This is a genomic window from Pelagicoccus mobilis, assembly GCF_016595505.1.
GTDB classification, from domain to species: Bacteria; Verrucomicrobiota; Verrucomicrobiia; order Opitutales; family Opitutaceae; genus Pelagicoccus; species Pelagicoccus mobilis.
In genome coordinates this window covers 57,672-115,342 of the sequence record NZ_JAENIL010000012.1, presented here as the reverse complement: position 1 = coordinate 115,342, position 57,671 = coordinate 57,672, and the positions used below count along the sequence as shown (strand labels likewise).

The 57,671-nt window shown below is 54.5% G+C and carries 50 protein-coding genes and 1 tRNA gene (2 of these 51 cut by a window edge); 27 read left to right on the top strand and 24 right to left on the bottom strand.

Annotated elements, in window-relative coordinates; all coding sequences use genetic code 11:
- Positions 1 to 615, top strand: the end of a protein-coding gene (locus JIN87_RS08250; protein WP_200355068.1) for a TolC family protein. 840 nt of this gene lie to the left of the window's left edge; 615 of the gene's 1,455 nt are visible here — the last part of the coding sequence; its start codon lies beyond the left edge, outside the window; its stop codon occupies positions 613 to 615.
- 71 nt (positions 616 to 686) lie between these two features.
- On the opposite strand, the gene JIN87_RS08245 is transcribed toward JIN87_RS08250, so the two are convergent.
- Positions 687 to 2,381, bottom strand: coding sequence for a sulfatase family protein (locus JIN87_RS08245; protein WP_200355067.1), 1,695 nt, complete (start codon positions 2,379 to 2,381; stop codon positions 687 to 689).
- Positions 2,382 to 2,560: 179 nt separating this feature from the next.
- Between JIN87_RS08245 and JIN87_RS08240 the strand changes: the two genes are divergently transcribed.
- From JIN87_RS08240 to JIN87_RS08230, 3 genes are all read left to right on the top strand, one after another.
- Positions 2,561 to 4,525 carry a TonB-dependent receptor plug domain-containing protein gene (locus JIN87_RS08240; protein ID WP_200355066.1) on the top strand — a complete coding sequence of 655 codons (1,965 nt, stop codon included), beginning with the start codon at positions 2,561 to 2,563 and terminating at the stop codon, positions 4,523 to 4,525.
- 103 nt (positions 4,526 to 4,628) lie between these two features.
- The gene (locus tag JIN87_RS08235; protein WP_200355065.1) at positions 4,629 to 6,602 is read left to right on the top strand and encodes a TonB-dependent receptor plug domain-containing protein; all 1,974 of its coding nucleotides are present in this window, start codon (positions 4,629 to 4,631) and stop codon (positions 6,600 to 6,602) included.
- Positions 6,603 to 6,925: 323 nt separating this feature from the next.
- On the top strand, positions 6,926 to 7,690 hold the full coding sequence (locus JIN87_RS08230; protein WP_200355064.1) for a hypothetical protein: 765 nt from the start codon (positions 6,926 to 6,928) through the stop codon (positions 7,688 to 7,690).
- Here the strand turns inward: JIN87_RS08230 and pspF are convergent.
- Entirely contained in the window at positions 7,687 to 8,700 is a 1,014-nt protein-coding gene (pspF, locus tag JIN87_RS08225) for a phage shock protein operon transcriptional activator (protein WP_200355063.1), read from the bottom strand. The two genes, JIN87_RS08230 and pspF, sit on opposite strands and share 4 nt — an antisense overlap.
- Positions 8,701 to 8,884: 184 nt before the next feature.
- Between pspF and pspA the strand changes: the two genes are divergently transcribed.
- The 7 genes from pspA to JIN87_RS08190 all read left to right on the top strand — a co-directional run bounded on the left by pspA (position 8,885) and on the right by JIN87_RS08190 (position 13,480).
- The gene (gene pspA / locus JIN87_RS08220; protein WP_200355062.1) at positions 8,885 to 9,559 is read left to right on the top strand and encodes a phage shock protein PspA; all 675 of its coding nucleotides are present in this window, start codon (positions 8,885 to 8,887) and stop codon (positions 9,557 to 9,559) included.
- Positions 9,560 to 9,602: 43 nt separating this feature from the next.
- Complete coding sequence (locus tag JIN87_RS08215; RefSeq protein WP_200355061.1) at positions 9,603 to 9,839, top strand: hypothetical protein; 237 nt, start codon at positions 9,603 to 9,605, stop codon at positions 9,837 to 9,839.
- A gap of 29 nt (positions 9,840 to 9,868) precedes the next feature.
- The gene (pspC, locus tag JIN87_RS08210) at positions 9,869 to 10,249 is read left to right on the top strand and encodes an envelope stress response membrane protein PspC (protein ID WP_200355060.1); all 381 of its coding nucleotides are present in this window, start codon (positions 9,869 to 9,871) and stop codon (positions 10,247 to 10,249) included.
- Between the two features lie 121 nt (positions 10,250 to 10,370).
- Positions 10,371 to 10,832 carry an alpha/beta fold hydrolase gene (locus tag JIN87_RS08205; RefSeq protein WP_200355059.1) on the top strand — a complete coding sequence of 154 codons (462 nt, stop codon included), beginning with the start codon at positions 10,371 to 10,373 and terminating at the stop codon, positions 10,830 to 10,832.
- Positions 10,829 to 11,059, top strand: a complete 231-nt coding sequence (locus JIN87_RS08200; RefSeq protein WP_200355058.1) for a hypothetical protein — start codon at positions 10,829 to 10,831, stop codon at positions 11,057 to 11,059. The genes JIN87_RS08205 and JIN87_RS08200 overlap by 4 nt, the downstream gene beginning before the upstream one ends.
- Before the next feature lie 583 nt (positions 11,060 to 11,642).
- Positions 11,643 to 12,353, top strand: a complete 711-nt coding sequence (locus tag JIN87_RS08195; RefSeq protein ID WP_200355057.1) for a DUF3313 family protein — start codon at positions 11,643 to 11,645, stop codon at positions 12,351 to 12,353.
- An 8-nt stretch (positions 12,354 to 12,361) separates the two neighbouring features.
- On the top strand, positions 12,362 to 13,480 hold the full coding sequence (locus tag JIN87_RS08190) for a DUF481 domain-containing protein (RefSeq protein ID WP_200355056.1): 1,119 nt from the start codon (positions 12,362 to 12,364) through the stop codon (positions 13,478 to 13,480).
- Positions 13,481 to 13,512: 32 nt separating this feature from the next.
- Here the strand turns inward: JIN87_RS08190 and JIN87_RS08185 are convergent, their stop codons facing one another.
- On the bottom strand, positions 13,513 to 13,662 hold the full coding sequence (locus tag JIN87_RS08185; RefSeq protein WP_200355089.1) for a hypothetical protein: 150 nt from the start codon (positions 13,660 to 13,662) through the stop codon (positions 13,513 to 13,515).
- On the opposite strand from JIN87_RS08185, the gene JIN87_RS08180 reads away from it, so the two are divergent.
- A complete protein-coding gene (locus tag JIN87_RS08180) occupies positions 13,652 to 14,947 on the top strand; it encodes a serine hydrolase domain-containing protein (protein WP_234033296.1) in 1,296 nt (431 codons plus the stop codon). The two genes, JIN87_RS08185 and JIN87_RS08180, sit on opposite strands and share 11 nt — an antisense overlap.
- A 43-nt stretch (positions 14,948 to 14,990) precedes the next feature.
- Here the strand turns inward: JIN87_RS08180 and JIN87_RS08175 are convergent, their stop codons facing one another.
- Entirely contained in the window at positions 14,991 to 19,283 is a 4,293-nt protein-coding gene (locus JIN87_RS08175; protein WP_200355054.1) for a DEAD/DEAH box helicase, read from the bottom strand.
- 92 nt (positions 19,284 to 19,375) lie between these two features.
- On the opposite strand from JIN87_RS08175, the gene JIN87_RS08170 reads away from it, so the two are divergent.
- The 3 genes from JIN87_RS08170 to JIN87_RS08160 are packed head-to-tail and all read left to right on the top strand — an operon-like array spanning position 19,376 to position 21,506.
- Positions 19,376 to 20,455, top strand: coding sequence for an aldo/keto reductase (locus JIN87_RS08170; RefSeq protein ID WP_200355053.1), 1,080 nt, complete (start codon positions 19,376 to 19,378; stop codon positions 20,453 to 20,455).
- Positions 20,456 to 20,472: 17 nt separating this feature from the next.
- Positions 20,473 to 21,003, top strand: a complete 531-nt coding sequence (locus JIN87_RS08165; protein WP_200355052.1) for a phospholipase D family protein — start codon at positions 20,473 to 20,475, stop codon at positions 21,001 to 21,003.
- A 17-nt stretch (positions 21,004 to 21,020) separates the two neighbouring features.
- Complete coding sequence (locus tag JIN87_RS08160) at positions 21,021 to 21,506, top strand: TPR end-of-group domain-containing protein (RefSeq protein ID WP_200355051.1); 486 nt, start codon at positions 21,021 to 21,023, stop codon at positions 21,504 to 21,506.
- 1 nt (position 21,507) lies between these two features.
- On the opposite strand, the gene dctP is transcribed toward JIN87_RS08160, so the two are convergent.
- The 7 genes from dctP to JIN87_RS08125 all read right to left on the bottom strand — a co-directional run bounded on the left by dctP (position 21,508) and on the right by JIN87_RS08125 (position 31,417).
- A complete protein-coding gene (gene dctP / locus JIN87_RS08155; protein ID WP_200355050.1) occupies positions 21,508 to 22,617 on the bottom strand; it encodes a TRAP transporter substrate-binding protein DctP in 1,110 nt (369 codons plus the stop codon).
- A 204-nt stretch (positions 22,618 to 22,821) separates the two neighbouring features.
- Positions 22,822 to 24,246 carry an adenosylhomocysteinase gene (gene ahcY / locus JIN87_RS08150; protein ID WP_200355049.1) on the bottom strand — a complete coding sequence of 475 codons (1,425 nt, stop codon included), beginning with the start codon at positions 24,244 to 24,246 and terminating at the stop codon, positions 22,822 to 22,824.
- Between the two features lie 42 nt (positions 24,247 to 24,288).
- Positions 24,289 to 24,642 (bottom strand): four helix bundle protein, encoded by a 354-nt coding sequence (locus tag JIN87_RS08145; RefSeq protein ID WP_200355048.1) that lies wholly within the window; start codon positions 24,640 to 24,642, stop codon positions 24,289 to 24,291.
- 39 nt (positions 24,643 to 24,681) lie between these two features.
- On the bottom strand, positions 24,682 to 25,860 hold the full coding sequence (gene metK / locus JIN87_RS08140; protein WP_200355047.1) for a methionine adenosyltransferase: 1,179 nt from the start codon (positions 25,858 to 25,860) through the stop codon (positions 24,682 to 24,684).
- A gap of 181 nt (positions 25,861 to 26,041) precedes the next feature.
- Positions 26,042 to 26,503, bottom strand: coding sequence for a hypothetical protein (locus JIN87_RS08135; RefSeq protein ID WP_200355046.1), 462 nt, complete (start codon positions 26,501 to 26,503; stop codon positions 26,042 to 26,044).
- Between the two features lie 86 nt (positions 26,504 to 26,589).
- Complete coding sequence (locus tag JIN87_RS08130; protein WP_200355045.1) at positions 26,590 to 28,500, bottom strand: hypothetical protein; 1,911 nt, start codon at positions 28,498 to 28,500, stop codon at positions 26,590 to 26,592.
- Between the two features lie 46 nt (positions 28,501 to 28,546).
- Positions 28,547 to 31,417 carry a TonB-dependent receptor gene (locus tag JIN87_RS08125; protein ID WP_200355044.1) on the bottom strand — a complete coding sequence of 957 codons (2,871 nt, stop codon included), beginning with the start codon at positions 31,415 to 31,417 and terminating at the stop codon, positions 28,547 to 28,549.
- Between the two features lie 327 nt (positions 31,418 to 31,744).
- Between JIN87_RS08125 and JIN87_RS08120 the strand changes: the two genes are divergently transcribed.
- On the top strand, positions 31,745 to 32,659 hold the full coding sequence (locus tag JIN87_RS08120; RefSeq protein WP_200355043.1) for a transporter: 915 nt from the start codon (positions 31,745 to 31,747) through the stop codon (positions 32,657 to 32,659).
- A 92-nt stretch (positions 32,660 to 32,751) separates the two neighbouring features.
- On the opposite strand, the gene JIN87_RS08115 is transcribed toward JIN87_RS08120, so the two are convergent.
- Together JIN87_RS08115 and JIN87_RS08110 are read right to left on the bottom strand one after the other, a co-directional pair.
- A complete protein-coding gene (locus JIN87_RS08115) occupies positions 32,752 to 33,201 on the bottom strand; it encodes a hypothetical protein (RefSeq protein ID WP_200355042.1) in 450 nt (149 codons plus the stop codon).
- A 77-nt stretch (positions 33,202 to 33,278) separates the two neighbouring features.
- Positions 33,279 to 34,298, bottom strand: a complete 1,020-nt coding sequence (locus tag JIN87_RS08110; protein ID WP_200355041.1) for a S1C family serine protease — start codon at positions 34,296 to 34,298, stop codon at positions 33,279 to 33,281.
- A gap of 232 nt (positions 34,299 to 34,530) precedes the next feature.
- Between JIN87_RS08110 and JIN87_RS08105 the strand changes: the two genes are divergently transcribed.
- The 7 genes from JIN87_RS08105 to JIN87_RS08075 all read left to right on the top strand — a co-directional run bounded on the left by JIN87_RS08105 (position 34,531) and on the right by JIN87_RS08075 (position 39,452).
- Positions 34,531 to 35,205, top strand: coding sequence for a DUF6515 family protein (locus JIN87_RS08105; RefSeq protein WP_200355040.1), 675 nt, complete (start codon positions 34,531 to 34,533; stop codon positions 35,203 to 35,205).
- Between the two features lie 11 nt (positions 35,206 to 35,216).
- Entirely contained in the window at positions 35,217 to 35,963 is a 747-nt protein-coding gene (locus tag JIN87_RS08100) for a hypothetical protein (protein WP_200355039.1), read from the top strand.
- 284 nt (positions 35,964 to 36,247) lie between these two features.
- Complete coding sequence (locus JIN87_RS08095; RefSeq protein WP_200355038.1) at positions 36,248 to 36,448, top strand: hypothetical protein; 201 nt, start codon at positions 36,248 to 36,250, stop codon at positions 36,446 to 36,448.
- 45 nt (positions 36,449 to 36,493) lie between these two features.
- Complete coding sequence (locus tag JIN87_RS08090; protein ID WP_200355037.1) at positions 36,494 to 37,138, top strand: DUF6515 family protein; 645 nt, start codon at positions 36,494 to 36,496, stop codon at positions 37,136 to 37,138.
- Between the two features lie 306 nt (positions 37,139 to 37,444).
- Positions 37,445 to 37,927: a DUF3016 domain-containing protein gene (locus JIN87_RS08085; protein WP_200355036.1), complete on the top strand. Its 483-nt coding sequence runs from the start codon at positions 37,445 to 37,447 to the stop codon at positions 37,925 to 37,927.
- A 53-nt stretch (positions 37,928 to 37,980) separates the two neighbouring features.
- A complete protein-coding gene (locus JIN87_RS08080; RefSeq protein WP_200355035.1) occupies positions 37,981 to 38,682 on the top strand; it encodes a DUF3313 family protein in 702 nt (233 codons plus the stop codon).
- Between the two features lie 287 nt (positions 38,683 to 38,969).
- Positions 38,970 to 39,452, top strand: coding sequence for a DUF3016 domain-containing protein (locus tag JIN87_RS08075; RefSeq protein WP_200355034.1), 483 nt, complete (start codon positions 38,970 to 38,972; stop codon positions 39,450 to 39,452).
- An 87-nt stretch (positions 39,453 to 39,539) separates the two neighbouring features.
- On the opposite strand, the gene JIN87_RS08070 is transcribed toward JIN87_RS08075, so the two are convergent.
- The 3 genes from JIN87_RS08070 to JIN87_RS08060 all read right to left on the bottom strand — a co-directional run bounded on the left by JIN87_RS08070 (position 39,540) and on the right by JIN87_RS08060 (position 44,336).
- Positions 39,540 to 41,072 (bottom strand): sigma-54-dependent transcriptional regulator, encoded by a 1,533-nt coding sequence (locus JIN87_RS08070; RefSeq protein ID WP_200355033.1) that lies wholly within the window; start codon positions 41,070 to 41,072, stop codon positions 39,540 to 39,542.
- Positions 41,073 to 41,076: 4 nt separating this feature from the next.
- Positions 41,077 to 43,878 carry an ATP-binding protein gene (locus JIN87_RS08065; RefSeq protein WP_200355032.1) on the bottom strand — a complete coding sequence of 934 codons (2,802 nt, stop codon included), beginning with the start codon at positions 43,876 to 43,878 and terminating at the stop codon, positions 41,077 to 41,079.
- Positions 43,879 to 44,259: 381 nt separating this feature from the next.
- A tRNA-Asp gene (locus tag JIN87_RS08060) sits at positions 44,260 to 44,336 on the bottom strand.
- Positions 44,337 to 44,661: 325 nt separating this feature from the next.
- Here JIN87_RS08060 and JIN87_RS08055 point away from each other — a divergent pair.
- On the top strand, positions 44,662 to 45,204 hold the full coding sequence (locus JIN87_RS08055; RefSeq protein WP_200355031.1) for a response regulator: 543 nt from the start codon (positions 44,662 to 44,664) through the stop codon (positions 45,202 to 45,204).
- A gap of 132 nt (positions 45,205 to 45,336) precedes the next feature.
- Here JIN87_RS08055 and JIN87_RS08050 read toward each other — a convergent pair whose 3' ends face one another.
- The 6 genes from JIN87_RS08050 to JIN87_RS08025 all read right to left on the bottom strand — a co-directional run bounded on the left by JIN87_RS08050 (position 45,337) and on the right by JIN87_RS08025 (position 52,905).
- Positions 45,337 to 45,933, bottom strand: coding sequence for a DUF4410 domain-containing protein (locus tag JIN87_RS08050; protein WP_200355030.1), 597 nt, complete (start codon positions 45,931 to 45,933; stop codon positions 45,337 to 45,339).
- 140 nt (positions 45,934 to 46,073) lie between these two features.
- Positions 46,074 to 46,841, bottom strand: coding sequence for a triose-phosphate isomerase (tpiA, locus tag JIN87_RS08045; protein WP_200355029.1), 768 nt, complete (start codon positions 46,839 to 46,841; stop codon positions 46,074 to 46,076).
- Between the two features lie 49 nt (positions 46,842 to 46,890).
- Positions 46,891 to 48,093 (bottom strand): phosphoglycerate kinase, encoded by a 1,203-nt coding sequence (locus tag JIN87_RS08040; protein ID WP_200355028.1) that lies wholly within the window; start codon positions 48,091 to 48,093, stop codon positions 46,891 to 46,893.
- 325 nt (positions 48,094 to 48,418) lie between these two features.
- Positions 48,419 to 49,441, bottom strand: coding sequence for a type I glyceraldehyde-3-phosphate dehydrogenase (gene gap / locus JIN87_RS08035; RefSeq protein ID WP_200355027.1), 1,023 nt, complete (start codon positions 49,439 to 49,441; stop codon positions 48,419 to 48,421).
- 147 nt (positions 49,442 to 49,588) lie between these two features.
- A complete protein-coding gene (locus JIN87_RS08030) occupies positions 49,589 to 52,033 on the bottom strand; it encodes an alpha-amylase family glycosyl hydrolase (protein WP_200355026.1) in 2,445 nt (814 codons plus the stop codon).
- Positions 52,034 to 52,176: 143 nt separating this feature from the next.
- Positions 52,177 to 52,905: a hypothetical protein gene (locus JIN87_RS08025; protein WP_200355025.1), complete on the bottom strand. Its 729-nt coding sequence runs from the start codon at positions 52,903 to 52,905 to the stop codon at positions 52,177 to 52,179.
- Between the two features lie 207 nt (positions 52,906 to 53,112).
- Here JIN87_RS08025 and mnmA point away from each other — a divergent pair, with 207 nt between their 5' ends.
- The 3 genes from mnmA to JIN87_RS08010 all read left to right on the top strand — a co-directional run bounded on the left by mnmA (position 53,113) and on the right by JIN87_RS08010 (position 56,902).
- Positions 53,113 to 54,201 carry a tRNA 2-thiouridine(34) synthase MnmA gene (gene mnmA / locus JIN87_RS08020; protein WP_200355024.1) on the top strand — a complete coding sequence of 363 codons (1,089 nt, stop codon included), beginning with the start codon at positions 53,113 to 53,115 and terminating at the stop codon, positions 54,199 to 54,201.
- 104 nt (positions 54,202 to 54,305) lie between these two features.
- Positions 54,306 to 55,130 (top strand): M90 family metallopeptidase, encoded by an 825-nt coding sequence (locus JIN87_RS29030; RefSeq protein ID WP_200355088.1) that lies wholly within the window; start codon positions 54,306 to 54,308, stop codon positions 55,128 to 55,130.
- A 65-nt stretch (positions 55,131 to 55,195) separates the two neighbouring features.
- The gene (locus JIN87_RS08010) at positions 55,196 to 56,902 is read left to right on the top strand and encodes a GAF domain-containing protein (protein ID WP_200355023.1); all 1,707 of its coding nucleotides are present in this window, start codon (positions 55,196 to 55,198) and stop codon (positions 56,900 to 56,902) included.
- 107 nt (positions 56,903 to 57,009) lie between these two features.
- Here JIN87_RS08010 and JIN87_RS08005 read toward each other — a convergent pair whose 3' ends face one another.
- Together JIN87_RS08005 and JIN87_RS08000 are read right to left on the bottom strand one after the other, a co-directional pair.
- Positions 57,010 to 57,519 carry a DsrE/DsrF/DrsH-like family protein gene (locus tag JIN87_RS08005; protein WP_200355022.1) on the bottom strand — a complete coding sequence of 170 codons (510 nt, stop codon included), beginning with the start codon at positions 57,517 to 57,519 and terminating at the stop codon, positions 57,010 to 57,012.
- 23 nt (positions 57,520 to 57,542) lie between these two features.
- On the bottom strand, positions 57,543 to 57,671 hold the 3' portion of the coding sequence (locus JIN87_RS08000) for a TusE/DsrC/DsvC family sulfur relay protein (RefSeq protein ID WP_200355021.1). Its footprint extends 189 nt past the window's final position; 129 of the gene's 318 nt are visible here — the last part of the coding sequence; its start codon lies beyond the right edge, outside the window — the gene reads right to left on this strand; the stop codon is at positions 57,543 to 57,545.

Sequence of the window (57,671 nt, the reverse complement as noted above, 5' to 3'; positions counted from 1 at the left end):
TCTGGAAACCTGTCTGAGGATTTCGAATACGCGCTTCTAAATCGCCCAGACTACCTGCAAGCAAAACTCGAAATCGAGAAAGCCATCATCGACGCCAAAACCGCAGAAAACGCCACCCTCCCATCGCTCGATCTCAACGCCCGCGCTTTTCGCACAAACTTCGGCGACAGCTTCACCAGCAGCTACAAGGGACTTAGCTCTGCCGAAACCGACCTTTTTCTAGGCGTCACTTTCAGCCGACCTTTGCTCAACCGCAGCGCTGGAGCGCGAAAAGCCTCAGCTCTCATTTTCCGCGAACGAACCCACCTCGTAGAAAAGCAGCTCAAGCAAAGCATCGCCATCCAACTCGACAACGCCGCACGCAGAATCAGCTCGGAAGCCCAAAGCCGGGAGCTAGCCCGTCAAGGACGCGAGTTCGCGGAACGCTCGCTTGAAGCGGAAGAGCGAAAACTCAAGCTCGGGCAAAGCACCACCTACTTCGTCCTCGAAGCGCAGGAAGACCTGACCCGCGCTCAAGTCCGCGAGCTAGACGCGATCGCCAACTACAACATCGCCGTCGCCCGCTACCACCAAGTAAAAGGCAGCACCCTCGCCGAACAAGGCATCCAGCTCTAGGGTTACGTCAGGTAACGCCACACTTCACTGTAGGGCGGGGCGCCGACCCGCCACTCAACAAGCGTGTCGCCTCACTCGCTAGGCGGCCATTTGATCTGCCCCGGCGTGTACCAGTAGATGTACTCCGTCCCCTTTTCAAGACGCGGTTCCTTCAAGGATTCGAACTCCGCAGAACCTTGAAAAGGATCTACGTCCATCGGAAACGGATGCTCGAAACCATCCACCACCGACTCCAAAATCCCGCGAAGAACAAGCCCTTGCTCGTAATAGCTAGAGTCGCCAAAACGATTGTTCATCTCGTACGGATCGCTGCTCAGATCGTAGAGCTGATCCGCGTCCCAATACGACGGGACTAGGCTCATCGTGATCGAAGCCTGACCATTGTCGAAGGTCCCAATATGATCGGGCACCTCCGCCAACTCACCCTTTTGCAACCGACTTAAAATCGAGTTTGGATAACGCAGAGCGATGTAGTGCAAATCCCCCTTGAGCACGGATCGCGTGTATCCGTTCTCAAAGTACGCGTAATCTCGCCCGTAGAACTCGCCATCGCCCAAGGCGTCCGCAAAGGATTCACCATCCCAGTCAAACGAGGCAGAAGCCTCCGACTCAGTCGCCAGATCCAAGATCGTAGGCAGCACATCGCACACCTGCACAATGCCCGACTGCCGCTTGCTGACGCCCGCGTCTCCCAGCCGTGTTGCAAAAAAGGGAACCTTCGTTCCACGCACGTAGCTCGTCGCCTTTCCGGGCTCCGTCCCGTGGTCCGACAGATAGAGAAGGATCGTATTGCGATCCAAATCACGTTCCTCCAGCTTCTTCAAAATCCCCGCGACTTGCAGATCCAACATGTACATCCCAACATCGATATGAGTTAACTCGCTTCCGTTGGCTCGCTCGATCATGTCTTTCTTGATCTGCTCGCGAGTGGGATAGTAATCCAGCGGTAGCTCGATCCTGCCAGCCGGAGACAGATAAGGATCGCCATCCAAGGCCTCCACATGGTTAGGCCCGTGGACCGAGGTCGAAGCAAAGTACATGAGAAACGGCCTGTCCCTCTCCACAGAGTCGAGGAAGTCCAAAGCTCCATTGAGTATCCATTCAAAATTATGGACACGAAGGTTTTCCTCCAACATCCCCGCCACGTCGAAATTTGCCCACAAGATGCTACGGGCCTGTTCGAATCCACTCACCTTTTGCACATGAGCCTCCAACAGAGCTTGGCGTTCAGCGAGAAGAGCTTGTATTTCAGGATCTGATACATCCGCATCTGTCGCGATCTCAGGAACGTCGATTTTGTAGGGGTCTCCACTCAAGTGCCACTTCCCAACGACTCCCGTCTGATAGCCCAATCGAGTAAACAGGCGGCCCATACTCAGCTCGCTCTCCTCCAGCTCCGTGTTCCATCCCACGCTGTAAATATCATCCAACGGGTTCTCCGCCATGAACTCCTCCGATCGGCAACGCCCCGGATACTTCGCCGTCAGCAGCGAATAGCGACTTGGCGTGCACATGGACGCGACACAGTATGCCTGATCGAATACAACTCCCCTACTCGCAAGCGTATCCAAAGTTGGCGTCGGCCGCTTGCCGCCATAGGCCCCGAGGTAGTCAGGCGACATGTCATCGCCAAAGATCACGATAACGTTGGGAGCGTCCTCCGCCAATTCAGGCAGCTCCAACTCGACCTTTGCGAAAAGCGGCAAAGCAAGGATCGGAAGAACACTACAAAATCCAACGAAAACGTTTCTGAACAAGGAGTACATAGGGCGAGAAACAAAGGATGAACAGTTGAACAGGAGTTGGCTGATTCAACAGCGATTCCAAGCACTAGATGCTGAACGTTAAACCTCGCGACCCTTGGCTCAACGCACAAAGCCACTTGCGCCTCAGCCGCGCAAAGCTATCGTTTCCACACTTAACTGACTCCAACAAACTCCCCAGAGTGCCCAAAAACCAACTCAATCCTGCAAATAGACGTGGAAACGCTACGTCATGGAAATGCTCATACCTAGCGATTCTGGGCCTGTACGCATCTAGTCTTTCTGGAAACGATCTCTTCGATCTCAGCCTCGAGGAACTGCTGGACGTGAAAGTTATCGTCGCCAACGATCGAGTGGAAAGTGAACGCTACGTCTTTGGCTCCGTCGATCGAATCGGCGAGTCCGAATGGCAACGCTTCGGAGCGCGGCTGGCCTTCGACGCCCTCGAGAACATCAGCGGCATCGACACCCACCTCTCCGTCGGCGGAACCACCACGCTATCCATCCGAGGCTACGCCGACGCCACCGGATCCGCTCGCGGCAAAGCCTTGCTCTACGACGGCATCCCGCTCAATGGCTTCGCCTTCGCCACCGACCTCTACGGCAAGAGCTTTCTCTCCTCCCAGATGCTCGAAAGCATCGAAATCGTAAAAGGCCCCATCTCCAGCTTCTACGGGCCGGACGCCTTTCACGGAGCGATCTTGCTCCGCCCCTGGACCAGCGAATACGAAACCCGCCAGACCTACCTCTCCATCGGCACCCAAGACGACTACGAGGCAGGTTTTAGAGCCCACTACGACCTCGGCAACGGCATCGCCAGCACCACCAGCCTCGACTACTACCACCAAGGAGAAGCCGGCCCCTTTGCCCCCACTGCCGAACGCGAGTACGACTTTGAAATCGAATCGAAGTCCCTCAGCCAAACCTTCCAATACGGCGAACACCGCCTAGGCATCCTGCTCAACGAGTCTTCGACAGAAGACTTCTACGACGTCTTTCAAGCCGACGGTTACTCGCAAACCGATCCCGCCAAAGCCATCCTCGTCTACTACCGCTCCACCCTGGAGCTAGAAAACGGTTTCACCCTGAAACCGAGCCTCTGGAGCAACGAATCCAGCTTCGAGCTCGACTTCTTCGCCGATGCCCAGACCCAGATCTGGAAGGACCGGTCACGCGGTCTCAAGCTCCACCTCGAGCACGAGCAAGACCGCCGCCTCGTCAAAGTCGGCCTCGAATACGTCGACATGTGGATCACCGACTCGAAAAGCCTCATCGGCGACGACTACAGCTTCGCCCCCTACGACGGCTTCTCCCGCAAAATAAGCACCCTCTTCGCCAACTACACCAACTCCTTCCTCGACGAGCAGCTCGATATCGATCTCGGCCTCCGCTACGACCACTTCTCCAACACCAGCGCCAACGAGCTCTCCCCAAAGCTCGGATTCATCTACCACTTCGACGAGCAAAACGTGATCAAGCTCATCGCCGCCTCTGGCTACCGAGCTCCCGCCGCCGGTGAAATCGCCGGCACCAACGCCTTCATCGGCGGCAGCTCGCTCGACGGCGAACGCCTCAACAGCTACGAGCTCATCCACATCTTCTCCAACGACAAGCTCACCCTCAACAACACCGTCTTCACTAGCGACTGGAAGGACGCCATCGTCATCCAAGAAACCCCAGCCAGCCAAGCAGCCGGCCTCGAGGGAGAATTCGTCAACGCCGGCCGCCACGAGTCCTACGGCTACGAGCTCGAAGCCACCTACTTGGAAGACAGCATCAACACCCTCGTCTTCCTAAACGCCAGCATCGTCCGGTCCAAAGACTCGGAAACCGGAGCCCGCTACGAACTCTTCCCCGAAACCAAGTTCGCCCTCGGCCTCCGCTACGAGGGAGAATTCTGGGACCTCTCGCTCACAAACCTCCACAAGCTCGACCGAAAAAGCAGCCCGCTCGCAGAAGCCCGCCAACTCCCAGACTACCATTCCCTAAACCTAGGCATTCGCTACAAAGCGGACCAATACAGCATCGATCTCAACATCGACAACCTCCTCGACCGCACCAACATCGAGCCCAGCATCTGGAGCATCCCCGGAGGCGTCTACCAGACCGGAGCGGAAGCGAGACTCAGCCTGAGAGCCGAGTTTTAGGACCTTCCAACCAAGAAAGGACACTCCGCGGATACGCTCCCGGTCACTTGCGCACGGCGAGGAAATCGCTAGCTTCTCACGTTACCACTTGATCGTACGAAGAGTGCCTTCCCCCTTAGCCAACTCCCCTCTGCCCCCGAGCAGATCCCGCCGAGCAGTCTACCAAGCCTGCGCCAGTCTCGCAGCAGCACTCCTTCACTCCTCGCTGCAAGCCGAAGAAGACCTGTTCGACCTGACACTTGAAGAACTCCTAAACGTCCAGGTGATCGTCGCCAGCGATCGCCTCGAAGACGAGCGATCGGTATTTGGATCCGTGGACCGGATTCAGGAGCCAGAATGGCAACGCTTCGGAGCAACGCTCGCCTTCGACGCCTTGAACTACGTCAGCGGAGTCGACACCCACCTCTCGATCGGCGGCTCAACCACCCTCTCGATCCGCGGCTACTCAGACAGCACCGGCTCGGCCCGCGGCAAGGCCCTCCTCTTCGACGGCATTCCACTAAACGGCTTCACCTTCGCCACCGACCTCTACGGCAAAAGCCTGCTCTCCTCCCAGATGCTCGAGAGCATCGAGATCGTCAAAGGCCCCATCTCCAGCTTCTACGGTCCCGGCGCCTTCCACGGCGCCATCCTCCTACGCCCCTGGAAAAGCGAATCAGACACCCGGCAATTTCACGCCAGCATCGGCACCCGCGAAGACTACGAAGCCACCTTTAGGGCAAGCTACGACCTAGGAGGCGGCATCCGCAGCACAACCAACCTAAACTACTTCAGCCAAAGCGCGGCAGGCCCCTACGCTCCCACCGCCGGACGCGCCTACGACTACGAGCTCGAATCAAAATCACTCAACCAAACCTTCCAGTACGAAAACCACCGCATCGGCATCCTGCTAAACAAATCCACCACCGACGACTTCTACGATCTCTTCGATGCCGACGGCTATTCGCGCGCCAATCCCGCATCCGCGCGACTCTTCTACTACCGCTCTGACCTGGACCTCGGAAACGACCTCACCCTCAAGCCGAGCGTCTGGCACAACGACTCGCGATTCGACCTGGAATCCCGGAACGGACAAGTTTTCCTCGAATGGGAAGACAAGGCCACCGGAGGTAAACTACATCTTGAACACGAGCAAGATCAACGCCTCCTCAAAGCCGGCATAGAGTTCATCCACATGTCGATCCCCCACTCTCAACTACAATCCGCAGGATCCCCCGCCACCTCTCCCTACGACGGCTTCTCCCGAGATATCAGCACCCTCTTCGCAAGCTACACGGACAGCTTTCTGGACGAGCGACTCGCCCTAGACCTTGGCCTTCGCTACGATCACTTCTCCAATACCGACGCCAACGAGCTGTCTCCAAAATTTGGAGTCATCTACCACCTGGACCAACAAAACTCACTCAAACTAATCGCCGCCTCCGGGTACCGAGCCCCTGCCGCAGGAGAAATTGCCGGTGGAAACGCCTTCCTCGGAGGCACCGCTCTCGAAGGCGAGAGACTAAATAGCTACGAGCTCATACACATCTTCACCAACGAGAACTTCACCCTCAACAACACCTTCTTCACCAACAAGTGGAAGGACGCCATCATCACCCAGGAAACCGACGCCTCTCGCAACGCAGGGCTCGCCGCCCAATTCGTAAACGCAGGACGAAACGAATCCTACGGCTACGAGCTCGAGGCCACCTACCTCCAAGACAACCTCAACACACTCGTCTTCCTCAACGCCAGCCACGTACGTTCCCGCAATTCCGACTCCGACGCCCTCTACGAGCTCTTCCCCGAAACGAAACTCGCACTCGGCCTGCGCTACGAAGGCGACACCTGGGACGCCTCCCTCACCACCCTCCACAAATTCGATCGTAAGAGCAGCCCTCTCCCCGAAGCCCGCGATCTCCCCGACTACCACAGCATAAACCTTGGCATCCGCTACAAGGCCGACGCGTTTAGCATCGACCTCAACATCGACAACCTCTTCGACCGCACCAACATCGAACCCAGTATCTGGAGCATCCCCGGAGGCATCTACCAAACCGGCACCGAAGCCCGCCTCAGCTTCCGCTCCCAGTATTGACTACTTCAATACGGTTTTCAGCCAAGAAACCGCCCAACAATTGCGGGAGCGTGCTCGTCACGCGATTGCTGGCTATCTTCCCCTTTCCAATCGCGTGACACGCGCACTCCCGCCCCTCCGCACGAGGAATTGCTCAAAACACCCGCTTGACCCACACCGCAACATCCTCCAACCTTCTCTCCATACCCACCCCAAATGTTAAAGGCCCGGACCTGTCACCCCCTGACAGACCGGGCCTTTTAACGTATTAGATTCTCTACACAACGAGTCCCAAGACTTCATTTGGCTAGCCTTCGCAGCCTCCATCCCCTACCTGACAAGCAATGAAGTCCCTCCTCGTCATCGCCTCCCTGCTCCTCCCCTTCTCAGCGTTCTGCCAAGAGGACTCGGAAAAAAGACTGATCATCTGGCCGCGCTACGACTGGACGGATACAGAATTCGAAAACCTAGCCAAATCTCGGCTCCACAACGGCGACGGTCTCATCATGTCCTACTTCGCCGGGATGAAAGACGGATTCCGTTCCAACAGGTACGCCATCGAAAAACGGAAAGTCCTGCTCCAGTTTCCAGGCCTCCCCGAAGCCAGCCAGATGGAAGATTTCCTACTAAAAAAACAAAACGGAATCGGTGGACACTTCTTCGAGATATCGAACCCCAGCCTAAACATCGACCTGAACCAGACCTCCCTCGAAGAAGTCATCGCAAAAGGGGAACGCCTTCGAGCCTATCAAATTTTCGCCATCGACTACCCGACCGCCCGCAAGACCGCCAATCTCAAACTCCTCGCCTCCAAGGTCAACGCGATCGCCCTGTATCCAGAACGCACCCTCACCGCGAAACGCAAAACCGTCGTTTCCTTCATCGAGAAAACCGCCAGCAAACTCCACGAGCTCAACTCCGAACTCGAGATTTGGCTAGCCTTCAACATGCGCGCCGAGAACAACGACCTCGAAGAGATCACCAGTTTACTTGATAACACCCCAGCCAGCATCTCGGGCTACATCATCACCTTCCGCCACTCCCCAGAAAACGTACGCTCGGCAAGCGAACTCCTCAAACGCCTCCGCCCAAGCAACGACGACTCCTAAAACTCGTCTTTATACTTTCGATACATTGACCGAAACTGATTATAGGTTAGGCCCAACTTATTCGCCGCCGCTTGCTGCTTGAAGCCCGTATCCATCAAAGCCTTCTTCAACAAGCGAATCTCAAGTTCCTTCACCTGAGTCGTCAGAGGCTTCTCCAAAGAAACCGTCCCCTCCACCAACTTGTCAGATTTTTCCGATACATCGGAATCCGCATAAGGATTCACAAAAGGATCGAACTCGATTTTCTGGATTTTGCCGCCACCGCTTCGATACACGCTTCGCTCCACCACATTCTTAAGTTCGCGGATGTTACCCGGCCAATCATGGGCATCCAGGCTCCCCAAAGCCCCTTCGCTAAACTCCGGCACCTCCTCCATCCCTAGCTCGCGCGACATCCCCGCCGCGAAATGCATCGCCAAATAAACGATATCCTCCCGGCGAGCTCTCAACGGAGGCAGATACAAGACGTCAAACGAAAGGCGATCCAGCAAGTCGCTCTTGAACTTCCCATCCCGCGACATCTCCGACAAATCCGCATTGGTCGCTCCCACGATCCGAGCGTTCACCTTCACCGAGCTCGACCCGCCCACGCGCTGGAAAACGCCATACTCCACCGCACGTAAAATCTTCTCCTGCACCGTCATCGAAACCAGCCCGATCTCGTCCAAGAAGAGCGTCCCCCCGTCCGCCGCCTCGAAACGCCCCAGCCGACGCTTCACCGCCCCCGTAAACGCTCCGACCTCATGACCGAAGAGCTCCGACTCCAAAACCGACTCCGACAATGCCGCGCAATTCAAAGCCACCAAAGGCCCTTGCCACCTTTGAGAAAGATAGTGCAGGCGAGCCGCCGCCAGCTCCTTACCCGTCCCCCGCTCCCCTATAATCAGAACCGGGCGATCGATTTTCGCCACCGCGGAAAGACGTTGCTGAAAATCCAAAAACGCCTCCGAGACCCCCAAGGCCTCGGGCAAAGCCCCCATCTCAAAATCCTCAGAATCTCCCTGGCTCATTTATTTGGTTTTTTTCTCCAAATATTGGTCCATAATCAAACCTTTTTGTTTTCACCTTGGAACGAATATCGGATTCTAAATTTTTATTTCACTGCTGTTCAATCACTTAAGATTTTTTCAGTAACGATTGGCACAGCTCATGTTAATACAGGGGCAACACTTCAATTTTAACCGAAAAACAAAAATGGGAATATTCACACGCTTCAAAGACATCGTCTCCTCCAACATCAACGCCATGCTCGACAAGGCCGAAGACCCGGAGAAGCTGATCAAACTCATGATCCAGGAAATGGAAGACACCCTGGTCGAAATCAAAGCATCCTGCGCCCAAGCCATGGCCGCCAAGTCCAAGGTCACCCGCGCTCTCGACGACGTGCAGTTCCGCGTTGACGACTGGGAAAACAAGGCTCGCCTCGCCGTCACCAAAGGCCGCGAAGACCTCGCTCGCGAAGCTCTCGCTGAAAAGCGCATCTTCGCCGACGAAGTAGACCGCCTCACCAAGGAGATCGCCCAACTCGAAGGCATCGTGTCCAACTACCAGAAGGACATTGCCCAACTCGAAGAAAAGCTCACCAACGCACGCAAGAAGCACCAAGTGCTCGTACAACGCCACAACCAGGCCCAAAAGAGCTACAAGACCCAGAGCGTGCTCCGCAAAAACGAAAGCGTAGACGCCATGGCCCGCTTCGACGCCTTCGAAAACCGCATCGAGCGCATGGAAGCCGACGCCGAGCTCGTCAACGCCAAGTCGCGCCCCTCCCTCGAAGACGAGTTCGCGAAACTCGAAGGTGACGAAAGCCTCGAAAACGAACTTGCCGCTCTCAAGGCAGAGATCGAGAATAAGACCACCGATAAGTAATCAACTCCCCCACACCAACTCACAGCCAAAACGCACCTAAGCAATGAACCCCTTTCACTTCCTCGTCGAAATCATGCCCTACGTCATCCCCATCGCGATCGTAGGCATCATCTTCGGCTCTATCACCACCATCGCTAAAACGAAGGCAGAGGCGAAAGCAAAGGGAGGAGCTGGGCTCAGCGAAGAAGATGCCCGCATCATGCAGGAACTACATCAGTCTCTGCAGAAAATGGAAAAACGGGTAGAGGCACTGGAAACCATCATTATCAACAAGAAGTAGCGCTCTCAGCCTGCTCTATTTCAAACGCCATGAGAAAAACACTTTATCGGTCAAACAATCGCGTCATCTTCGGCATTTGCCAAGGACTCGCCGACCACTTCGACATATCCGTAGTATGGATACGCCTCGGATTGGTAGGAATCTCGCTTCTCACCGGATTTTTCCCATTCCCAGTCTTCTACGTGATCGCGGCCCTCATCATCAAGCCCGAGCCAGAAAACCTTCGCCAAGAAGAGCCAAGCCCCTTCTACGAAGAGGATTACTACGAGACAGACGTCTCCCCTCGCACCCTCAGCCTGCGCCGACTCAAGAATCGCTTCGACGCAATCGAGTCACGCATCCGTCGTATGGAAAATTACGTGACAAACAAGTCCTACGACTGGGAACGCCGATTTAATTCAGGCGAATAACCCCGGCGACGGCGTTACAAAGTAAAACGCCGTCCCCACACAACCAACTCCACTCACCAAGCTCCCAACCGAGCTTCATCGGACAACTGTACCTACACACAAGCCCTCACCTGCTCTCGCTATGAAACCATCAGTCGTCAAAATCCTCTGCCTGATCGCCGCCCTCGGCACCTACGCTTTCGCAATCACACGCTCACACGCCAATCCGGAGCAAGAAGAACAGTCACTTCAGTATTCAAAGTTCGGACACGGACCAAGCATCCTGCTACTGCACAGTTCCTCGACCTCCGAGCTCGACTGGGCAGAGGCCGCCAGCGAACTCGCCAACCGTTTCGAAGTCACACTCGTCGACATCAGCGAATACCTGAACGACAGCAAAGGCGTGCAACGACTTCGCAGCGCCCTCCGAGCCTTGGATATCGATGACCGCCGCATCGCCGGTTCCGCACAAGCCGAACAGCTAGCACTCCGCTACGCCCTCTCCTACCCAAGCCAAAGCGATAGCTTCACTTTACCACACAACAGCGAAGACCTTCAAATCCTCGCCGATATCTTTAACTCAACTCAATGCACAAACTCATGAACGGACAAGGAACCGCCGGAAACGTAATCGCCGCCCTCTGTAGCTTTTTTATCCCAGGCCTCGGCCAGCTTCTCCAAGGAAGACTCTTCGCAGCCCTTTGCCACTTCGTACTTGCCTGGGTTCTCTGGTTCGTACTTCTCGGCTGGGTCGTCCATCTCTGGTCGATCATCAGCGCCGCCACCTACGAATCACCCGCTCGCCATCGATATCGCTATTGCCGGTATTAGCTTCAAAGGCCAATGGCCTGACCATCGCTTTACGCAGCCTAATTCAGTTCAGATTACAACAGGGGTGTTGGCCAAGGCCGACACCCTTTAATCGTGTAGACAAAGAGCAATGCTCCCCTCGCGTTAAACGAGAGCTCTTCGTGCCCAGAGAGAGAACCATAGTATTCTCTTTTTTAATACACCTAACACCCTATCGTCTTCACCCCTAAAGACTGATTCCTCGTGCACTTAGGCACCCTCCCGACGGCATGGCACGGCTATCGAAAGCAGTGACCAACCCCCCTCTACCGACTCGCCTTTCCCATGAGGCGTGATGAACAAGTTTTGACAAGGATAGGCGCATCTTTCTCGAACGTCTATTCCGATACCCCGAATTCCTTTCGCCCGATCACTCGTTCCAACCAGAGAAAGACACGCTCCTCGCAGACCCAAATTCAGGACACAGGAAAGCCCCACTAGTGACCTGCGAGTTTCAGACGACTGACCACCATCACAACGTGCCCTAGCCCTGCAGGGGCAATGCAATCGTAACCATTCCCGATGCGAAAGCAGACGGAAAACACAGAAAACCAGCTTAAGAAAAATGAAACCAACCAGCGCCTTTCCAAAACTCCTCATCATCCTCCTCGCCGCTTCCTTCAACACAAGCTCTACCGACGCCGGAAGCAGAATGCCCGACGTCACGACCGAAGGGCTAGTAAAGGTCAAGGGCGACGGGAAGATGGACTACGTTTACGTGCGGCAAGGCTCTGACTTCAGTCCCTACACCAAAGTCATCATCGACACACCCGATATCGCATTCCGATCCTCTTGGCAGCAAACCATGAACTCGCAACGCGGCATCGATCGAATAAGCGAAAGCGATATGCAGAAGATGATCAAAACGGGCAAGAAGCTGCTGCTCGAAGAGTTCAACAAAGAGGTAGAGAAGGTCGGCATCGAGATCGTCGAGAACGCCTCGGCAAACGCCTTGCTAGTCAGGGCTAAAATAACTGATCTCAACATAAATGCACCTGATCCAAACCAGACCGCCGGTACTTGGACGAAAGTCTACGCCGAGTCCGCAGGTGACGCGACCCTTACGATCGAGCTCTACGATTCCGTCACCATGCAACTGCTGGCCAGAGCGATAGACCGAAAGATAGACATCGGCGAAACCTTCGGCTGGCAACGAAAACGAGATCACTACTCCAACATTCAGGATGCCCGCGAAGCGCTAAACGATTGGGCCCGCTCCCTCGCCTTCGGGTTGAACCGAACCATCAGCTCCAATCTACAAAGCTCCACAAAATAGCAGAGGCAATGCAGACGCGACTAAGTCGGATTATCGCTTCCCTGATCGTATCCACCCTTTCTTTACAGGTCGCAAAAACCGAAGAGCTCCCGTCATTCGTCCAGAAGGATAGCGAATGGGACTGGCTAGAGCTCGACACCGGCGAATGGCTCAAAGGACGGGTAAAGACGATGTACGACGGAGACCTGGAATTCGACAGTGACCACTTCGGCGTGATCACCATAAGCTGGGACGACGTCAAACGGCTAAAATCTAGCGGAACCCAAACCGTCAGGATGCGACAGTCCGCTACACAAAAGTTCACTACCGAACAAAATCCGAAGCGTCCCGATCTACTCAGCGGGCAAACTCAGCTTAACACTGATACACTAATCGTGAAAGACGGGCCGACCTCCGCCTCACTCAGTCGCGAAGACGTCCTCGGCCTCGTATCCAATGACAAAAGCGACCAGTGGAGCTTTAAGCTATCTCTAGGAGGTAACTTCCGCAGCGGAAATACCGACGTCAACGAGTACAACATAAGGGCAGAGGTAGATCGACGCACCGTTTCGACACGCCTAAATCTTGCGTACCTAGGCAACTTTGCAGACTCAGACTCTATCGAGACCGCCAACAACCACAGACTGTGGGGGTACTATGACTACTTTTTCACCTCTCGAATCTTTGTTCGTCCGATCGGCTTCGAGTACTTCAAAGATCCCTTCCAAAACCTCGACTCGCGCATCACCGCCGGAGGTTCGTTCGGCTACAAGCTCGTAGACGGGTCCGATCTCAGCATGGACTTGTCCGCAGGGCCCGCAATCCAATGGGTTCGGTTTGACACGGTAGCTCCAGACTCCGACGACAGCACAGATAACGTAGCCGCCGTTAGCCAGCTCGACCTCGATTGGGAGATTAGCAAAAACCTCGATTTCATCGGAACCTATTCCCTGCAATACGCCCCGGACGAAGCCGGCGGACTAAGCCTCTTCACCCAAAACACATTTCAGTACGAGCTGTCCGGAAACGTGGACCTTGAAACCTCGTTCATATGGGACCGAACCCAGAGCCCCGTCCCCGATGCGTCCGGGCAAACACCAGACAAGGACGACTTCCGCGTGATCCTTGGCATCGGAATTGAACTGTAAGACGAGCGCTCTTCATCGAACGCAACCATATCCTAAATCCGCATACACAGATCACCAACAGCTCCATCATTTCCTTCACCGGAGAAGGCATCGATGGAGCAGCGAGCAGAAACGCCCCAAACAGGACCGGAGGGTTCATCAATGTCGTCATCAACTACCAGAAACCTAAAAATGACCAGCATCGCCATCGCAACCTGCTACCTGGCAACGCTATGCTCGGCAGAGAAGCCTCTAGCTCCCAATGCCGAACAGTCAGATCCCGCCACCCTAGGCTGGATGCAAGGCTTTCCACCCCCAGCCGACAAGATCATCGGCCAACCAGATTCCAACTACTTCAGCTTTCCTAAACTGCGTTGGACAGTCTGCCACCTCCGCGAACTGCTTCCCACAAAACAGGTAAGCCGAGGACTATCCGCCCCCTCGGTGCTGGAATACAATCTAGACCCTTATATCGACTCCGTATCCTTCTACCCCCTACACAGCGACCAAGAGATAACTTGGCAAGAGTCCCTCGGCCTCAACTACACTGATGGCATGCTCGTTCTCCACAAAGGGAAAGTTGTCTACGAACGCTATTTCGGAGCCTTGAGCGAAGATGGAAAGCACGCCGCGATGTCCATGACCAAGTCTATGACCGGACTTCTCGCCGAGATCCTCGTAGCCGAAGGCGTCCTCGACGATCAAGCCAAGGTTGAGACTATCGTTCCCGAACTCGCCCAAAGCGCCTTTGGCGACGCTACCGTTCGCCAAGTGATGGACATGACCACCGGCCTCAAGTACAGCGAAGACTACTCCGATCCCAACGCCGACATCTGGGTGTACAACGCCGCAGCAAACCCGCTCCCCAAACCCGCTGACTACGTCGGCCCTCGCAGCTACTACGAGTTCTTGCAGACCGTAAAAAAGGAAGGCGACCATGGAGAAGCTTTTGGATACAAGACAATTAACACCGACGTCCTCGCTTGGATTATGGCTAAAACGACCGGCAAAGACCTTACCTCCCTCCTTTCCGAGCGCATCTGGCGCAAGATAGGTGCGGAACAAGACGCTTACACAACCGTCGATTCCATCGGAACCCCCTTCGCAGGCGGAGGGCTAAGCGCCGGACTACGCGACTTGGGTCGTATTGGCCAACTCATGCTCAATGAGGGCAAGCTAAACGGAGAACGCATAATCCCCCGGAAGGCTATCCGCAGCATAAGCAAAGGAGGCAGCAAGGAAGCGTTTGCAAAAGCTGGATACAAGGACCTTGCTGGCGGCAGTTACCGAGGCATGTGGTGGGTTTTCCACAACGACCACAAAGCCTACGCAGCAAGAGGCGTCCACGGCCAAACGATCTACATCGATCCCACCGCCGAAATGGTCATCGTCCGCTTCGCCTCCCACCCGCATGCGAAGAACGCCTACATCGACCCCACCTCGCTTCCAGCCTACCAAGCAGTAGCAGAATACCTCCTCAGCAAATAGGAGAACTCCACCTACTAAAGCGAGTTCGAGCGCGACTCGTCTTCTAGCGCACCCCTTCGACCACAACTTGCTTGTGATCGCTGTGGGTCTTCCAAACGGCGTCCAAGCTTTCCAGATACAAGTTCCCTCTGGCATCCTCTCCATTGATCGTTTCCAGCTTCAACTGGCTCGATCGCTCAAGCCCGATCGCTTTGCCCAACTCGCAAACGATCTGAGGCAAGTCTTCATCATCCGCGCCGACATGAAAGACGAGACTCTTACCTCCACGCTGGGACTCGCAAACAAGCTCCGTTCCCCGATAGACCAATCGAGAACTTGCTAAACGTTTGGGTAGTCGCCCTTTTACCAACTCCACATCCAAACCGCAAAGGGAAGCGGGATCCGTAGCGCTCATCCAAAAGATCGACCGATCCGGCAATCGACCTCGAAGCTTTCTCAACGCCGCCTTGGAAGCGAACTGGAGCCCATCGACCCCATCGAAGAAGCGTCCCCCGACAATCTCCCCCGATAGCTCAAGAAGTCTCAACGCGCGAAACACCGCCTTCCAGCGAAACGCTTCGACTTCGCGCATCAACAGCTCGCGAAACACGACTCCATAGCGATCCAACAAAATCCGGGCTCTCTCCTTTTCGGCGTCAATGCGCTCTAAGGCGTCCTGCTCAGCTTCGACATCCGGCAAAGCGTACCAATTCCCCGGATACGTAGACATTTTTGGAGTCCGCATCCGCCTCCCCAATCGTCCTTGCCTAATAGAAGCAGCGTGCATCTTTCCTTGGCCACAAATCTGGAATTTTCCGGCTACTCCTCTCCGGGCAGCGGCAAAGGCATCGTTGCTAACACGCCCTCTCCAAACCAAAGCCCACAGAGCCTGCTCCAATTCGGAGCTTCCGCACTCCAGGCCCTCGACCAATTTATGAAATGGATAGCTCCCGCCACCTGCGAGCTGCTCCAAAATCCTCCCCTCCAAAGCTCCGACTTCGCTTCTATCGCTCGTCGCTAAGAGATCCCAATCTTCCTCCAGACAAATCCCGACCTTCCCCTCTCCCGCGCCATACCAGATCGCCGAGTCCTCAATCAGCTCGGCATCCAGGCGATTTCCTGAATAGCTCTCCACACGACAGCTCAAAAGAGACGCATCCCAATCTTCGATCCGCGCCGTCCAGCCAAGCAGCTTATCCAAAGCGTCACGCACGGCATCATTAGATTCGCGTGACCTCACCACCCCCTGCCAACTAGCGAGAAACAACGACAGCTTCTCAAAGGGCAACGGATCAAACTGCATACGATCACGAGCCCGCCGCATCCGCAGCAAAATCTCGAAATTCTCGGCCTCGCAAACGTACGTCGAATTCGAGTCCTCCATCAAGCACCCCACGACAACAAGCCGATCATCCTCCAGTTCCTCAAGCGCCGTCGTCACCGCTTTTCCACTACAAGACAAAGCCCCACTCAACTCCAACACCGAAACCGGTCCCCAGAAGGATAGGTATTCTCTTAACGCCTCGCAATCAGGATTCCCTGAGAACAATTGCTCGAAGCGCTTTTGCTCCTCGAGCAGAAACACATGCCCGTCCGACTCGCCAACCAAAAAGTCAAGTTCCAGCTCCCCTTTTAGAAACTCCCACTCACATTGCGGTACCGCCACTCTATCCCGCAAATACTCCTTCAGCTCGAGCGAATCGCTTGGTGCGTAACCTTCGGCCAAGCGTTTCCGCTTCGCTTCAAAAGCCTCGACAAGGGCACGATCAAGTTGCGGTCGACTCAGTTCATCAAAGGCAACCGCCTTCACCAGATCCTCTCTGAGCTTCGACTCTCCCGATGCTGCCGGATTGTCATCGGCGTACATGTACTCGTCGTTGATCTGACGCCACTCAACGCTGGCTGCAAATGGAGTCGCCTTGCTCGACCGTATGACGCTCACAGAAATATCTCCACACTCGAGCTCTGCCAAAACCTTACGAAGCGAGTCCATGTCGAACTCATCCTTCAAGCAACAACGCCACGCCTCCAAGAGGAGCGGAAAGTCATCAAACGCCTGCACCGACTCAAACAGCTTCTTTGCACGCAATCGGCTCAACCAGAGCGGCAAGCGTTGCCCTGCCCGATTACGCGTCACCAGCAACGAAGTACCAGTCGCCTCTCGAAAGCGCGCCCCAAAGAAACCAGATCCCTCCAAACGCTTTCGCAACCACGTATCCAAATTGTGAGGGTCTACCAAACCAATCACCTCCTCGACCTCGATATCGTCGCTGAGCGACACAACCACGCAGTCGTTGTTTACATAGACATCAGTCCGATGGCCAAACGCCTCCTTCCACGCAGCATCCAGCGCCATCGCATACGGACGATTAACCCGTCCTCCCCAATGGGTGTGCAAAACAAGCTGCTGCCCAGGAGCCCCCTGTGGCGCCGCATCGATAAGCTCGGCCAAAATGTGATGCCTGTGAGGCAACTCCCTGCCACTTGCCAAGCGCTGCTGCCTAAGAAAATCCAGGAGAGCTTCGGAAGCTACCGTATCCATTCTAAAACGGGCTTCCAACTCCCCCGAAACCCCCTTCTCTTCAAGCTTATCGTTGGCCCACTCCAAGAACTCCCCAATCCGGCTCGAGTAATGAAAGTCCCGATCGAAGGTCTCCGCCTTCCAGAACGGCGGAGCGATATCCCCTTTCGCTGAAGGAGAAACGAGCACATCATTGTGCGTAATTTGGTCGATCCGCCAGCTCTGTACTCCAAGGGTGAATACATCCCCAATCGAACGTTCCCAAACAAACTCCTCGTCCAGCTCGCCAATTCGCCCCCCGTTTCCGCTATGCCGAAGATGAAAATAGCCACGATCCGGAATCACTCCCCCTGAAAAGTAGAAGGCCATCAACGCCCCCTTGCGAAGCGTCACCGTATTCTTCGTGCGATCGAGCGATACCCTTGCCTTAAGCTCCCTCAAACGACTACCTGCGTAGCGGCCCGCCAACATGTTCAGGACGAGATCGAACAATTCCCGCGAGAGCTCCCGATACGGATAAGCGCTACAAACAAGCGAAAACAGTTCATCCACATCTCGACTGCCTGCCCCGAGAATCGATACGATGACCTGGGCCAGCACATCCAACGGAGCCTCAACAGGTCGCACCGCTTCAATCGCACGCTCCTGTATCGACTCCGACAAGACAGCAGATTCGAGAAAGTCGCGAGAGTGAGAAGGAAAAACGATGGCTCGACTCGTCGCGCCCACCTGATGCCCCGCCCGGCCCACCTTCTGGACTGCCGACGAGATTTGCCCAGGACACTGCACCATCACCACGCAATCAAGAGCCCCGACATCGATTCCCATCTCCAAGGAATTAGTCGCCACAATCGCCTTCAAGTCTCCGTTTTTGAGGCGTTGCTCTACCGCGAAGCGTATCTCCTTAGACAAGGATCCATGATGTGAATACGCGATCGGAGCCGACTCATCCAAATTGATCTTATAAGCGATCTTCTCACAAAGCTTCCGGCTGTTGACGAAAATCAAGGTCGACTCGTTCTTAGCAATCAGCCCCTTAAGATCCTGCACAATCGGATGCCAGAAATCGTCATCGTTCGCATCCTGATTCGCCTCAGCAGGAAAACGAACATCGATCTCGTAACGCTTCGCAATCGACGACTCAGCCAATTGGACCGGCCTAGCCTCCCCACCAAGAAAACCGCCCACATAGGAAGCCACCAAGCCCATTGGCCGAACCGTCGCGGAAAGAGCAATACGTTGAAACTCGCCATTCAAGTGAGCCAAACGCTCGATGCCAGTCATCAGATAGACACCTCGCTTGCTGCCCACAACCGAGTGGATCTCGTCTAGGATGACCGATCGTACCCCAAGCAGAGAGCGTTGACCATCCTTCGAGGTCAGCAGCAGATTCAAGCTCTCTGGCGTTGTGATCAAAATCTCGGGAGGATGCCGGAGCATCTTCCGGCGATCACTTTGCTCCGTATCGCCGCTACGGGTCATCACCCTGATCCCAGGCCATTCAACACCTTCGCTTTCAAACAGCTCCTTCAGTTGCTCAAGTGGCTCCAACAAATTGCGTCGGATATCATTGTTGAGAGCCTTAAGCGGAGAAATGTAAAGCACCCGCGTCTGCCCCATCTCCCACTCGCCACAAGCGAGCTGGCTGATAGCCCAAAGAAAAGCGGCCAATGTCTTTCCGCTCCCTGTCGCAGCCGAGATCAAGCAGTGTTCTCCGCTAGCAATCAGCCCCCAAGCCTTTTGCTGAATATCTGTCGGCACCCCGAAACGTCCCTCGAACCAACGGGCGACGAGAGGATGAAATCGATCTAGAGAAAGGTCTTCAACTAAGGGCATAAACAAACTACAATCTCAACGGATTGACGATCTCCCGATTGCATACCAGTGTAGCTGCTTGGTCAATGTCGAGAACCCCACCCTCAGATCAAATGAAAGACTTCAACTCTACCCCTAACACCCCCTCGCTTCAAAACATCTCCCGCCGCACCTTCCTAGGTGGACTATCCAGCGCCGCCCTTGCCGGGATCGTTTGGCCATCCAACCTCCTAGCGGCACGCTCAACGACACCGCTTAGCGACAAGTTCGGCACCTTGCTCCCCACTCGTCCTCTCGGTAAAAGCGGCGAGTCCGTCACCTTGCTCGGCCTTGGAGGCCAGCACTTCCGCTGGTTACCGGACGACCAGGTAGAGGCTGCCATCGAAAAAGCGATCTCCGGAGGGATCCGATTTTTCGATACAGCCAACTCCTACGGAAACGAACAACTCAGCGAGCGCCTCTACGGAAAGTATCTGATCCCCAAATACAGGGATGTTAGCTTGATCATGACCAAAACCATGGCGAAGGACACCGCGACCGCCCAAAAGCACTTCGATCTGTCTCGAAAGAACATGGGAACGGACGTGATCGACCTTTGGCAGATGCACAACATCACCAGCGTCAAGGACGCGAACCGACGCTGGGACGAAGGAGTCGTCGATGTATTTCTAAAAGCCAAAGAAGAAGGGAAAGTTCGCATGATCGGCTTCACCGGGCATCACGACTATCGAGCTCACCTCGAGATGCTTCGCCTCTTCAAGGAGCGGGGCGTGCCGCTCCAAGCCGTCCAAATGCCAATCAACGTAGTCGATCCCAGCTACGACAGCTTCATCAAGGAAGTCATTCCAGTAGCCCAAGAGATGGGCGTCGGCCTGCTCGCCATGAAAACCATGTGCGGCGGACGACTTTTCGGCGGATACGGAGAGCGTTGGGGCAAGCATCGAGACACGCCCTCCAAAGCCCTCGTCCCAGACGTCCTCCCCTTCCGCGACGCAACCGACTACGTCTGGTCCCTCCCTATTTCGACCCGAATCGCCGGCTTCGATAATCTCGACCAATTGCAAGAGAACATCGACGCAGCCCAAGCGATGCGCAAGCTGACCGCCAAACAACAGCAAACAATCATCGAAACCGCAGCCCAACGCTCCGGTCCAGTCACCGAATTCTACAAGCGCGACACCCTGCCACAATAACCGCCCCTCGCCTCCCAATGCCGGAAACGCGAATCATAACCGACCTAGAAATTCACGACGCTGTCATCAAAGACGCCATTAGCGAATGCAGCCAGTTTCTCTGGATCGCGACTTCCGACATCAAGGACATGTACATCTCTCGCGGGAAACGGGCCATCCCCTTCCTGCAACGCCTTTCCGAACTAGTCGACGACGGCGTATCGATCCGCCTAATACATGCCAAAGAGCCCGGGCCCGCCTTCCGCACCGACTACGACCGCTTTCCGAATCTAATCAGCGGAATGGAAATGATCCTTTGCCCGCGAGCGCATTTCAAATCCGTGATCGTGGACGGAAGAGTCGCCTACACCGGAAGCGCTAACCTTACAGGAGCAGGACTGGGCATGAAAAGCAAAGATCGACGCAACTTCGAAGCTGGCATAATCACGGATGACCAAAACTTGATACGCCCTATCATGCAGCAGTTCGACGAGCTATGGATCGGGTCCCACTGCCCCAAGTGCCAACGCAAAGCGCACTGCGCCACCTTTCACGAACTGCTCGCCTAAGCGCTCGACAAATAAAAATGATTCCCACCTCAACTCGCTTGTCCTACGCAAACGGATACTTAGATCTCGGCATGATCAGTTCCGCCACCGAGGAACTCGACGCGATCCAAGAGAGCGAACGTCTAAACAACGATGTACTCGCCATGCGAGCCCGCCTCTATCTGGAGTCTCAAAACTGGGAAGTCATGGAAGCCGTCTCCAAACAACTCGTATCCCAAGCTCCGGAACTCCCCTTCGGGTGGGTCAACTGGGCTTACGCCCTCCGCGAGATGGACCGCAATGGCGAGGCGAAAGAAGTCGCCCTGCAAGGACTGGAAAAGCACCCGAAAGAAGCAACGCTATGGTTCAATCTAGCCTGCTACTGCTCCCTACTTAACGAAGTCGAAGAAGCCTCCTCCCACCTGGACAAGGCCATCGAACTCGACGAAACCTTCGAGCAATCAGCTGCCCAAGACCCCGATCTCGCAAATTTGATGCACTGGAAAAAGGCGGCCGAAAGCTAAATCACTCGTAGGATTCGAAATACTCGTAGTAGTCGGCATGCCGACGCTTGAACGCCCGCTTCTCCTCAAGCAAGCGCCGCATAAACGCGTCGCGCTCCACATAATCGCTCAAGATCTTCTCGTTCGCCGAACGCCATCGCTCGATGTCTTCTTCGGACCAGGACTCGATCGACACGCCGCCAGAGAGCAACGCCTCCATCGCCTCGAAATCGGCAACCTTAGACTTCAAGGTAGTCGTCAACGCATAGGATTTCATCGCCGATTCCAAAATAGCCTGAAGATCCTTGGGCAGCTCCTGGTACGCCTCTTCATTGATCAAAAAGTCCGCGAGCACCGAAGGCTGCCAAATAGCGGGCACGATCGCGTGAGGACTGATATCGTGCAAATCCAAGTCAAGCACACCTCGAGCAGTCGTCCACTCAACCGCATCCAGCAACCCCTGCTCCAAAGACGGGCGTATATCCTGCGGCACCAAAGGAACCGCGCGCGCCCCAGCCGCCTCCGCAAACACCTCGCCCGGCAGGCCCGGACCTATCCGAACCCGCTTCCCCTGCAAATCGTCCAGCCCGCTAATCCGCTCCTTCGACAGCAGCCCAAACTCCATGCCAGACCACCAAGCCGGTCGCCAAATAACCCCCTCCGCGTTCGCCAGCTCATTGGCCAGCTCGACTCCGCCACCCGCGTAAAAAAACATCATCGAGGCATCCAGATTCATGAAATCGAACGGGCCCGCATTCATCACCGCCCAAGCCGGATGCTGCTCGGACCACCAGTTTGGCCAACCATTGCCCATCTCGACCCGTCGTTCCGCAACAGCCGAAAAGATGTCAGGACCATTTGTGATCGTCCCACCAGGGACCGCTTGGATCCTCAACCGCCCACCGGACATCGAATAAACCTCGTCAGCCATCCGCTCGAGTTCGACGAAGTCCAAACTTCCCTCAGTCGCTTGCGACTGCAGCGTCCAGGTAAATCGCTTCGCCTTATCACTCGAGCAACCGCTCAAGCCCAAGATCGCCCCCAAGGCCACCAGTAAGCCAAACCTAAGCGCAATCGATACTATCGAGTTACTGAATCCCATTAAGGCCATGATGTAACTCGTCACCACCATCTGTCAAACGACGGAAAACAGAGTCCCCAACAAATTTGATTCATCACCTTCTCAGAAGGCAGCAAGGCAACTATGAACAGGGCCTCCTGAGGTAGCGTCCGTTGTCCCCAACGGACATAGATTCACCCTGCCGAGTCATGCCCCACAAAAAAACGGCCAGGCGTAAGGCCCGGCCGTTTGAGAAAATTTCGATTTCGGTTTCGACTAGTAACGGTAGTGAGCTGGCTTATACGGCCCTTCTTGCTTCACTCCGATGTAGTCGGCCTGCTCCTTGGAAAGAACTGTCAGCTTTACGCCAATCTTCTCGAGGTGAAGGCGAGCCACCTCTTCGTCGAGCTCCTTGGAGAGGAGATAAACGCCGGGCTTGTACTCGTCCTTATTCTTCCAGAGATCGATCTGAGCGAGCGTCTGGTTAGCGAATGAGTTCGACATAACGAAGGATGGGTGACCCGTCGCGCAACCGAGGTTCACAAGACGACCTTCGGCAAGCAGGAAGATCGAGTGACCTTCCGGGAAGGTGTACTGGTCAACCTGTGGCTTGATGTTGAGGTGCTTGATACCTGGGTAGCTAACCAACGGAGCAACTTGGATCTCATTGTCGAAGTGACCGATGTTACAAACGATCGCTTGATCCTTCATCGCCTTCATGTGCTCGAGGGTGATGATGTCCTTGTTACCGGTTGTCGTAACATAGATGTCAGCACGGCCGAGCGTGTCTTCAATCGGGCAAACTTCGAAACCTTCCATTGCAGCCTGCAGCGCGCAGATCGGGTCGATTTCAGTTACGATAACGCGAGCGCCCATTCCGACGAGCGCCTGAGCACAGCCCTTACCTACGTCGCCGTATCCACAAACCACTGCTACCTTACCGCCAGTCATGACGTCTGTGGCGCGCTTGATACCGTCGATGAGGGATTCGCGGCAACCGTAGAGGTTGTCGAACTTGGACTTAGTAACGGAGTCGTTAACATTGATCGCAGGGATCAATAGTTCGCCAGCCTTCTGCATGTGGTAGAGGCGGTGCACTCCTGTAGTTGTCTCTTCAGAAACGCCCTTCCACTCCTTGACCACGTCGTGCCAGCGAGTTGGGTTTTCCGCGTGAGTCTTCTTGAGAAGATCCTTGATGACTTGCTCTTCTTCAGAACCGGCTTCGCCGTTGACCCAGTCGCTACCGTTTTCGAGCTCGTAGCCCTTGTGGATGAGAAGCGTCGCGTCGCCACCGTCGTCGACGATGAGCTGCGGACCGAGGCCACCTGGGAACTTAAGAGCCTGATCCGTGCACCACCAGTATTCTTCGAGAGTCTCACCCTTCCAAGCAAAGACCGGTACACCCGCAGCAGCGATCGCCGCAGCAGCGTGGTCCTGAGTCGAGAAGATGTTGCAAGAAACCCAGCGCACGTCCGCGCCGAGATCAACGAGAGTCTCGATAAGAACAGCAGTCTGAACGGTCATGTGCAAAGAGCCCATGATACGAACGCCAGCGAGTGGCTTTTCCGCAGCGTACTTAGCGCGTACACCCATCAAGCCTGGCATTTCCGCTTCAGCGATTGTGATTTCCTTGCGACCGAAATCGGCCAATGAAATGTCTGCTACCTTGTACGGAAGCGTTTCTGTAGTTGTTTCACTCATTTTGTAATAGGTTGTTTAGACTGTAGGTATTTAGTCTTTAGGTTATTTTCTCTGCGAGCGGAGGAGAGCACCGAGGACCTTCTCACACTCACCACATAACTTCGAAAGTTGCTCGTTATTGCCCGTATCGAGAAATTCGAGACGAGTTGATAAAGAGAGCTGATATCCCAACTCCCTCAAAGAGGCATAGGCGATTTCGAGAAAACGAGCATACTCATTTTGGCTTTCTCTAGCGCATCCCTCGACTATATTTGAAGGAACAGAAACCGCAGCTCGCCTCATCTGAGAGACGAGCCCGAATTGCTCCTCTTTGGGGAAAGACTTAGTCGCATGGTAAGTCTCGAGAGCGATCTGGTCAGCGAGCTCAAACGCCCGCAACTTAGTATGATCCCTCATCTCAACCTAAAGCCTAAACTCCTAACGTCTAAGCCCCTCTTAAGAATATTTCTTAGCGGCTTTCTTGAGGGCAGCCGCCTTGTTTGTCTGCTCCCATGGGAGATCGTCCTTACCGAAGTGGCCGTAGTTAGTTGTGCCACGGTAGATCGGACGGAGCAGCTTGAGTTGGCTCACGATGTTCGCTGGCTTGAAGCTGAATACTTCCTCAACCGCCTTTTCGATCACCTCTTCTGGAACCTTGTTGGTTTCGAAAGTCTCTACAGTGATGCTCACTGGCTCTGGGTAACCGATCGCATAAGCGACTTGGAGTTCGGCGTGAGTCGCGAGACCAGCTGCAACGATGTTCTTCGCTACCCAGCGGCACATGTACGCTGCGGAACGGTCGACCTTGGACGGATCCTTACCAGAGAAAGCGCCACCACCATGGCGGCCCCAGCCTCCGTAAGTATCCACGATGATCTTACGGCCCGTTAGACCAGCGTCACCCTGTGGACCGCCGATTACGAATCGGCCAGTCGGATTGATGAGAAACTTCGTGTTCTTGGTGATTAGCTTCTTTGGCAGGCACTTCTTGATGATCTTGTTGATCATGAAGTCCTTGATCGTCTTCAAGGAAACGTCTGCCGAGTGCTGAGTGGAAATGACAACCGCTGTGATTTCAGCGAGCTTTCCAGCTTCGTAACGAACGGAAACTTGAGACTTACAGTCTGGACGCAGCCACTTCGCTTGACGTCCCGCGTGACGGACTCGGGCGATCTCACGGCCAATGAGGTGAGAGAACATGAGAGCCGCTGGCATGAGTTCCTTGGTTTCGTCACAGGCGTAACCGAACATGATGCCTTGGTCACCCGCGCCCTGTTCGTCCGTGTCCTTGCCCTTCGCCTTCTTGGCGTCAACGCCCTGAGCGATGTCTGGAGACTGGCTGGTCAGGTAGTTGGTGATGAAGACAGTGTCGGCGTGGAAGACATCGTCGTCATTCACGTAGCCGATTTCGCGGATCGCCTGACGAACGATCGCCTCGTAGTCGAGCTTGGCCTTGGTTGTGATTTCACCGGCCAGGGTAACGGTGTTGCTCTTCACGAGCGTCTCGCAAGCGACGCGGCTCGCAGGATCCTGCTCGAGACATGCGTCCAGAACGCTGTCGGAGATATAGTCGGATACCTTGTCAGGGTGACCTTCAGCTACGGATTCAGAGGAAAATACGAAGTTTTTAAGCATGTTTGTACGTACGATTTTCGAATTTAGCAGGCGACGAATTGGATTCGTCTTATCAACATATTCGGATTCGTTGATATGTTTAACGCAAAACTCAAGCCCAGAGTTGCGAGAAAGCTGTTAAAGGGTAGCGAAGCAGGCCGTCTCCTACCCTTCACTAAGGCATGTCCTTAGTTTAGAAACGCTAGTTCGAACGCGCGTTTCTTATTCGAGCATCCCGTTCTTCTCGAGCCACCATCACCTCTAGTCGTGCCCGCACGAGCTCTTCGTTGCCGTAGATGTCGTCGAGCTGCTGGCGGTGGATTTCCGAACGCCTCTTAGCGGTCAGGATTTTGGGGATGTGAAGCCCGACGATCCTGCCCTCGTTCATTTTTATCCGACGTTGCTCGCCATCCAGCGACAAAACGGCCTCTTCCTTCTCCGCGTCATATTCGAGCAGTTGAAGCCCCCCTTTTCCTGTTTTCCCAACCTCGACCCAGAAGGTTCCGAGAGAACGGCTGTCTCGGATGCTAAGCGAGACTTCGCCCGCCAGGTCGATCACCCCATTGAGCTCGAAATCGCGCAGCCTGGTCTGGGTGTTACCCAACAGGCCTTCAATCAGCACGAGAGCTGCAAAAACAAAAGTCGCTCCTGAAATTACCTTCATTCTATCCACCACAAAACCAGCCCTCCGCCAAGAGGGCTGGTCCCCGTAATCACAAAGCCAATCGGCTTTGAAAGTTTAAACCGATCTTAGAGATCGATGTTGAAAGCTGACGCCTGAACGAAACCGCCGCCACCATTCTCGTCAGAGATGGTAACAGTGTATACGCCAGGGTTGAGAGTTACGATAGCGACCGCGCTCGTCTCGTCGTTGGTTGGACGGCTTTCGGAATCCGCGAGAGAGAAAAGACCTACGTCGGAAGAAAGAACGTCGACCACATCCTTGCGGTCGGTCCAACCCGTTACTTCTGCAACAACCTCTCTGGTCACGAAGTCACGGATAACGATCATTGGGTCATCCATGAGGTCTGCAGTTACACCGTAATCAGCGAGCTTTGGACCAGTCGCGCGGATGAGGAACTGGCTTGGAAGTTCACCGTAAACCGCGAAGTCGATCGTGCCTGAGGCACCTTCCGGAACGCGGAGATTAGCAGAGAGCGCACCTGGGCGAGCGGCAGCCGTCTCGATAGACTCAACGAGGTAGCCGTCCTTAGAGAGCTTAGTCCAACCGTACAGCCAGTTCTTGCTGCCAAACGCGCCTTGGTAGTCAACGGGCATGATGCTGGGCATGTCTGGGTAAGCGTAGCGAGCGTTGCTGAAAGCAGGACTGTCTGCAGCAGGACGCGGATCGAAGCCACCGTCGTTTGTACGGCTGATGCTGCGGATCATTGGGTCCTCTACGTTGTTGTTGTGAGAGGCATCGGAGAAGATGATGTCACCTTCGGTGTCGCTAACGAGGATCGTGTTGTCGTCGTTGTCCTTACCAGTTACGATAACCCAATCGAGTGGATCGGCGCCTGCGCCGAAGTCCCACCAGATGTTGTTTTGGAAGTCGATACGTGGAACCGAGTCGCCTTCGAGAACTTCAGTTAGACCATCATTCGCGTCATCCTTGATGTCGATTACGTGGCCGCTAGAGCCGAATGCTGTGAAGATACTGTTGTAGTAACGAACACCGGCATCGTCGCTGATTTCGAAAAGGCCTTCGCTCACACCAGAAGCAGAACCTGGTCCGATGATAGTGGCGTTGAAGATGGTGCCCAAGCCACGTTGCTCGTCTACGATGTTGTCACCGTTGAATACGATGCCGTCCATTTCCGCGCCGTGGTCTTGGCTACCAGCTGTGCCGCCGTTGGCACCGATAGAGAGCCAGAACTGACCGTAGCCTTCCCAGCCGCTGTCCCAGTCGAAGCTGTCGTCCTTAGAGAACGCGCTAACGATGAAGCGTGGGTTTACGTTACCACCGAAAATTTCGATGGAGTCGTCGGAATTGGAGAAGATCTCAACGAACTCGACGATAGTCTTGTCCGTTACACCACCGAGGGTAAGACCATTCAACTCATTGTCCGCGTCGAGAGCCTGACCGCCATGACGGATAGAGACGTAACGGAAGATGCCTTGGCCATTGTCGTTGGAAGTACCACCGAACGCTGTGTAGTCGTTCGCTTCGATACCTTCAACGTGGTCGTCGATATTTGGGTAATCTTCGCCGTCCTTCTCCTTGTCGGAGTTCAAAAGACCATCACCTAGGATAACAACCCCGCCCCACTCACCAGTATCGAGGTGATCGTAGGCGCTCATTTCGCTAGCCGTCATCATTGGATCGTTCACCGATGTGAATACGATTGGCTCTGAAGGCGTGCCGATCGCGTAGATCTTAGATCCACGAGAGATGATCAATGCAGACGCCAAAGCGTTCGCTTCGTCTTCAGCCTTGATCAAAGTACCTGGCTCGATCGTCAAAGTCGCGTTGTCAGTAACGTATACCTTACCGTCAAGAATGTAGACATTGTCCTTGGTCCAGAGGGTATCTTCGGTGATACGATTTTCGGCAGTGATACCACCCGTGTAGGTGATAACATTCCCATCGGTAGAGGTCACTGCGGCTTGAGCGCCAACAGCAGAAGCAAATGCAGCAAGAATGCTGATTGTACGTTTCATGGTCTATTATATTTAGGTTTTTAGCTACTATACTGAGCCAACAGGACTAGTAGAATTTATACGAAAAGCTCAGCGAGGTGGTTATGCCCTTTTTGTATTCAAAATAGATGACTTCGTCTCCCTCGTAGGAGAGGAACTTTTTAGAGCTGTCATCCAAGAGGTTCTTCAGGGCAAATTTCATAGAGAGCTTGTCGCCCAGTCTTTGAGACAAAATAAAGTCTAACTGACCGGAAGGCTCTTCATACACATCGGGTAGTGCTCCAAGGGATACAGAGTAAAGACGCTCACCAGTATAGTTATACGCGAGACTCATTGTAGTTCCCTTCTTAAAGTGCTGGTAGCTGGCATCAATATTGCCGACAAATTCGGACTGTCCTTGCAGCTCTCTCACTGGATCGACAACGACTCCTCCCGCTTCCTTTTGTGAAATCTCATCTGCAGAGCGCGCCACCTCAGATTTCACGTACGATACGTTGCCACCAAATGTGAACACGCTCGTATCGCCACCAAAGAAGTCAAAAGACTTGCGAGCCTCAAACTCAAGGCCGTGAACGTCAGCCGTATCCACGTTTACATACGTCAATTCACCATCCACAAAGTTCAACTCGATCGGATTGGAAATATCCTTCATGAACGCTGTCACGGCGACCACGTTGTCACCCTCTCCAAACAAATCCCAACGCAGGTCGAAATTCTCGATCTCGGAGATCATCAAATCCGGATTACCCACAAAGGTTTCGCCACCGATGTTGTCGAAGGAACCGAATGGAGAAAGCTCACGGAAATTTGGACGAGCAAGCGTCTTTGTCGCGGCAAAGCGCAAATTCGAATCACTATTCAACTCATAGACGACGTTTAGGGCAGGTAGCCAAAGATCGTCATCGATCGAGCCATCGTTTTCATTGGGAGTTCCGTTAGCGCTGACACTCTGAACTGCCAGTTCTGTGTTCTCGTTACGAGCGCCAGCGATGAGACGCCACTTCTCCGCCAGGCGGAAGTCACCCATGAAATAGTAGGAATCAATCGTTTGCTCACCGCTATACTCAGGAACCGCGCTCGATGAAACTTCGATGTAACGCTGAACAGCTCCCGTTTCAGGATTTAGACCAATAACATCGTCCGACAGGAATTCAGAGATGTTTCCGTCGTACACGTAATCAGCCGAAAACCCTCGTGCGTTGTCATCATAATTGAATACAGACTCCTCAAACTCACGCTCCGTCTCCGTTTTCTGGAGACCAAACTTTATCTCGTTAGAATTCCGGCCAATAGGGAGAATGAAATCAATCTTCGAGTCAGCCGTATCCTCCTCCAGATCGCGCCAGTAGCGACGAGGAGCAGGGAAGTTACCCTTATAAACCGGCAACCCCTCCTTTGGGATCTCATCGTAGAAGAGCCTAAAGTCAGGCTCATCTTGAGTGCTAGTAGACTCGGAATGGAACCACTCTACACGAGCGCCCTTTAGCGATTCGAACTTGTGCTCTCCGTAGAGCTGAACCACAGAAAGCGTACGCTCTGTGTAATGCAGGTTCTTTACCCGAAATAGAGCAGAACCACTCGCCTGACGTGAACCGAAACGCGAGATCGCTTCGTCTTCGCCTGATCGGCTGTAGGAACTGTTTATGCCAATCTCGTGATTCGCGTTGGGACGCAGTGCGACATTAAGAATCGCCCCCCACTCGTTCGACTCAACACCCTTCTCCTCTGTGAAGGATGCGTCTCCCACAAACCCATCGGGATTAAACTCGTAGCGACCTACGACGCCATCGTCGTAATATGAGAACCCACGCTTGTTGGAGATGCTCCCGACAACGCCCAAAGTCGCAGGGTCGTTCCCCTTGCCCAATTCAAAGCGGTTTCCGAAAGAGAGCGATACACCATGACTCAACGGAGCGCTCTTCGTCTCAGGTTCCATATCTGGAGAGAAGGAGCTAGAAATGTCAGAGAGCAGAGCCGCATCTTCTGGCTCCAGGAATCGAATAGATCCTTCAATCTCATCCAAACGCGACGCGATTTCCGGAACGGCACGCGAACCATCGTCTTTGCCCTTCCAATCACCACTCGCTCCCGAGTTCAGCAAAATATCGCTCAAGTTCGCGTTCTCGTTATAGCTAACGCCCGCGCTCAGGGTGAGGAAGAAAGCATCAGGTACCGACTTCGTTTTGATGTCTACATAGGCCCCCGTGAAGCTACCCGCTTTGTCGGGAGTAAAAGTCTTAACCGTAGAAATCGACTCGATGATACTGGATGGAAACTGGTCAAGCTGCACCGCACGCTTGTCAGGGTCGGAGCTCGGAACCGTCGCTCCGTTCATCGTCGTATTGTTATAGCGATCGGATAGACCACGAGCGACCATGTACTTGCCATCACTGATAGAGACGCCCGGCACCTTGCCAAGAGCACCAGCGGCATCGCCGATCCCTAGGCGGCTAAAAGTCTCAGCGCCGATCGCATCACTAATCGAAGATGACTGCTGACGCTCAGAAAGAAGAGCCAGATTGGACCCCTGCAAAATCTTTGCCTTAACAGTAAATCCATCCAACTCGACGATATCAGAGTTGTCTCCATAAATTGGAACATCGACTCGTGCAATATTGCCTGCCTCAACCTCAAGCTCTTCGATACGAGAAAGCTTATAAAACATAGCAGATGCATGTAGCGTGTATTCACCTTCCGGAACATCTCCCATCAAAAAGCGACCATCCTTATCAGTGACAGCAGAGATTTCCGTACCGACAAGCGTGATACGCACATCAGATACACCTCCACCAAATTCAGCATCCACGACGGACCCTGAGATTATGCCATTAGCATCCTGAGCGGATGCATGAGCTGCAAAAAGGGCAACCGCGACAGCAACTATCGACAGTTTGGCGAGGCCCCAATAGGACTTTGTATTACGGGTAGTGTTTACCATAGCGGTTTATGAATTAGAGGACCTGAAAAACTTATAAGCCCCTTCAAACCTCAACGGGAAACCACCCCCGTAACCATCTTGTCACCCCCGCGTCACTAACCCCAAACACGCGTAACCTGCACGTAACTTTCGTAAGATTCTGATGGATACCATGACACACGAATGGCGCAAAACATCAGCAAAAGAGGCCCTCAATTCGAAAAAACCGCCACAAAGTTCCTGTTTCGGGCTTAAGCTCCGAAAATCCATGCTCAAAACCCTAGACTTTACCTAGCCGCGAATTCTCCTAGTTTCAGAGATCTGGCTCACTCAGCGCTCACCGCCCTTATGAAACCAAACCTTCTTGCAATCCTACTCGCCATAGCCCTCGCCTCGCCCTGCCTATCGCAGGATATCGAACCACGTCGGTGGACTCCACTCCCGGTCGGCACCAACGTAGTAGGTTTTGGATACGGTTCAGCCAGCGGAGACACGACATTCGATCCGGTGCTGAACGTCGAGAATGCCAAAACCTCCGTAGACTCCGTAGCCTTCTCCTTCGTCAAACCCATCGCTCTCGCCCGCAGGACTGCCCGTCTCGACGTGCTCATCCCTCAATTGAACGCTCGCTGGGACGGTCTCATCGACGGCAGGCCACAAACCGTAAAACGCAGCGGCCTCGGCGATCCCATCGTCAGATTCTCCTTCAACTTCCTCGGGAGCCCCGCTCGACGACTCAAGGAATTCATTGAACAGAATCGGAAAAACGCCGGAAAAAGTAAAACCGTGGCCGGAGCAGCCCTCTCCCTCACCCTCCCCTGGGGCGAGTACCAAAGCGACAAGCTGCTAAACCTCGGGCAAAACCGCTACACCCTTCGACCGCAGGTCGGCGTCGTCCACACGCGGGGCGACTGGTCCTTCGAACTGACCGGATCCACCTTCATCCACTCCGACAACGACGACTTCTTTAACGGCGGCACCCGCTCCCAAGACCCTTTGTACGCCGCCCAAACTCATCTCATAAAAGTCTTCAAACCCGGCCTCTGGGCCGCCATCAGCATGGGCTACGGAAACGGAGGAAAATCTGAGGTGAACGGCGTCAGCAAAAACGATCGTCGAGAGAGCGTACTCCAAGCCTTCACCCTCGGGCTCCCCTTGACCCGTTCTCAAAACATGAAGATGGCCTACATCAGAACCAACGCGAAAAACAACCTCGGCTCCACCCTCGACTCCTTCATCATCGCCTGGTCCCACATGTTCTGATCCCTCCCCCCATCCGCCCCTCCCCACACAAAAAAAACGGCGCTCCGTTTCCGAAGCGCCGAAAAATAAAAGAGGAACGATCGAGCTAACCGCTAGTTAGCGTTCTCCTGGTGGTACCATAGCGTTTCAACGTGCATCGAAACGCGCTCCTTCAAGCTCTCCTTACGAGCGCTCTCGATCATCGGGATAAGGAATTGCTGATCCTCGTTGAAGATCTTCGCCAACTCGTCGTGAGTCTTGAAGCCAATCTCGATACTACCCGCCAACATAGCGCTAAGGTCGCCTACGTTTGCCGCCTGCAACTCAACGATCTGGTCCGCTTCCTCGTCCAATAGCTTGCGGATCGCCTTCTCCTGCTTGGCACTCAAAGAAGTGTGCTTGTTGAGCTTGTTGATGTAAAAGTCGATCGAGTTACGATGCCACTCGCCCCAAACGATGTAGGCTTTGCCAGCGGATTGCTTATCGCCAGCGAAGCTGTGGCTCGCGAAAAGGCCAGAAAGGCTGAGTGCAACGGTTCCGATCAATAAGAGTTTCTTGCTCATCATTAAGTATTTGTAGGGTTAAATTCTTCGCGACATCGTCCTACCAGTTCAGTTCCTTGTCAATGTAGGATAGGCATCTATTTCAAGGAGCGAGGCGCTTCCAGCTCGATCAGCTTGCCTTTGCGCATCACGACCACCTTCAGCACCTCATCAGGGTTCACATCCCGCACGATCCCCCTCAGCTTCAGCGCCTGCTCAACACTGTCAATCGGGACCCCTTGCACCGAAAGCAGCACGTCCCCTCCTCCCATAAACTCGGTCCCGTTTATCGAAACGGGAATACGCCCTCCTTTAAGCCCGAGCCGCTCCCCAAACGACCCCCTCGCCACCGATTCCACGATAAACGCGAAATCCCGATCGATATTCAAAACCTTGGGCGCCTCCCCGTAGAGCACCTTGTACTCCATTCCCGACCAAAAAGCCGAGCGCTCCAGCAATAGCTCCTTAGCCACGTCGATCGATACCGCGAAGCCCACCCCCTCAAAGCCTCCGGAATTCGAGAGAATATGGCTCACCACGCCTACCACCTCCCCCTCCATATTGTACATCGGGCCGCCCGAGTTCCCCGGATTGATCGAAGCGTCCGTCTGCAGCAGCTCCGCCTTCACCATGAAATCCTCGCTGTTCTTTCGCCGACCGCTCAAATGCCCGAACGACAAAGAATGCCCCAGCCCCAAAGGAGTCCCCACCACAAAGAGCTCCTCGCCAATCTTCATCTCCTGACTCACCCCAAGCGTCGCCACGTACTCAGGCGGAGGACGCTCCGTTAGCTGCAACGCGGCGACGTCCGCCCACGGAGCAGTCGTAAGCACCTCAGCCCGTACCCGCCGACCATCCACGTATTCGACAATCACTACGTCCGCCGAGTGCACCACATGGGCCGCCGTGATGACCTTCCCCTCCGCGCTGATGATAACGCCGGTCCCCTGCTCGCCCTCAGACCCCAAAGAGTCCGCATTCGACTTGTTCGTATAAATCGTGACCACCTGCCCCTTCACCTCCTCGAACAATCCGCTCAAATCTCGCCCCAGACCATCCACCGTCAAGGCAAGCCCAAGCATCACCGTCGCCAAAATGCCAATACACTTCATAGCCATTCTACCAATTCTTCTACCAATTCCACTAAGCCTTACCTTATTCGCCCCAAAGAGCAACGCCCCACAAACGAAATACCGTTCCAGAATCGGATTCCCACCGCAACCCCCATTCAACAAAGCCCTCTCCAAAACCATTTCCAACTGGATACCAACAACTTAAAACGAACCACAAGCTCATTGGCGCAAGCGATGCAAACAAGAAGGCACTCACTAACCCGATCCCTAGCAAACCGTGAAAAACATCGCCTACATCGCCACACTCGCCCTGCTACTGAGCTCTGTCGCCCCCGTGACAGAAGCCTCGCCCAAACGATTCGGACACGCCCCCAGACACGGAGGATTCTCAGCCGAACGCATGCGCATCCCCGAGTGGGGACACGACAGAATCAGAATCCCTGAATACCGATGGGACAACCACAAGCGACGTCATGACCGGCGACACGATCGCAGGCACGACCACTACTGGCCCACACACTGGGACCATGTTCATTGGGGTTGGCACTTCCACGGTCTGGTCGTAGTCACCCTCCCCCTCGGCTGCGAAACAGTCTACATTGAAGACACCATCTACTACACCTCCAACGGAGTTTACTATACAGAAGAAGCAGGAGGCTACAAAGTCGTCGAACCACCCGTTGGCAGCACCGTTCCCCAACTTCCGGACGGCTTCTCAAGCATCGAGTACAGCGGCTCCACCTACTTCTACAACGACGGCGTTTTCTATCAAGAAGTCCCCGACTCTGGATACGCAGTAGTCGAAGCCCCCATCGGAATCACGGTCAAGTATCTCCCAAGCGGATACACCGTCATCAACCAGGACGGAGTCGAGTACTACCGCCTCGGACGAACCGTCTACCACCCGATCACACAAGCGGGCGCCACCCTCTACATGACAGTTTCACTCTAACACCTAATATCATGAAAACCATCAAATCATCCATCATAGCCACTCTCGCTCTCGCAGCAACAAGCACGCTCGCGACCTACGGCGACACCCTGACCCTCAACTCAGGCGAAAGCATCCAAGGATCCTTCGTACACGCCGATCAACAGCACTTCAGCTTCACCGCAAACAACGAGACTCAGCCCAAACAATACCGCAGCGATCAAGTAGAGAGCCTCTCGCTATCTAAACCAAGTCCCGCCCAGCCGAGCACGACGGTGACCACCGAACTCTCCAAACAGCAGCTTCCCAGCGGAACGCCTCTTCTGATCCGAACCGCCGAAGCCCTGTCCACCGAACGACACCAAACCGGTAAACGCTTCGCCGCGGTTCTCGAAACCAACGTCGAAATGAACGGCCAAATCGTTCTGCCCGCAGGCAGCCAAGTCTACGGAAGAGTCAGCAACCTCCAAAAAGCGCGCAGATTCTCCGGTCAAAACGTCCTCGAGGTCGAATTGACCGACGTCGTCGTAGCCGGAAAAAGAATCCCCATCCTTACCAACCAAATCGGCAACTCCGGCACGAAACAAGGCGCCGACTTCCTCAAGAAAGCAGCCGCGGGAGCTGCTCTAGGAGCCGCCATCGACGACGATTCTTCCCAAGGAGCCAGAGACGGAGCCGCCATCGGAGCAGTCGCCTCCGCCCGCAAAGACGCCCCCATAGCCATCCCAGCCGGAACTCTCCTCGAGTTCACCCTCACCCATTCAATTTCAGTGGAATAACGAAGCCAGCCAGACGGCTGCAGCTTCAAGGAGCTAGGGAAATGAGTGGCCCCGTTCGATTCCTTCGGACGGGGCTTTCTCTTCGACCACCTCTCCCGGGTCCAAAAAAACGGAAACCCGTTTCCCGGCACGGGAAACCGAACTTAACCACGAAACACAAGCCTCCTCAAAAAGACACTTCATGCTATCTATCAATCACTTACACCTTTTCCTCATATAGCTGGCACGAGCCATGCATAAGGTCAGGCACAGCAAATTTTCAAAACAATCAACATACACTCAATATGAGCATTATCACTTCATCTACATCATCTATCGATCCTATCGACAGCCACAAAGAGGCAGCACACGTCTCTCCCGATCAAGTGCGCCACGAGCAAGAAATTAGCTACGGCAAACTCCTCCTCAGACGCCGACTAAGGTCAGGCCTTTCCCGACGCACTCGGTCAATGCCCGCCTCAGCGACCTTCAGCGTCCGCATCTAAAATCCATCCGGCTCGCCCGCCTGACAAAACCAACTCCCTAATCCAATGAAACAAACACTTCGCACCGCCACCCTAACGCTCGTCGCGCTGACGAGCTTCGCCACCCTTTCACAGGCCCGCAGCCACCGAAGCGCCGCGCCCGTCTACCAACAGCAAGTCCACGAGCACAGGCAAGAACGCCGTGCAGATCACAGGCAGGACTATCGTCAAGACATCCGTCAAGACCACCGCCAGGACCATCGACAGGTCAGTCGTAGCATCGATCGCCACATCCACCACGGACACCACTACCACCGTCACGGACATCACCTCAGAGTCCTCCCGCACGGACACAAGCGGGTCGTCGTCGGAGGGCGTCACCTATACTATTTTGGAGGCGTCTACTACGCTCCCGCCACAAGCGGATTCGTCGTAGTCAAAGCCCCCTTCGGAGCACGCATCCACACCCTGCCCGTCGGACACACCACCATCGTTTTCCACGGACACCGCTACTACCACTACTACGGCTCCTACTACATCAAAGTTGGCAACGAATTCGTCGTAAGCCGACCTCCAATCGGACTCACAGTCACCTACCTGCCAAGCGGTTACACAACAACCATCGTCGGAGGCGCGACCCACTACCACTTCGGGTCGATCACCTACCGCTCCGTCAACATCAACGGGCACGTGCACTATAGAGTCATCTAACACCACACTTTTAGACTAAATCACAAACAAAGGGCCGCGCACAACAGCGCGGCCCTTTCTATTTCTCAGCCCCGCCCAGTTCCGGCGCCAGAAGCTGCCCGGACGACAGCCCTTCACCCGAAACGGAAATCCGTTCCCAACACGAAATCTCGTCCCCCAAAACAAGAACAGGAAACCTTCCTAAAACCACATATAGCTATCATTCAATAACTTACAAATCCACCAACAAACTTGGCACGCACCGTGCAAATAGGAGGGCATTCAACGAAACGAATAAAAACAAAAGCCTAAAACCAACACTCGAAAATGAAAATCAAGACAGCAGCTATCACCACCATCGCAGCGCTTTCAATCGCTCTCAGCGCCAACGCAGCGGTCAGCGTCAACTTCGAAAATCCAGACAACTTCTCAGACATCAGTCTCGACTCCATCGACTCCAAAAAAGACCAGCAAATCGTCCTCAAGGATCTCGAGAAGTACATGACCCGAAAGCTCGATAAGAAGATCGGCGACCAATACATCGCCAGCGTCAACGTCACCGATGTCGACCTCGCCGGAGAAATCGAGCCCTGGAGAAGCCGCCTACAAGACGTCCGCATCGTCAAGAGCATCTACCCAGCCAGCATCGCCTTCGAATACCAAATCCTCGACCTCGACGGAAACGTAGTCGCCCAAGGCGAAGAAAACCTCCGAGACCGCAACGTGATGACCAGCATCACCCACAACTTCGAAGATTACCCATACGTAAAAGACCTCTACGACACCTGGGTACGTAAATTGAAAGTTTAACAAAGAAACCAAGTATTCAACAAAAACATACACCAAAAAACACAAAAAAACTCATGAAAAAGCTCATCCAAAACCTCACACTCTCCTGCGCAATCTTGGCATCGGCTGTCGTCGCCACCGAAGCACAGGCTAAGAAAAATGACCTACCAGAAACCACACCCGACGGACTGGTCCTCATAAAGAAAGCCAAAAACGTAGACTACGCCTACATCAAGCCAGGAGTCGACCTCAGCGCTTACGACGAGATCATCGTCCTCGAGCCATCCATCACCTTCCAGAAGCACTGGCAAAGCGATATCAACTCAGGCCGCATGATCAATCGGATCACCGATGACGACATCGAGTTCATCCAGGAAAACGCCAAGGAACTATTCCTCGAGCAATTCTCCAAGTCACTCGAGAAGAAAGGATACCCAGTCGTATTCGCCCCTGGCGACAATGTACTGCTCGTCCGTCCCGCCATCGTAGATCTCGAAATCAATGCGCCAGACGTCGACCGCACCGCCGGCATGACTCACAAGACTTACGCTGAATACGCAGGCGACGCCACGCTCATGATCGAACTCTACGACTCCGAAACCGGCGAACTTCTCGCCAGAGCAGGAGACCGCCAACGCGACTTCGGCGACGGATTCGGACGCGGCTACGAGCGCACACAGTTCACCAACATCAACGACGCAAGAAGCCTCTTCGACACTTGGGCACGCTCCCTCGCCAACGGCCTCGAACGCGTCAAGAAAGCCTCAGCTAGCTAAGCGCACACTTTCTTCATAACGATAATATCCAGTATAGCGAGCCCCGGCCAACCGCCGGGGCTTTTTCGTATCCAAAAACCAACTCCCCTCTTCAACCGAGGACCATACACCCCCGAAACGAAGATCCGCATCAAAAACGAATTCCCGCAACCCCAGCAAACAGCCCAACCAAACAGAAAACAATATACTACTGATAATCTGAAACTTACAAAACCCTTCATTCATTTGGCACACGCGATGCAATAACACAGACACACAAAAAACCAAAACCATACCCAATACTAAAAATGAAAATCAAATCAGCCATCATCTCTACCATCGCAGCCATCGCGTTCACACTCAGCGCAAATGCGGCAGTCACCATCCACTTCGAAAATCCGGACGACTTCACCGACATAAAACGCGACGACTTCAACTCCGAAAAAGACCAGCAGATTGTCCTCAACGACATCCAGAAGTACATGGTCAGGAAACTCGACAAAAAGCTCGGAGACCAATACATCGCCAGCGTCAGAGTCACCGACATCGACCTAGCAGGAGAAATCGAACCCTGGAGAATGCACCTCCAAGACGTTCGCATCGTCAAGAGCATCTACCCAGCCCGTCTCGCCTTCGACTACCAAATACTCGACCTCGACGGAAACGTAGTCGCCGAAGGCAGCGAAAAGCTCAGAGATCGCTCCATGATGCCCACAACGATGGCCCGCTTCGAAGACCACCCATACGTCAAAGACCTCTTCGACACCTGGGTACGTACTCTAAAGATTTAAGCTAAGGCACAGCAACGCCCCTCCACAAGAGCGGGCGTTTTTTTTTTGCAAGAGAGCATACCGTATCACTGCAACCGATACACATCCTCACTCACTGTCGCCAGGTTCCAACCCCAGCTTCTTTACCCGGTCACGCACAGTACTCACCGGTCTATCCAACAAAGCAGCCGCTCCCTCCGGACCGCCGATCTTCCAGTTCGCCTGTTTCATCGCTCGCAGATAAATCTTCCGCTCAAACTTATCCAGCTCGTCCAAGCCCTGAGGAGCCCCTCCCTTGTCCGGACTTCTCGAATCAATGAAATTTCCGAAGTCGATAAGCTCTCCCTTACACAGAATCACAGCGCGCTCGATGCTGTTCTGGAGCTCCCGAATGTTCCCGGGCCAACTATGCTCCAGCAAACGCTTCGCGACAGCCTCATCGAAACCAGAGATGCTCTTTCCGAATTTCCGAGAGAACTTATCCAGGAAAAAGTCGGCCAGCAATGGAATATCCGTTTTGCGCATACGCAGCGGCGGATTCTCGATCGGGAACACATTGAGTCGATAATAGAGGTCCTCACGAAATTCCCCCTTCTCCACCAACTTCGCCAAATCACGGTGAGTCGCGCAAATAATCCGCACCTTCACCTTAATCGTATCCGCCCCACCAAGACGCTCGAACTCCCCCTCCTGCAACACTCGCAAGAGCTTCACCTGCACCTCCGGCGACAGCTCGCCGATCTCGTCCAGAAACAGCGTACCGCCATCAGCAAGCTCGAATCTCCCCTTACGCTGAGCCAACGCCCCCGTAAACGAGCCCTTCTCGTGCCCAAACAATTCGCTCTCCACCAGATTCGCAGCGATCGCCCCGCAGTTGACCTTGATCAGCGGCCCCGCGCTCAAATCGCTCGCCCCGTGCACCGCTCGAGCCACCAGCTCCTTCCCGGTACCAGACTCTCCCGTGATCAACACAGTAGCATCGGTCTTCGCCACCATCTCGACCTTCTCCAAGACCTCCATCAATGCCCGGCTTTTACCAATAATCTCAGAGAAATTATGCTCCCGCTCGATCTCTTCCTGAAGATGCTCCACCTGCCCCTCCAGCTGATCCTTCAACGCCTCCACCTGCTGCAACGCCTCGCGGAGATCTGTCGTCCTCTCCGCCACCCGCTCCTCTAGCTCGGCATTCACCACCTTGAGCTGCTCCTCCGCCCGACGCCGGCACTCAACCTCCGTCTCCAGATCCTCCTGCAACTGGCGAATCCGGATATGAGTCAACACTCGAGCATTTACCTCCTCCGTCTGAAACGGCTTCGTCACATAGTCGACCGCCCCCGCCTCAAAAGCCCGCACCTTCTCCTTGGTCTCGCTCAACGCCGTCATGAAGATCACCGGAATGTCCTTGGTAGACTCATCCGCCTTCAGCTTCTCACACACCTCGAAGCCATCCATTCCCGGCATCATGACGTCCAAGAGAACGAGATCCGGAAACTCCTGGCCGATCTTTTCCAACCCGCTCTCGCCGTCCTTAGCCACCAGCACCTTGTAGCCAAGCTCTGAAAGGCTATCGAACAGTACGCCAATATTAGCCGGCGTATCGTCTACAATCATAATCGTGCCCGTAGGAGAAAACGTATCCATAATTCTATTTCAATTCATCCAAGCCTGCTTCAACCAACTCTAAAATTCCATCAAGGTCAAACTCGGCCAGCCGCGACTCGACCTCCTCGCGAAAACGCTCGTATCCACTCCCCAGAGCCTCAAGCGAGGTGCGCACTCCCTTTACATGCCCCGCCTTGGCTTCCACACGCAAAGCTTCCAGGCTTTCCCTCGGCGGAAAAACAAGCGACGCGCCCTCTGGGTGCTCCCCGTCTTCTTCCGACCGGATCCACTCCAGCTTCAACTGCTGCTCCAATACAGCCAACAGCTCGCCTCGCTTCACTGGCTTCACGAAAAAGCCAGAACACCCGGCCTCCAAGCAACTCCTCTGGCTTTCCTCCAGAACGCTCGCCGTCAACGCTACCACAGGCAAGTCCGCCCATTCCCTTCGATTCCGGATCTCGCGCGTCGCCTCCAAACCATTCATTCTCGGCATCTCTAGGTCCATGATCACCAGATTCGGCATCCGTTCCGCTAGCGTATCCAAAGCCTCCCGACCATCGCTCGCAAAAATAGCCTCGAACGAAAGCTCCTCCAACAACTCGCCCAAAACCGACCGATTCAATTCGTCATCATCGACCACCAGAACACATCGGCGTTCACCTTTGTAGCCAACGACACGCTCGTAAGCCTCACCCTTCACTTCCAACGAGCTGTCCAAATCCGCTTCCTTCGCCTTCGCCAAGACAAGCATCAAGCGAAACTCGCTCCCCTTCCCCAGCTCGCTCTCAACCAAAATATCGCCCCCCATCTGACGAGCAAGCTTACGGCTGATCGCTAAGCCAAGCCCCGTACCTTTCGCTTTCTCCCGTTCGCTGCCCGACTGAGAAAACGGTTCGAAAATATCCTCCAACGCCTCCGCTTCGATCCCCACTCCCGTATCCACGATGCGAAACACGATTCCCTCGCCCTCCGACTCCACTACCAGCCTAACGCTTCCGCTATCCGTAAACTTAATCGCATTGCCCAACAGGTTGATCAATATCTGACGCAGCAACCTTCGGTCTCCCAACAAGAACTGCGGCACCTTCTCTTCTCCCTCCAAACGCAGCACGACCCCCTTCTGCTCCGCGCTCACCCTGAGCATCGCGACCAATTCCCTCAACAACTCCAGCAGGTCGAAGCTCGCCGGTTCCGCGCTCACCTTTCCAGCTTCCAGCTTCGACAAGTTCAACACATCGTTGATCAACTCCAGCAAATGCTCGCCGCTACTCTTGATCGTCTCGACCGCCTTAGGACCCTTGCTCTGCAAATAGCTCGGACGCCCCAATAGCTGAGCGTATCCAAGAATCGCATTCAATGGAGTCCTCAGCTCATGGCTCATCGCAGCCAGAAACGCGCTCTTGGCCCGATTCGCTTCCTCCGAATCCCCCAGAGCGACCTCAAGCGCTTTCTCCGCATTGCGCGACCGCTCCACTTCCACGCTCAACTCCTGCGTCCGCTGCTCCACCTTCAACTCAAGCTCATGCCGAGCCGACTCCTCCATCGCATGCAAACGCTGCAAATTCTCCAAGGCCTCCCCACGCGCCCGATCCCGCTCAACCTGAATCAGACGCAAACGATCTGTCGCCGCGATCGCCAAGATGAAAGCTCCCAGAATAATTCCCGTATTCGCCAGAGACAGTTCAGAAAACGGATACGCCCACTCCTCGACTATTCCGACTCGAGTCAGATTCTGCATCAACCCCAAAGCAAGCGTCACCGAAAACGACAACACATAAAGCCCCGCCTCCTTCTGGCCTCGCTTCCAATACACAATCGCCAAGCCGATCAAGCACGCCGCAAACAAGGTCTCCCGCGAGGCAAACAGATACGCCGCCCACTCGCTCACAAAAACGCGATCCCCTCCAAACGCCAATCCCAGAAAAGCCCAGTTCAACAAAGCCATCCCGTTCAGTAGCCTCGACGCCTTAGCGCCAGGACGCACCCCAAGGAAGATTCTCGTGAAAGCGAAGAGAAACGCATAGGAGATCACGAAAACGAGCAAAGAAATCGTGGTAAAACGAGCAAAGCCCGCTCCCTCCCAAAACAGCCCATTGCCACTACGCACCTGCCAGCTGTTCATCAAATTAAACGCCACCAATCCAAGATACCCCAAATAGTATCCAAGAAGTGGCGACTTCAGTCGGATCGCGATCAGCCCGACAAAAAGCACTACGCTCAAAGTCGCCCCCAAGTTCAACAAGGCGAAAGAGTCGAGTCGCGCCTGAAACGCCTGCCGTTGCTCCGAACGCGACCAAAAACGGAAATTCGGATCAAAACGCCCTCGAATCGCCGCCCGAATATACAAGGAGTGCGCGCCGCCTCCCGCCTGCTCGATCAAAACCGGAAGGGCGAACCCGCCACCTTCCCACGACCTCTGAGTCCGCTCCACAGCATACCCCGTCTGGCTCACCAAACTCATCCCTTCGCCACCGCTCAAATACAACCGCAGCGAATCAACAGTCCAAACCCTACGCCCTTCATCCAGTTCGATCAGACAGCTGTCCTTAATCCAACCTGCCGGCAAACGATCTAGCGACAACCGAAACCAATACACCGAAGATGCCTCCGCTCGCCCCACCGTTTTCCAATCCCCTAGCGGACGAAACTCCAAGCCCTCGATACCTCGCCCCTCGACTCCTGCTTCCGGCTCAGCTGCGAACTCCAAATACTCCTCCAAAGGGAGCTGCAAATCCTTGAACGGCCCCAAAACGCGAACCACCGCCCCCCAATACAAGAATCCAAAGACAATTACCGCAAGCAGGGCAAAGATCGGATTCCGAAATCGAGACAAAAACAAGAGCATCGTCCCCCACTATCCACCAACAAACGCCCCACGACAAGAGCCAACTCACCCTAGCCAGCCTCTCCCAAATGACGAAACATAAAGAGTATCCACCCTAAGAAGACAACCCGACGGGCAAACGCCTATCCCGCAACAAAACGAACGGCCAGCTCCGCACACTCGTCTTAAGAATTTGGTTACAAAAAAGCCGACCTCGTGAAAGGACGGTCTTTTGCCAGCAATGGCAGGATAGAAGGGACTCGTTCAGGCGAAGCCGAAAGCGCAGTGCCAACACCCGCGGAGCCCCCTGCTGGCGGGTGGTAAACCGCGGGATCGAGTCCCGAGAGGCACTTCTGCAAACACAAAAAAACCGCCACTCGAAAGTGACGGTTTTTTCAACAATGGCGGGATAGACGGGACTCGAACCCGCGGCCTCCTGCGTGACAGGCAGGCGCTCTAACCAACTGAGCTACTACCCCGTGGTGTTGATGAGGACGCCAAAGTAGGATTCACCTTTCCCAAGTCAAGCGCGGTTTTAGATTTTTTCGGAACATTTTTTTGTCGCTCCTTTCTGCCCGATTTCCGGCCTCGTTGCTTGCCAAACAAGCGGACAAAAATTCCAAGGAAACAAAGAGCCTGAAACGCGGATCAAAGAAAAGATTAGAGAAACATAACAAATTGCCGCCTCTCCCCTAAGTAGAGAGCTTGCAAATTTTTGAATTTTTGACACATTCCCGCTCCCAAGAGCACCACATGCGCAAACGCAACCACCCAGGACAGTTAGAACTTTGGAGTAGTTACCCTGTGACGACCAGCACACAGGAAACGCTATTCACAAGCTCTCAGCTCGAAGCCCTGGCTCAAGAAGGGCCTCGCTTCACTCTGGAAAGCGAACCAGTCCCCGCTCCCACTCCCGCCAAGAAAGTCTTGGATCGGGACTTCGCCCAACGCAGGCCGCTAAAAATCCTCGTGGCCGACGACAACGAGATTAACCGCAAGATCATCCGCATCATCCTCCAAAAGCTTGGCTACAACTGTGTAGAAGCGGAAAACGGCGAAGATGCCTACCAGATGTACCAAAGCGGCGACTACGACTACATTTTCATGGATCTCGACATGCCGGAAATGGACGGCATCGAGACCACCCAGGCGATCCGCGAAGCGGAAAACGGCAGCACCCGAAAGACTGAAATCATAGCCGTCACGGCCAACGTCTCTCAGGAAACCCGCCAAAAATGCCGCCGCGTCGGCATGAACGGCTACCTCGAAAAGCCGATCACCGCCTCCGTCATCAAAGATCAGCTCCTCCGCAGCTGGCCGCGAGTGCGCACCCGACGCAAAGGATAGATCCCGAAAGTAGCTGCCCGTTGTCCCCAACGGGCATTTTTGCGTCCTTCTCCCCAGCACGCATCACGGCGCCAAACGCAAAAAAACGCTCCCCAAAACGAGAAGCGTTTGAAAAACAATCTCAGCAGCAAGCTACTCGCCCAATGCCGCAACCGTGTCGGCTCGATCCACCGATTCCTTCACCTGAGCCGCGATCTTCTTCGCACCCTGGTTCATGAAGTGCTCCACCGTCTGGCCCGCAGCAAATCCGCCCCCAAGCCCCCAGCTATTCTTGTCGATCTTGACGGAGCCAAGCATTTCGCCGCTTGCTCCATCCTTAAAGTACACGTTCGCGTCGAAATACGAACTGCCCGCACCCATTCCCACAAGAAAACGAGCCGCAGCGTTACCTTCGACATAGCGAGTGATGTCGCCTGAGATCTCCAAATAATCCCCTTCGAGCTTAGAACGCGAGATATCCTCAAAGAGATTCAGCACCCTCAACTCTGAAGCGATCTTGTCCGCGATCACCCCATTCGCCGTCGCCACCGCGTCACGGTGCATACGACGCTTCTCCTCATCCTTCTTGCCGGGGCTAGTGGCATCTTTGAAATCGAGCACCACGATGCGCGAGTACCTAACTAAGGGAGACTTCTCAGCCTCCTCCTGATTGGTTTGAATTTCGGAGACTGATCCACAGCCAACGAGGAAAAACAGGGAGAGAGATAGAACAAAACAAGGGATTTTCATATGATATACGGGTTACAACAAACTAGGTATAAACCGTAATTATCCCTAGCAATTAGATTTTACGATCCCACACAAAAAAAACGCCCTCAGCCGTAGCCGAGGGCGTTTCCACCAAATAATTCCGTTTGGTAAACGGCTGATTAGTCTGCGTTGCGTGCAGATGCGATCAGGTCGGAGAAAGACTTGCTATCGAGAGCCGCGCCACCGATGAGGCCGCCGTCGATGTCCTTCTGAGCGAGAAGCTCGTCCGCGTTGGCTGGCTTCATGGAACCGCCGTAGAGGATGCGAACCTTCTCAGCAACCGCTTCACCGTACTTGCCAGCGAGCTCAGCGCGGATCGCCGCGTGAACTTCCTGAGCCATTTCTGGAGTAGCTGTCTTGCCGGTACCGATCGCCCAAACTGGTTCGTAAGCGATAACAACCTTTGGCATATCCTCAGCGGATACGTCTTCGAGGCCGCCGAGCAGCTGAGTCTTGTTCACGTCGAGAGTCTCACCAGCTTCGCGCTGCTCAAGGGTTTCACCAATGCAGAGGATTGGCTTGAGCTCGTTCTCGAGAGCGAACTTCACCTTTTCGTTCACGAATGCATCGGACTCACCGAAGTATTCGCGACGCTCGCTGTGGCCGAGGATGACGTACTTGCCAAATACCGCACGGATCAACTCAGCAGAGATTTCACCAGTGTACGCGCCAGACGCCTTCGGGTAGAGGTTTTGCGCGCCGAGCTTAACTGCGGAGCCTTCGATAGCTGAAGAAACAGCGTCGAGAGCAACAGCAGTTGGGCAAACAACCACTTCTACAGACTCGTCCTTGGTTACGAATGCCGCGACTTCCTTCGCGAGCTCCGCACCGTCGGCCGGTGTCTTGTTCATTTTCCAGTTACCTGCGATGAGATATTTGCGGGACATGATCTAAATATTTTTTGAGTTCTGTATTATATAGAGGAGTGCTCAGCGACTACTTCTTGTCGAGAGCGTCAACACCTGGGAGGACCTTGCCTTCGAGGAATTCGAGGCTAGCTCCACCACCAGTTGACTTGAAGGAAACCTTGTCGCCGTAGCCGGATTGGTTGATCGCAGTTACGGAGTCGCCGCCACCGATGATGGTAGTTGCGTCCTGATTGTCAGCGATTGCCTTGGCGACTGCAAAAGTACCCTTGTTGCAGTCGTCGCTTTCGAAGATACCCATCGGGCCGTTCCAGAGAACAGTCTTGGAGTTAGCAACTTCGTTGCAGTAGAGCTCGGTTGTCTTTGGACCGATGTCTACGCCTTCCCAACCATCTGGGATGTTACCGTTTTCATCGGAAGCACCAATGTTGCCGGCCTGCATCGCTCCGAAATCGAAGGAATCAACAGTCACGTTGTCGATTGGGAGGAGGAGCTTAACGCCCTTCTCCGCTGCCTTGGCTTGAGTCGCCTTCGCAGTCTCGATCATGTCGTCTTCCTTGAGGGAATCGCCGACTGTCTTGCCGTTTGCGAGAGCAAATGTGTAAGCCATCGCTCCACCGATGAGGATGTTGTCCGCCTTTTCGAGGAGGGCGTCGATGACCTTGATCTTATCGGAAACCTTAGCGCCACCGAGGATAACGGTGAATGGACGCTCAGCGTTGGCAGTCTTGTCACCGAGGAATTCGAGCTCCTTCTGGATGAGGAAACCGCAAACCGCTGGCTTGAGGAATGCCGCTACGCCCGCAGTAGAAGAGTGAGCGCGGTGAGCTGTGCCGAATGCGTCGTTGATGTAGAGGTCGCCGAGCTTCGCGAAGTCCTTGGAGAGATCCTCGTCGTTCTTAGTTTCGCCTGGGTGGAAACGAACGTTTTCGAGGAGAGCCACTGAACCTGGCTCAAGAGCAGCAACCGCCTTTTCGGCAACTTCGCCGCGAGATTCTGGAACGAATACGACTGGCTGACCGAGTTCCGCGGCGAGCGCCTTAGCAACTGGCTCGAGGGAGAACTTGGCGTTTACCTCACCCTTCGGACGACCGAGGTGGCTGAGGAGCACTGCGGTGCCGCCGTTGGCAACAACGTGCTTGATAGTCGGCAATGCGCCGAGGATGCGTGTCTTGTCGGTAACTTCGCCGTCCTTGAGAGGCACGTTGAAATCGACGCGGATGAGCGCCTTCTTACCGTTGAGGTCGATGTCTTCGATGGTCTTTGTGGCCATAGTCTTTTCTAAAAGATAGGTGGGACGACTTCTCCGAAGGCGTCCTAGAATATTGAATAGAAACGAGAGCCAATCATGAATCTCGCTTTGGGAGTCGGCTAATAAATTGCTTCCGAGGAGACGAAGCGAGGTTTGAGAATAGAAATTCGGCTTTCGATTGGAGGAATACCTGGAAGGTATTTCGAAATGAGGAAACGAGTTTCTAGCTCAAACACCGCGAGTATCCGAAAGAATGAATTTCTTAGGCGTACTCCGGTAAAAAAAAGGTCCTTTGCCCAGTGCTTGGGACAAAGGACCTGTAAAGTCATAAGCTTATGGTGCTCTATTAAAGAGCAGTAACCTTCTTGAGAAGGTCTACGACACGGTTGGAGTAACCCCACTCATTGTCGTACCAGCTGACGAGCTTGAAGAACTTGTCGTTCAGACCCATGCCAGAACCTGCGTCGAAGATAGAAGACGCTGGGCAGTGGATGAAGTCAGAAGAAGCAACTTCGTCTTCGGTGTACTCGAGGATACCCTTGAGTGGACCTTCAGCAGCAGCTTCCTTCATCTTCTCACAGATTTCTTCGTAAGAAGTGGACTTAACTGTCTTAACAGTGAGGTCTACCGCAGAAACGGTTGGAGTTGGAACGCGGAACGCCATGCCAGTGAGCTTGCCAGCAACTTCTGGAAGAACGAGGCCAACAGCCTTCGCAGCACCAGTAGTGGATGGGATGATGTTCATCGCTGCAGCGCGGCCACCCTTCATGTCCTTAGGAGATGGGCCATCAACAGTCTTCTGCGTAGCAGTGTAGCTGTGAACAGTTGTCATGAGACCTTCTTCGATGCCGAAGTTGTCGAGAACAACCTTAGTGATTGGAGCCAAGCAGTTTGTTGTGCAAGAAGCGTTGGAGATCAACGTGTCTTCTGCAGTGAGAGTGTCGTCGTTAACACCGAGAACAACGGTCTTAACTGCACCCTTACCTGGAGCGGAGATGATAACCTTCTTAGCGCCAGCGTCGATGTGGCCTTGAGCCTTCTCGTCTTGTACCCAGAGACCTGTAGACTCGATAACGATGTCGATGTTGTTCTCTGCCCAAGGGAGGTTAGCTGGGATTTCGCGGAGAGCCAAGCACTTGATCTTGTGGCCGTTAACCACGAGAGTGTCTTCACCTTCTGCTTCAACTGTGCCGTTGAAACGACCCTGTGTGGAGTCGTACTTGAGGAGGTACGCGAGGTTGGACGCTGGAACGAGGTCGTTAACAGCGACTACGTCTACTTCAGTGCCGAGGAGGCCTTGGTCCACGAGCGCGCGGAATACGAGGCGGCCGATGCGGCCGAAACCATTGATAGCTACTTTTACAGCCATGGTGATCTATGTGTTGCGATATTGACGTCTATAGTGATTTCCGCGGGGCCAAAAAGCCACGCGAAGCGGGGAGTACATGCAAGGCTCATAAGAAAATCAAGAAGTTATAGTAATTGATTTTTATTCGTTCTAATTGACAAATTTCGCTCATCCGAGCTCCCAAAGCCCACAGGCCAAACGTGGCAAAAAGAGGTGCTTATCCGGCCGATTAGCCCAGGTCGCATCTTCTGGATCATGGAAGCGTTCATGGTCGGCGATTTGACGCCACGGTTTGTCGGCCCAATCCCCCAACGGAATCTCGACACCTGCCAAGCCAGGATTCGCTCCAAACAAGAATCGCCGGCTTCCCCACTCGCCCGAAGCATTGTAGACGCAAGCAAAGGCGTTGCCGCTCTCAGCTGGTAAAAACTCGAAGAAACCTTCACTCGCCCGATTGAAGTGACGCAATAGGCTCCCCTTCTCTGAAAGTCGAAATTTCACCCAATCGGAAAAATACTTCGAGCACGCCGAGTAATCGAGAGCTCGGCGGTAGTCCAACGCGTTGCGAGCCCCATCCTGATAGGTGTTGCGGACACCATTCTTCGTACCCAAGAAGTCCATACCCGAGTGCAACATCGGCATCCCGATCGACATCATCAACATAGCAGCCATCATCCGAGTCCGAGCCACGTCGCGGCGATTCGGATAGGTCCCGTCGAAATTCGCGTTTTCAGTGATATCGTCAATCCACACTCGGTCATCATGAGACTCGACGTAGTTCACCGTCTGAGCTGGCCAAGTCGCGTAGTGCCCCACCGACCCCTTCATAAAATACTTGCAGGAGTCCAGCCCTCGCTCTCCTCGAACATAGTCCTTGAGCCACTCCCGGTATCCATCATTCCAAGACGCATACCCGGTATCACGCAACTCAGGCCCGATATGCCCTCGAAAGCTCCAAGGTTCCGCGATCAAGATCAGATCTGGCCGGATCTTTTTCAATTCCCTCTCGACCTCCTTCAGCACCGGTTTACCTACCAAATCAGCAAGATCGAAGCGGAAGCCATCCACACCGTAGAACTCCACCAAATGCTTCAAGCTATCGATGATTAAACGCTTCGCCATCGGAGCCTCCGACCTCAAATCATTTCCACACCCGCTCCAGTTCGAAAGCGTTCCATCCGCCGAGGTGTGGAAGTAGTAAAGCTTGTCGAGGTACATCAGGTGAGCAGGCTCGCCCACGTGGTTATAGACAACGTCTAAAATAACAGCGAACCCCTCCTCGTGCAACGTCTTTACCAAATCGCGAAATTCCTCCACTTGCGATCCTGCGACAGGATCGGACCCGTATCCAGAATGTGGAGCGAAGTAGTTCGCCGTCATATACCCCCAATGATACTCACCATAGGTCCGGCTATCGTTCTCTTGGATCGGCTGCAGCTCGATCGCGTTTACCCCAAGCTTCTTCGGATAAAAATCATCCCGCTTCGCGTACTTCGCCAAATCTGCAAACCCAAGCGGGCGATCCTCAACACGCTCGACTCCCGGCGCCTTTTCCACGAAGTCCCGCACATGCCCTTCCAGCACCACCAGATTCTGCCATTGCGGAGATACAAACGAATGGACCAAAGGCTCAAAACTCGAATCATCCACGATGATCCCAGGCCCCTCGTGCTCCACCGCCGCCTTCGCATACGGATCAAGCACCTTGAAACTCGAGTCGAACAAGCTGTTCTCATCGTCCGGACCTTCCACGCGGTACCAATAGAAGCATCCCGTTAGATTCTCCTCCACGGTCGCTTCCCAAACAAAATCCTCGCCTCGCTTCATCAGCAGCCAACTCGCCTCCTCCGGAGCCGAAATATCGCGGAAGTAGCCAACCTTTACCCACTTCGCCCTTGGCGCGAACACTCGGAAGGTCACCGAATCGCCATCAACAATAGCCCCCAGCTCCTTCTCCGATTTGAGACTCAAGAAGAAGGTGCCTAATGAAAGCTCGGTCCGCTCCGTTCCCTTACGCGTACGGTACAACAACACGTTGGTCTCAGAAAACTCGATCGGCTTCTCCAAGGTAAATCCCAGCCGATGCCGCCCCGTCCACTTCGGACGGTAAACATAGTTCCAGTTCCCCATCCCGTCCTCCACCAAGTTCGGAGCCGTCATGTCGGGCAAAAACCAATGATGCTGATCCGTGGCGAACTTGAACTGGCAGCCGCCCTCGCACTTGAGGACCTCCATCTCCTTCCGCAAAACCAAAGCACGACGCCCGCAAACCTTTTCAGGCTTCAGCTCCCACTCGCTATCTCCGATCGCATTCTGCCACCCGTTGAAACCTCCGGCGACAAAAACGGAAACGCCCTTGTACTCGATTTTCGAATACCGGGACGGATAAAAGACAAAGACGACCTTTCCGTCATCATCCACGTAGTACCCGCTCTGTTCCGCGAACTCCTCAGCCGGCAGACTGTGCAGCGTCAGATGACCATGCCGGCGCCCCTCCAGCCGGATAGGAGGCAAGCGCGACGCTCGCCAATCCTTGTTGAGCTCTACCACCCCTCCCCTCAGGGAAGTCAGGTAAGCTTTACGAATGTGTCTGCTTTCTATCGGATTGGACATATCCAGTGTATGACGGACCTATCAACCAATCACGATCCATGCCAAAGCAAGAAAATCGCAAGCGGAAGGGATAGATTTTACCTTTTTGAAAGCCAGCGCCGCCCAACCGCGCAAAAACGCCCAGTCAACCGCCTCCCCAAAGCTCAACCCCGTCGGCTCAACGCCGCGATCAAGTCCGCCGAACGCTCGATCGCCTCCAGATAACGCTCAAACAACTCCTTCGCAGCCTCCTGGCTAAACGGCGGAAGCACATCCCCGTCCTTGATCCCCTGCAACTCCTCGAAGGCAGACAAATCGTACATCACATAGCGCGAAAGCTCCTTCACCGCCTCCCGCTTCAAAGCCGGCACGCTCACCGCATAAAACCGCAGCGACGCCTTCAGCATAATCTGGAAATTGGAAAGCGAACGCAGCATCAGGTTCACCAACGACTCGCAATCCTCCGCCGCCAGCATGTACCCCTCGCGCAGCTGAATCAGCTTCCCCTTCAACTCATGCTCCAGCTGAAAACGCAGATTCGCCTGGCTGATGGGCAGGTCCCGCAGCACGTCCCGTCCAAAGAGCACCCGGTGGTTCTCCTTTATATCTAGAAGCTCGATCGGAAAAACGTGCGACGAATTCATCAGCCGCTCCAAAGCGAACATCAGCGGCGGCGGATTCCCCATCTTCGCCCACTTACGAGAAAGCAGAGCGATCGCGTCCAGCTCCTCCACCCCCAGCTGAGTACACACCACCATGATGTTCACGTCCGAATAGCTCTCCGCCGTCTCCCCAGTAGCCGCCGACCCGAAAAGAGCGACCATCGTCAAGCGGTCGCCCAGAGCATCTTTCAACGCATCAGTAAATTCCTCGGCGGTCATCAAGGTCTTCATAGAGAGATAATTGGGGAAACCCTTACTCGCGCTTATACGCGCAAAACGCCAGCTCATAATCCCAGCCCTCAAAATTCACACTTCACACTTCCCAATTCCCACGTACCTTCCCGCAAACAAAAGGTAGCGCCCGCTGTCTGCCCGCCGTAGCTTGAAAAGCGAAGTCGGGTCCCAGCCGGCACAACACAACCAGATCCAAAAGCATCCATGTCCAAAATCCTAGTCGCCATGTCAGGAGGCGTTGATTCCGCCGTCGCCGCCCTGCTCCTCAAAGAGCAAGGCTACGACATCGAGGGCGCCTACATGAAAAACTGGATCAACGAGGACAATATCCTCGGCGACTGCCCCTGGCAGCAGGACATCGAAGACGCCGCCGCCGTGGCCGACTCCCTCGGCATCCCTTTCCGCGTCGTCAACCTCATGCACGAGTACCGATCCCGCATCGTCGACTACCTGCTCGAAGGCTACCAATCCGGCGTCACCCCCAACCCCGACGTCATGTGCAACCGCGAGATCAAGTTCGGCGTCTTCCTCGACTACGCCCTCGAAAACGGATTCTCCGAAGTCGCCACCGGCCATTACGCCCAACTCCAGGAAGAGACAGCCGACTCCCCAAGAGCCATCATCGAGGGAGCCGATCCCAACAAAGACCAAACCTACTTCCTCGCCATGATGCGACCCGACCAGGTCGCCCGCGCCCGCTTCCCCGTAGGCCATCTCCTCAAGCCTCAGCTCCGCGAGCTCGCCCAAAAACACAATCTCCCCAACGCCGCCAAAAAGGACAGCCAAGGCATCTGCTTCATCGGCAACATCAAGATGTCCGACTTCCTTCGCGAATACGTGCCCGACCGCCCCGGCCCCATCATCCGCGCCGACGACGACAAGACGCTCGGCGAACACCGCGGCCTCCACTACTTCACCATCGGACAACGCCGCGGCATCGGAGTCCCCTCCAACTCCGACAACAACTTCTACGTCGTAGTCGGAAAGGACATACAGCGAAACGCCCTGCTCGTCTCCTTCGAAGCCCCCTCCGCTCCCGGCCTCTACTCCAGCCGCTGCGAGATCTCCGGCCTCAGCTACACCGGCGAACCCTTCCCCGACGACTGCAAGATCGAGGCCAAAGTCCGCTACCGCGACCCCCGCGTCGCCATCACCTGCAAACGCATTTCACCAGAAACCATCGAAGTCATCTTCGACGAACCCCAACGCGCCCTAGCCCTCGGCCAAATCATAGCCTTCTACGACGGCCCCAAACTCCTAGGCGGCGGCATCTACACCAAAATCCAATCCTAATCATCCTCATAATCCTAATCACGATCCCCCTCCACCAAAATCAAGAGGAAGAGCAGGCGTAAGATTAAGATCCACATTTTTTCGAACTATATCCCTAAACCACCATCAACCCGACCTACATCCTCCTCTTCGTCTTCCTCGGCATCCCCGCCCTACTCTTCGGCGGCCAGTACCTCTTCGCCCGGAGGCTAAGGACGAAGAAAGAAGAAGTCCTCGCCACCGACTTCTCCGCCACTTGGGACGCCATCCTCCACCAAAACGTCCCCCTCGTAACCAAGCTCCCCAAACGCTTCCGCGAACGCCTCGAAACCAACATCAAACTCTTCCTCGCCGAAGTCAGTTTCGAAGGCCAAGGCGGAGTTGAAATCACCGACGAGATCCGCGTCACCGTCGCCGCCCAAGCCTGCCTCCTCACCGTCGGTCGCGAAAACAAACGCTACCCCCGCCTCAACAACATCATCATCTACCCCAGCGCCTTCACCGACTCCCCTCGCTCCCCCAACTTCGACCCCGACAACCCAACCTACCGCCTCGGCGAATCCTGGACCACCGGTACCGTCATCCTCGCCTGGGACTCAGCCAAACGCGGAGCCGTCAACATCCACGACGGCCACAACGTCACCCTCCACGAGTTCGCCCACCAGCTCGACCAAGAAGACGGAGTCGCCGACGGCGTCCCAATCTTCGAGCACAGATCCGCCTTCGCCGCCTGGGCCGACGTATTCACCCGCGAATACGACATCCAAGTCAAGAAAGCCACCAAAGGGCACCGCTCCGTCCTCGACCACTACGGAGCCACCAACTACGCCGAATTTTTCGCCGTCGCCACCGAAGCCTTCTTCGAGAAGCCCAAGCAACTCAAACGCAAGCGCCCAGAGGTGTACAAGATCCTAAAAAACTACTACCGCCTCGATCCCATCACCTGGTAATCCTAGTGGGAGCGTGCTTGTCACGCGATTCCCCGACGCAACTTCACCAAACAACAGCTTCCACCGTGTCCCTCACCGACAATCCAGAAACGCTCCTCTCACTCTACCGCATCAGCCAAGCCGCTAGCAGTTCCGACTCCCCCCGCGACGCTTACCTCGTAGTCATGGGAGAACTACAGCGCCTTTTCGCTCCCCTCGCGGCGACCATCAGCCTGATCAACCCCAACTCCTCTCTCCTCGAAATCGAATACTCCCTCGGCTACCCAACCGAAACAAAAGACCTCTCCATTCATCCCGGCAAAGGACTCGTCGGACGCGTCGCCTTCAACGGAGAGCCCATCCTCTCAAACAACGTCAAAGCTGACCCCCGCTACGTAAAGCTCATCGACGGCGTACGCTCCAAAATCATCGCCCCTATGATATCAGGCGGCCACATCATCGGAGTCCTCAGCGTATCCCGAGCAGAAATCGACGCCTTCACCCAAGAAGACCTAGATCATCTCGTCCTACTAGCCGACGAATCCGCCCGAGTCCTCCAATCCGTCTGGCACCGCCGCCAACTCGCCAACCAATCCGATCAGCTAAAAGCCCTCATCGAGGTCGGCCAAAACATCGTATCCAACTTCGAAACACACTCCCTCTGGGAAACCGTAACAGAAGCCGCCATGGAACTCACCCGAGCCCGGCTCTGCACCCTCCAGCTGTTCGATTCGAAAACCCAAAAAGTAAAGCTACTCTCCGCTCGTCCCCTCAATCAGAAGTACATCGAGAACCTCGGCGAACTCGATCTCTCCGAAAGCCTGGCCGGTTCCGCCATCCGCACAAAACGACAAGTCGAGTTTTCCAACATAACCACCCCCGACTACTTCGACCTCAAAGACGTTCCCCACGACTCCGAAGTCACCTCCTGCCTCTCCACCCCAATGATATACGAAGGCAGCGTTACCGGCATCCTGAACGTATTCACAAAAGTCCGACACCGCTTTCCCAATAGCGAACGCCGACTCCTGCAAGCATTCGCCGACCTCGCCGCAGTCGCCGCCCAAAACGCCGAACTCTACACCCGCGTCTTCAACTCCGAAGAACGCCTCCGCAAGTCCGAGCGCCTCACAACCCTCGGCCTGCTCTCCGCAGAGATCGCCCACGAGATCCGCAATCCTCTCACCGTGATCAAGCTCCTCTTCAGCTCGCTCAACCTCGACTACCCCGACACCGACCCACGCCACAAGGACAAGCAAGTCATAAAAGAGAAGTTCAACCAGCTCGAAGAGATCGTCAGCAAAGTACTCTCCTTCGGCAAAGCCCCAGAAGGTATATTCACCCTCTGGGATATCGATGAACTTGTAGCCGACACCTGCCTGCTCGTCCGCCACAAGATGCGACAACTCAAAATCGACATCGAACACCAGCCAGCGAACCTCAAGTCCCGAGTCAACGGCAACAAAGGCCAACTCCAACAAGTCCTCCTCAACCTCATCATCAACGCCTCCGACGCCATGCCCGACGGCGGCCGTCTCACAATTTCCACTACATCCGAAGAATCCGAGAAAGGAAAAAACATCATTCTCTACGTCGAGGACACCGGCACCGGCATCCCAGAAAACCTCGTCGAACGCGTCTTCGACTCCTTCCTCACCGACAAGCCCGAAGGCACCGGTCTCGGCCTCTCCATCGTCAAACGCATCCTCCGCACCCACCACGGCGACATCGCCGTCTCCAAAACCGGCCCCACCGGCACCACCATGCGCATCACCCTCCCCGCCCACAGGTAGCCCGTTGCCCCTGACGGGCACCACTACCTTTTAATACCACCAGTAGACACAAAAGCCCTTCCCCGCATACGCAGAGAAGGGTCGATTGACTAGGGCTCAGGGGTATATCAGGTAAAGATGATCTGGGCTCCCGCGCTCTTTTCGTAGAAGTCACCAACAGTGATGATCTCCTTAACTTGAGAGCAGAGGTCCTCTTTCTTAAGATGGAACATCTCAAACGCAGCCTTACAGGCATAGATCTCTCCGCCAGCATCCTCGATCATTTCAAGGAACTCACCAACAGGAGGGATATCGAGCTCTTCCATCTCCTTCTTCATCATCTTGGTAGCGAATGCAGACATACCAGGAATCGCTCCGACAATAGTAGGAATGCCCATTGCAGGATTGCCAACAGTCGCCACTTTCAGCTTGTCCTGCTTTTTCTTCAAAATGGCGTCCATTCCAAAGAAGGTGAAAAACAACGTAGCTTCGATTCCTTCCATCCGCGCTCCATTCGCCATAATCAAGGCAGGATAAACCTTCTCTAGCGAACCCTGTGATACGATTATGGATACACGCTTAACGGGCGTTCTTTCTTCTTTTTTCTCAACCGGTTTCTCTTCTAATAAGGTACTCATCGTTAATTCCTTTCTTCGTTAAATTAGATGCAACCCTTTGGCTTGGGAATTCCAGAGATCCGAGCAGCCTTCTTGGCAGGAGCTCCAGGAAACAGAGAATACAGCTCCTTAGTCGGAACACCGCTTTCTTTCGTCAGGCGACGGATCGTTGG

Excerpts from the sequence above, each read along its gene's own strand:
- JIN87_RS08245 (WP_200355067.1), bottom strand. The coding sequence starts at position 2,381 with ATGTACTCCTTGTTCAGAAACGTTTTCGTTGGATTTTGTAGTGTTCTT.
- JIN87_RS08230 (WP_200355064.1), top strand. The coding sequence starts at position 6,926 with ATGAAGTCCCTCCTCGTCATCGCCTCCCTGCTCCTCCCCTTCTCAGCG.
- pspF (WP_200355063.1), bottom strand. The coding sequence starts at position 8,700 with ATGAGCCAGGGAGATTCTGAGGATTTTGAGATGGGGGCTTTGCCCGAG.
- pspA (WP_200355062.1), top strand. The coding sequence starts at position 8,885 with ATGGGAATATTCACACGCTTCAAAGACATCGTCTCCTCCAACATCAAC.
- JIN87_RS08215 (WP_200355061.1), top strand. The coding sequence starts at position 9,603 with ATGAACCCCTTTCACTTCCTCGTCGAAATCATGCCCTACGTCATCCCC.
- pspC (WP_200355060.1), top strand. The coding sequence starts at position 9,869 with ATGAGAAAAACACTTTATCGGTCAAACAATCGCGTCATCTTCGGCATT.
- JIN87_RS08205 (WP_200355059.1), top strand. The coding sequence starts at position 10,371 with ATGAAACCATCAGTCGTCAAAATCCTCTGCCTGATCGCCGCCCTCGGC.
- JIN87_RS08200 (WP_200355058.1), top strand. The coding sequence starts at position 10,829 with ATGAACGGACAAGGAACCGCCGGAAACGTAATCGCCGCCCTCTGTAGC.
- JIN87_RS08195 (WP_200355057.1), top strand. The coding sequence starts at position 11,643 with ATGAAACCAACCAGCGCCTTTCCAAAACTCCTCATCATCCTCCTCGCC.
- JIN87_RS08190 (WP_200355056.1), top strand. The coding sequence starts at position 12,362 with ATGCAGACGCGACTAAGTCGGATTATCGCTTCCCTGATCGTATCCACC.
- JIN87_RS08180 (WP_234033296.1), top strand. The coding sequence starts at position 13,652 with ATGACCAGCATCGCCATCGCAACCTGCTACCTGGCAACGCTATGCTCG.
- JIN87_RS08185 (WP_200355089.1), bottom strand. The coding sequence starts at position 13,662 with ATGCTGGTCATTTTTAGGTTTCTGGTAGTTGATGACGACATTGATGAA.
- JIN87_RS08175 (WP_200355054.1), bottom strand. The coding sequence starts at position 19,283 with ATGCCCTTAGTTGAAGACCTTTCTCTAGATCGATTTCATCCTCTCGTC.
- JIN87_RS08170 (WP_200355053.1), top strand. The coding sequence starts at position 19,376 with ATGAAAGACTTCAACTCTACCCCTAACACCCCCTCGCTTCAAAACATC.
- JIN87_RS08165 (WP_200355052.1), top strand. The coding sequence starts at position 20,473 with ATGCCGGAAACGCGAATCATAACCGACCTAGAAATTCACGACGCTGTC.
- JIN87_RS08160 (WP_200355051.1), top strand. The coding sequence starts at position 21,021 with ATGATTCCCACCTCAACTCGCTTGTCCTACGCAAACGGATACTTAGAT.
- dctP (WP_200355050.1), bottom strand. The coding sequence starts at position 22,617 with ATGGTGGTGACGAGTTACATCATGGCCTTAATGGGATTCAGTAACTCG.
- ahcY (WP_200355049.1), bottom strand. The coding sequence starts at position 24,246 with ATGAGTGAAACAACTACAGAAACGCTTCCGTACAAGGTAGCAGACATT.
- JIN87_RS08145 (WP_200355048.1), bottom strand. The coding sequence starts at position 24,642 with ATGAGGGATCATACTAAGTTGCGGGCGTTTGAGCTCGCTGACCAGATC.
- metK (WP_200355047.1), bottom strand. The coding sequence starts at position 25,860 with ATGCTTAAAAACTTCGTATTTTCCTCTGAATCCGTAGCTGAAGGTCAC.
- JIN87_RS08135 (WP_200355046.1), bottom strand. The coding sequence starts at position 26,503 with ATGAAGGTAATTTCAGGAGCGACTTTTGTTTTTGCAGCTCTCGTGCTG.
- JIN87_RS08130 (WP_200355045.1), bottom strand. The coding sequence starts at position 28,500 with ATGAAACGTACAATCAGCATTCTTGCTGCATTTGCTTCTGCTGTTGGC.
- JIN87_RS08125 (WP_200355044.1), bottom strand. The coding sequence starts at position 31,417 with ATGGTAAACACTACCCGTAATACAAAGTCCTATTGGGGCCTCGCCAAA.
- JIN87_RS08120 (WP_200355043.1), top strand. The coding sequence starts at position 31,745 with ATGAAACCAAACCTTCTTGCAATCCTACTCGCCATAGCCCTCGCCTCG.
- JIN87_RS08115 (WP_200355042.1), bottom strand. The coding sequence starts at position 33,201 with ATGAGCAAGAAACTCTTATTGATCGGAACCGTTGCACTCAGCCTTTCT.
- JIN87_RS08110 (WP_200355041.1), bottom strand. The coding sequence starts at position 34,298 with ATGGCTATGAAGTGTATTGGCATTTTGGCGACGGTGATGCTTGGGCTT.
- JIN87_RS08100 (WP_200355039.1), top strand. The coding sequence starts at position 35,217 with ATGAAAACCATCAAATCATCCATCATAGCCACTCTCGCTCTCGCAGCA.
- JIN87_RS08095 (WP_200355038.1), top strand. The coding sequence starts at position 36,248 with ATGAGCATTATCACTTCATCTACATCATCTATCGATCCTATCGACAGC.
- JIN87_RS08090 (WP_200355037.1), top strand. The coding sequence starts at position 36,494 with ATGAAACAAACACTTCGCACCGCCACCCTAACGCTCGTCGCGCTGACG.
- JIN87_RS08085 (WP_200355036.1), top strand. The coding sequence starts at position 37,445 with ATGAAAATCAAGACAGCAGCTATCACCACCATCGCAGCGCTTTCAATC.
- JIN87_RS08080 (WP_200355035.1), top strand. The coding sequence starts at position 37,981 with ATGAAAAAGCTCATCCAAAACCTCACACTCTCCTGCGCAATCTTGGCA.
- JIN87_RS08075 (WP_200355034.1), top strand. The coding sequence starts at position 38,970 with ATGAAAATCAAATCAGCCATCATCTCTACCATCGCAGCCATCGCGTTC.
- JIN87_RS08070 (WP_200355033.1), bottom strand. The coding sequence starts at position 41,072 with ATGGATACGTTTTCTCCTACGGGCACGATTATGATTGTAGACGATACG.
- JIN87_RS08065 (WP_200355032.1), bottom strand. The coding sequence starts at position 43,878 with ATGCTCTTGTTTTTGTCTCGATTTCGGAATCCGATCTTTGCCCTGCTT.
- JIN87_RS08050 (WP_200355030.1), bottom strand. The coding sequence starts at position 45,933 with ATGAAAATCCCTTGTTTTGTTCTATCTCTCTCCCTGTTTTTCCTCGTT.
- tpiA (WP_200355029.1), bottom strand. The coding sequence starts at position 46,841 with ATGTCCCGCAAATATCTCATCGCAGGTAACTGGAAAATGAACAAGACA.
- JIN87_RS08040 (WP_200355028.1), bottom strand. The coding sequence starts at position 48,093 with ATGGCCACAAAGACCATCGAAGACATCGACCTCAACGGTAAGAAGGCG.
- gap (WP_200355027.1), bottom strand. The coding sequence starts at position 49,441 with ATGGCTGTAAAAGTAGCTATCAATGGTTTCGGCCGCATCGGCCGCCTC.
- JIN87_RS08030 (WP_200355026.1), bottom strand. The coding sequence starts at position 52,033 with ATGTCCAATCCGATAGAAAGCAGACACATTCGTAAAGCTTACCTGACT.
- JIN87_RS08025 (WP_200355025.1), bottom strand. The coding sequence starts at position 52,905 with ATGAAGACCTTGATGACCGCCGAGGAATTTACTGATGCGTTGAAAGAT.
- mnmA (WP_200355024.1), top strand. The coding sequence starts at position 53,113 with ATGTCCAAAATCCTAGTCGCCATGTCAGGAGGCGTTGATTCCGCCGTC.
- JIN87_RS08005 (WP_200355022.1), bottom strand. The coding sequence starts at position 57,519 with ATGAGTACCTTATTAGAAGAGAAACCGGTTGAGAAAAAAGAAGAAAGA.